Origin of the sequence: Amycolatopsis sp. NPDC004169 (assembly GCF_040610315.1) — a bacterium.
Lineage (GTDB): Bacteria > Actinomycetota > Actinomycetes > Mycobacteriales > Pseudonocardiaceae > Amycolatopsis.
The window spans coordinates 1-45,595 of the sequence record NZ_JBEXMD010000060.1 but is presented as its reverse complement, the minus strand read 5'-3'; the positions used below and the strand labels follow the sequence as shown (position 1 = coordinate 45,595).

The 45,595-nt window shown below is 70.9% G+C and carries 45 protein-coding genes and 1 tRNA gene; 7 read left to right on the top strand and 39 right to left on the bottom strand.

All coding sequences use genetic code 11. From position 1 onward, the window contains the following. Positions 1 to 373: 373 nt before the first annotated feature. From ABZX11_RS44305 to ABZX11_RS44295, 3 genes are all read right to left on the bottom strand, one after another. Positions 374 to 715 carry a hypothetical protein gene (locus ABZX11_RS44305; protein ID WP_176177446.1) on the bottom strand — a complete coding sequence of 114 codons (342 nt, stop codon included), beginning with the start codon at positions 713 to 715 and terminating at the stop codon, positions 374 to 376. Then, a complete protein-coding gene (locus tag ABZX11_RS44300; RefSeq protein ID WP_354924689.1) occupies positions 715 to 2,364 on the bottom strand; it encodes a hypothetical protein in 1,650 nt (549 codons plus the stop codon). The genes ABZX11_RS44305 and ABZX11_RS44300 overlap by 1 nt, the downstream gene beginning before the upstream one ends. 118 nt (positions 2,365 to 2,482) lie before the next feature. Continuing rightward, complete coding sequence (locus tag ABZX11_RS44295; RefSeq protein WP_354924687.1) at positions 2,483 to 3,241, bottom strand: helix-turn-helix transcriptional regulator; 759 nt, start codon at positions 3,239 to 3,241, stop codon at positions 2,483 to 2,485. 377 nt (positions 3,242 to 3,618) lie between these two features. Between ABZX11_RS44295 and ABZX11_RS44290 the strand changes: the two genes are divergently transcribed. Together ABZX11_RS44290 and ABZX11_RS44285 are read left to right on the top strand one after the other, a co-directional pair. Next, positions 3,619 to 4,068: a cupin domain-containing protein gene (locus ABZX11_RS44290; protein ID WP_354924685.1), complete on the top strand. Its 450-nt coding sequence runs from the start codon at positions 3,619 to 3,621 to the stop codon at positions 4,066 to 4,068. Beyond that, a complete protein-coding gene (locus ABZX11_RS44285; RefSeq protein WP_354924683.1) occupies positions 4,065 to 4,466 on the top strand; it encodes a DUF1304 domain-containing protein in 402 nt (133 codons plus the stop codon). The genes ABZX11_RS44290 and ABZX11_RS44285 overlap by 4 nt, the downstream gene beginning before the upstream one ends. Here the strand turns inward: ABZX11_RS44285 and ABZX11_RS44280 are convergent. Next, positions 4,463 to 4,885: a MarR family transcriptional regulator gene (locus ABZX11_RS44280; RefSeq protein WP_354924681.1), complete on the bottom strand. Its 423-nt coding sequence runs from the start codon at positions 4,883 to 4,885 to the stop codon at positions 4,463 to 4,465. The two genes, ABZX11_RS44285 and ABZX11_RS44280, sit on opposite strands and share 4 nt — an antisense overlap. 45 nt (positions 4,886 to 4,930) lie before the next feature. On the opposite strand from ABZX11_RS44280, the gene ABZX11_RS44275 reads away from it, so the two are divergent. Then, on the top strand, positions 4,931 to 6,190 hold the full coding sequence (locus ABZX11_RS44275; RefSeq protein ID WP_354924679.1) for an amidohydrolase family protein: 1,260 nt from the start codon (positions 4,931 to 4,933) through the stop codon (positions 6,188 to 6,190). Here ABZX11_RS44275 and ABZX11_RS44270 read toward each other — a convergent pair. From ABZX11_RS44270 to ruvC, 8 genes are all read right to left on the bottom strand, one after another. After that, positions 6,166 to 8,520, bottom strand: a complete 2,355-nt coding sequence (locus ABZX11_RS44270; RefSeq protein ID WP_176177440.1) for a bifunctional (p)ppGpp synthetase/guanosine-3',5'-bis(diphosphate) 3'-pyrophosphohydrolase — start codon at positions 8,518 to 8,520, stop codon at positions 6,166 to 6,168. The two genes, ABZX11_RS44275 and ABZX11_RS44270, sit on opposite strands and share 25 nt — an antisense overlap. A gap of 219 nt (positions 8,521 to 8,739) precedes the next feature. Then, positions 8,740 to 9,258 carry an adenine phosphoribosyltransferase gene (locus ABZX11_RS44265; protein ID WP_176177439.1) on the bottom strand — a complete coding sequence of 173 codons (519 nt, stop codon included), beginning with the start codon at positions 9,256 to 9,258 and terminating at the stop codon, positions 8,740 to 8,742. 1 nt (position 9,259) lies between these two features. Next, positions 9,260 to 10,477, bottom strand: a complete 1,218-nt coding sequence (secF, locus tag ABZX11_RS44260) for a protein translocase subunit SecF (RefSeq protein WP_354924676.1) — start codon at positions 10,475 to 10,477, stop codon at positions 9,260 to 9,262. Position 10,478: 1 nt separating this feature from the next. Continuing rightward, on the bottom strand, positions 10,479 to 12,275 hold the full coding sequence (secD, locus tag ABZX11_RS44255; protein WP_176177437.1) for a protein translocase subunit SecD: 1,797 nt from the start codon (positions 12,273 to 12,275) through the stop codon (positions 10,479 to 10,481). Between the two features lie 216 nt (positions 12,276 to 12,491). Next, the gene (yajC, locus tag ABZX11_RS44250; protein ID WP_354924674.1) at positions 12,492 to 12,902 is read right to left on the bottom strand and encodes a preprotein translocase subunit YajC; all 411 of its coding nucleotides are present in this window, start codon (positions 12,900 to 12,902) and stop codon (positions 12,492 to 12,494) included. A gap of 119 nt (positions 12,903 to 13,021) precedes the next feature. Continuing rightward, positions 13,022 to 14,089 carry a Holliday junction branch migration DNA helicase RuvB gene (gene ruvB, locus ABZX11_RS44245; RefSeq protein ID WP_354924672.1) on the bottom strand — a complete coding sequence of 356 codons (1,068 nt, stop codon included), beginning with the start codon at positions 14,087 to 14,089 and terminating at the stop codon, positions 13,022 to 13,024. Positions 14,090 to 14,097: 8 nt separating this feature from the next. Continuing rightward, entirely contained in the window at positions 14,098 to 14,694 is a 597-nt protein-coding gene (ruvA, locus tag ABZX11_RS44240; protein WP_354924670.1) for a Holliday junction branch migration protein RuvA, read from the bottom strand. After that, positions 14,691 to 15,275, bottom strand: a complete 585-nt coding sequence (gene ruvC / locus ABZX11_RS44235) for a crossover junction endodeoxyribonuclease RuvC (RefSeq protein WP_354924668.1) — start codon at positions 15,273 to 15,275, stop codon at positions 14,691 to 14,693. Before ruvC ends, ruvA begins: the two co-directional genes overlap by 4 nt. Before the next feature lie 74 nt (positions 15,276 to 15,349). Between ruvC and ABZX11_RS44230 the strand changes: the two genes are divergently transcribed. Next, positions 15,350 to 15,790 (top strand): cupin domain-containing protein, encoded by a 441-nt coding sequence (locus ABZX11_RS44230; protein WP_354924666.1) that lies wholly within the window; start codon positions 15,350 to 15,352, stop codon positions 15,788 to 15,790. A gap of 9 nt (positions 15,791 to 15,799) precedes the next feature. On the opposite strand, the gene ABZX11_RS44225 is transcribed toward ABZX11_RS44230, so the two are convergent. The 5 genes from ABZX11_RS44225 to ABZX11_RS44205 form a co-directional block, all read right to left on the bottom strand. After that, positions 15,800 to 16,351 carry a DUF4262 domain-containing protein gene (locus tag ABZX11_RS44225; RefSeq protein ID WP_176177432.1) on the bottom strand — a complete coding sequence of 184 codons (552 nt, stop codon included), beginning with the start codon at positions 16,349 to 16,351 and terminating at the stop codon, positions 15,800 to 15,802. Between the two features lie 86 nt (positions 16,352 to 16,437). Further along, the gene (locus ABZX11_RS44220) at positions 16,438 to 17,193 is read right to left on the bottom strand and encodes a YebC/PmpR family DNA-binding transcriptional regulator (RefSeq protein WP_091310751.1); all 756 of its coding nucleotides are present in this window, start codon (positions 17,191 to 17,193) and stop codon (positions 16,438 to 16,440) included. 41 nt (positions 17,194 to 17,234) lie between these two features. Further along, positions 17,235 to 17,852: a pyridoxal 5'-phosphate synthase glutaminase subunit PdxT gene (gene pdxT / locus ABZX11_RS44215; protein WP_303247026.1), complete on the bottom strand. Its 618-nt coding sequence runs from the start codon at positions 17,850 to 17,852 to the stop codon at positions 17,235 to 17,237. Between the two features lie 279 nt (positions 17,853 to 18,131). Continuing rightward, on the bottom strand, positions 18,132 to 18,452 hold the full coding sequence (locus ABZX11_RS44210; protein WP_354924663.1) for an AzlD domain-containing protein: 321 nt from the start codon (positions 18,450 to 18,452) through the stop codon (positions 18,132 to 18,134). Continuing rightward, positions 18,452 to 19,144: an AzlC family ABC transporter permease gene (locus ABZX11_RS44205; RefSeq protein ID WP_354924661.1), complete on the bottom strand. Its 693-nt coding sequence runs from the start codon at positions 19,142 to 19,144 to the stop codon at positions 18,452 to 18,454. The genes ABZX11_RS44210 and ABZX11_RS44205 overlap by 1 nt, the downstream gene beginning before the upstream one ends. A gap of 68 nt (positions 19,145 to 19,212) precedes the next feature. Here ABZX11_RS44205 and ABZX11_RS44200 point away from each other — a divergent pair, with 68 nt between their 5' ends. Beyond that, the gene (locus ABZX11_RS44200) at positions 19,213 to 19,776 is read left to right on the top strand and encodes an XRE family transcriptional regulator (protein ID WP_176177429.1); all 564 of its coding nucleotides are present in this window, start codon (positions 19,213 to 19,215) and stop codon (positions 19,774 to 19,776) included. Here the strand turns inward: ABZX11_RS44200 and ABZX11_RS44195 are convergent. Next, on the bottom strand, positions 19,746 to 20,687 hold the full coding sequence (locus tag ABZX11_RS44195; RefSeq protein WP_176177427.1) for an AraC family transcriptional regulator: 942 nt from the start codon (positions 20,685 to 20,687) through the stop codon (positions 19,746 to 19,748). The two genes, ABZX11_RS44200 and ABZX11_RS44195, sit on opposite strands and share 31 nt — an antisense overlap. Before the next feature lie 106 nt (positions 20,688 to 20,793). On the opposite strand from ABZX11_RS44195, the gene ABZX11_RS44190 reads away from it, so the two are divergent. Beyond that, positions 20,794 to 21,714, top strand: coding sequence for an NADP-dependent oxidoreductase (locus ABZX11_RS44190; RefSeq protein ID WP_354924658.1), 921 nt, complete (start codon positions 20,794 to 20,796; stop codon positions 21,712 to 21,714). Positions 21,715 to 21,763: 49 nt separating this feature from the next. On the opposite strand, the gene pdxS is transcribed toward ABZX11_RS44190, so the two are convergent. The 3 genes from pdxS to ABZX11_RS44175 all read right to left on the bottom strand — a co-directional run bounded on the left by pdxS (position 21,764) and on the right by ABZX11_RS44175 (position 25,190). Next, positions 21,764 to 22,684 (bottom strand): pyridoxal 5'-phosphate synthase lyase subunit PdxS, encoded by a 921-nt coding sequence (gene pdxS, locus ABZX11_RS44185; RefSeq protein ID WP_217709730.1) that lies wholly within the window; start codon positions 22,682 to 22,684, stop codon positions 21,764 to 21,766. An 89-nt stretch (positions 22,685 to 22,773) separates the two neighbouring features. Next, on the bottom strand, positions 22,774 to 23,757 hold the full coding sequence (locus ABZX11_RS44180) for a DUF5937 family protein (protein WP_354924656.1): 984 nt from the start codon (positions 23,755 to 23,757) through the stop codon (positions 22,774 to 22,776). Positions 23,758 to 23,789: 32 nt separating this feature from the next. Then, entirely contained in the window at positions 23,790 to 25,190 is a 1,401-nt protein-coding gene (locus tag ABZX11_RS44175; RefSeq protein ID WP_354924654.1) for an FAD-binding oxidoreductase, read from the bottom strand. A gap of 130 nt (positions 25,191 to 25,320) precedes the next feature. Here ABZX11_RS44175 and ABZX11_RS44170 point away from each other — a divergent pair, with 130 nt between their 5' ends. Further along, on the top strand, positions 25,321 to 27,429 hold the full coding sequence (locus ABZX11_RS44170) for an elongation factor G-like protein EF-G2 (protein WP_354924652.1): 2,109 nt from the start codon (positions 25,321 to 25,323) through the stop codon (positions 27,427 to 27,429). A gap of 108 nt (positions 27,430 to 27,537) precedes the next feature. On the opposite strand, the gene ABZX11_RS44165 is transcribed toward ABZX11_RS44170, so the two are convergent. The 18 genes from ABZX11_RS44165 to ABZX11_RS44080 all read right to left on the bottom strand — a co-directional run bounded on the left by ABZX11_RS44165 (position 27,538) and on the right by ABZX11_RS44080 (position 45,164). Further along, the gene (locus ABZX11_RS44165) at positions 27,538 to 28,047 is read right to left on the bottom strand and encodes an XdhC family protein (protein ID WP_354924650.1); all 510 of its coding nucleotides are present in this window, start codon (positions 28,045 to 28,047) and stop codon (positions 27,538 to 27,540) included. Positions 28,048 to 28,059: 12 nt separating this feature from the next. Further along, the gene (locus tag ABZX11_RS44160) at positions 28,060 to 28,329 is read right to left on the bottom strand and encodes a hypothetical protein (RefSeq protein WP_176177419.1); all 270 of its coding nucleotides are present in this window, start codon (positions 28,327 to 28,329) and stop codon (positions 28,060 to 28,062) included. 33 nt (positions 28,330 to 28,362) lie between these two features. After that, positions 28,363 to 28,614 (bottom strand): hypothetical protein, encoded by a 252-nt coding sequence (locus ABZX11_RS44155; RefSeq protein WP_176177418.1) that lies wholly within the window; start codon positions 28,612 to 28,614, stop codon positions 28,363 to 28,365. Beyond that, on the bottom strand, positions 28,611 to 28,880 hold the full coding sequence (locus ABZX11_RS44150; RefSeq protein WP_176177417.1) for a hypothetical protein: 270 nt from the start codon (positions 28,878 to 28,880) through the stop codon (positions 28,611 to 28,613). The genes ABZX11_RS44155 and ABZX11_RS44150 overlap by 4 nt, the downstream gene beginning before the upstream one ends. A 1-nt stretch (position 28,881) precedes the next feature. Then, complete coding sequence (locus ABZX11_RS44145; RefSeq protein WP_176177416.1) at positions 28,882 to 29,364, bottom strand: NUDIX hydrolase; 483 nt, start codon at positions 29,362 to 29,364, stop codon at positions 28,882 to 28,884. After that, on the bottom strand, positions 29,361 to 30,506 hold the full coding sequence (locus ABZX11_RS44140) for a glycosyltransferase family 4 protein (RefSeq protein ID WP_176177415.1): 1,146 nt from the start codon (positions 30,504 to 30,506) through the stop codon (positions 29,361 to 29,363). Before ABZX11_RS44140 ends, ABZX11_RS44145 begins: the two co-directional genes overlap by 4 nt. Positions 30,507 to 30,524: 18 nt before the next feature. Then, a complete protein-coding gene (locus tag ABZX11_RS44135) occupies positions 30,525 to 31,442 on the bottom strand; it encodes a phosphatidylinositol mannoside acyltransferase (protein ID WP_176177414.1) in 918 nt (305 codons plus the stop codon). Beyond that, positions 31,439 to 32,062 carry a phosphatidylinositol phosphate synthase gene (gene pgsA, locus ABZX11_RS44130; protein WP_176177413.1) on the bottom strand — a complete coding sequence of 208 codons (624 nt, stop codon included), beginning with the start codon at positions 32,060 to 32,062 and terminating at the stop codon, positions 31,439 to 31,441. The genes ABZX11_RS44135 and pgsA overlap by 4 nt, the downstream gene beginning before the upstream one ends. An 88-nt stretch (positions 32,063 to 32,150) precedes the next feature. Beyond that, on the bottom strand, positions 32,151 to 32,672 hold the full coding sequence (locus ABZX11_RS44125; protein ID WP_176177412.1) for a MarR family transcriptional regulator: 522 nt from the start codon (positions 32,670 to 32,672) through the stop codon (positions 32,151 to 32,153). Between the two features lie 61 nt (positions 32,673 to 32,733). Continuing rightward, complete coding sequence (locus tag ABZX11_RS44120) at positions 32,734 to 33,276, bottom strand: HIT domain-containing protein (RefSeq protein WP_176177411.1); 543 nt, start codon at positions 33,274 to 33,276, stop codon at positions 32,734 to 32,736. Then, the gene (gene thrS / locus ABZX11_RS44115) at positions 33,273 to 35,300 is read right to left on the bottom strand and encodes a threonine--tRNA ligase (protein ID WP_354924645.1); all 2,028 of its coding nucleotides are present in this window, start codon (positions 35,298 to 35,300) and stop codon (positions 33,273 to 33,275) included. The genes ABZX11_RS44120 and thrS overlap by 4 nt, the downstream gene beginning before the upstream one ends. A 133-nt stretch (positions 35,301 to 35,433) precedes the next feature. Continuing rightward, positions 35,434 to 36,048 carry a malonic semialdehyde reductase gene (locus ABZX11_RS44110; protein WP_354924643.1) on the bottom strand — a complete coding sequence of 205 codons (615 nt, stop codon included), beginning with the start codon at positions 36,046 to 36,048 and terminating at the stop codon, positions 35,434 to 35,436. Between the two features lie 195 nt (positions 36,049 to 36,243). Beyond that, entirely contained in the window at positions 36,244 to 37,764 is a 1,521-nt protein-coding gene (locus tag ABZX11_RS44105) for a sugar transferase (protein WP_176177408.1), read from the bottom strand. A gap of 813 nt (positions 37,765 to 38,577) precedes the next feature. Next, positions 38,578 to 38,656: transfer RNA gene (locus tag ABZX11_RS44100), tRNA-Leu, on the bottom strand. Between the two features lie 739 nt (positions 38,657 to 39,395). Then, the gene (locus ABZX11_RS44095) at positions 39,396 to 40,271 is read right to left on the bottom strand and encodes a DUF4231 domain-containing protein (protein WP_354924641.1); all 876 of its coding nucleotides are present in this window, start codon (positions 40,269 to 40,271) and stop codon (positions 39,396 to 39,398) included. A gap of 447 nt (positions 40,272 to 40,718) precedes the next feature. Continuing rightward, complete coding sequence (locus ABZX11_RS44090) at positions 40,719 to 41,168, bottom strand: toll/interleukin-1 receptor domain-containing protein (RefSeq protein WP_354924639.1); 450 nt, start codon at positions 41,166 to 41,168, stop codon at positions 40,719 to 40,721. A 63-nt stretch (positions 41,169 to 41,231) separates the two neighbouring features. Further along, on the bottom strand, positions 41,232 to 44,078 hold the full coding sequence (locus ABZX11_RS44085) for an SAV_2336 N-terminal domain-related protein (protein ID WP_354924637.1): 2,847 nt from the start codon (positions 44,076 to 44,078) through the stop codon (positions 41,232 to 41,234). 156 nt (positions 44,079 to 44,234) lie between these two features. After that, on the bottom strand, positions 44,235 to 45,164 hold the full coding sequence (locus ABZX11_RS44080; RefSeq protein ID WP_354924635.1) for a hypothetical protein: 930 nt from the start codon (positions 45,162 to 45,164) through the stop codon (positions 44,235 to 44,237). Positions 45,165 to 45,595 lie beyond the last annotated feature (431 nt).

Sequence of the window (45,595 nt, the reverse complement as noted above, 5' to 3'; positions counted from 1 at the left end):
GTTCGGATTTTCAGCCGCCGGACGGGTTTGTCAAGGCGGGAAAGCGTGCCTTGACAAACCCGCCCGCCGGCTGAAGGGATAGCAGGGATGAGGGGCGGGGGAGGTCTGGTGAGGTGGTTGGTCGCCTTGCGTTACCGGCCGGCGGTTCGCGCCGTCCATTCGGCCGCCGGTTCGCTTCGTGGGGTTCGGCTGCCGGTTCGCCTCGTCTGTTCGGCCGCCGGTTGCCTGTCCTCTGTGGACCCCCGCTCCGGTTGTCCACAACTCGCCGCGCCCGCTTCACCCTGTGGACAACCGTCCCAGCGGCCGCCGATTCCGTCGGCCCTCTCCGCTAGCGTGGAAAACGGGGGCTGCTCAGCACGAACCGCGCACCCCGTCAGCCGAAGATCTTCTGCACCTGGTCCGAAATCTTGGCCACCAGCTCCGAGAACTGCACCACCCCGCCCAGCAGCCCCTTGATCTTCTCCCACCTGCTTCGCACCACCGCCGGCTCCGCCGCGTCTCCCGCGCGCAGGTCCGCCGCCAGGTCGGTCAGCGTGTCCTCCAAGACCTCCTGCTTTGCCAGGCCGCTCCCCCGCACCTCGGCCGACAGCCGCTCGACCAGCTCGGTCAGCGATGTCACCGCCGCCTCTGCGCCGCCTGCCTCGATGCCCGTCTGGGTGATCTTGCCGGAGTTGTCGCCGCCGATGCTGATCTTGTTCGTGATGCGGTTGCTCATCAGGTCTCCGTCCTGGCTGCGCGGGCGGGGTTCGCCGCCGGGCGGGGGCGCTGGGTGCGCAGCCCCGTCTGGTTGATCGGTCCGCGGTTGTCGCCGCGGATCGTGATGTCGTTGTTGATCACCACCGCCGCCTGCTCTTCGAACTTCGCCGTCGAGAAACCGGCGTCGCCGAGGAGTTTGCCGATGGCGGGCAGGAGGCGGCTTTCGATGATCTTCTCGTAGCGCTCGATGTCGACGAGCTGGAAGTAGTCGGCCAGCAGGTTCACCGAAGCGAGTTCGCGCAGCGAGTTCGCCGCGCCGTAGCGGTCCGGGTCCACGACGCCGGGCTCGCGCTTCGGCTGCCGGATCCACGACGCCAGGTTCAGGATGCGGCCCGGCAGGCTCGCCGGCATCTCCAGCCAGGCCAGCAGGCCCTGCCCGAGCGGGCGCAGCGAGTCCGGCCGCATCTTGTCCACCACCCGGTACTCGGCCCGGATCGGCGGGAGCACGTACGGCGTCCACTCGGCGTACAGCGTCGAGTCGTCCACCGCGACGTGCAGGAACGTCGTCAGGACCAGGTCCCGGTCCCACGTCTCCACCTGGAACGACAGGTAGTAGCGCGCCCACTCCTTCGGTTCCGTGCGGAGCCGGGCGACGTCGGCCGCGGTGAGGCGGGTGTTCGGCGGGTGCTCGATGTCCGGCAGGTACGCCGCGGCTTCCGGCTCGCCGAGGTGGTCGACGAGCTCGGTGGCCGGGGTGAACACCGCCTCGGTCACGGTCAGCCCGCCGAGCCGGTGGTCCGGGGACAACGCGTTCGCGTGGCGGAGACCGGCTACGGCCTCTCGGATCCCGTCGTACAACGCCTCGGTCGTCAGCTCCGGCCGTCCTTCGGCGTCCTCCACCCGCTCCAGCGGGATCGCCATCGACCAGGCGTCCCGCCGGAACCCGGCGCCCACGAACGGGTTGAACCCGCGGTAGACCACCAGCGGCGCTCCCGGCGCCTCGACGGCCGTGGCGCTCGACTGGTACCGGGCGAGCTGGCCGCGGAAGTCCTCGGTGAGGAGGCCGGTCAGGCTGCCGCCGTCGGCGGCCGCGCCGAACCGCTTGAAGCGCGTCGTCAGCAGGTTCCACAGGGACCAGCGCTCGATCGTCACCGTCACGCAGACGACCACCGCCAGCACGATGCCGATGACCGTCCGGGCGGTGTCGCCGCCGGACGAATCGTCGGAGTAGTCGTCGTAGTAGCGCGAGGGGTACCGGCTCCCGTAGCCGAAGATCTCGTCCGAATAGGACAGCACCAGCCAGGCGACGACGATGCCGACGCCGAGCACCGCCAACGTCTTCGGGTTGACCGTCTTCTCCGGCGCGTACGCGCTCTTCCCCGCCCGCGCGGCGATGAGCAGCAGCGACAGCACGATCCAGCCGTAGAGCAGCGGGTTGTCCCACAGCAGCCCGATGACGACGGCCATCAGCACCACCAGCAGCCCGTCGTAGTTCTTGCGGCGCGCCCGGGCCCGCACGGCTTCGGTGAGCACGCGGCCGGCGTCCAGGCCCGGTGACGGCGGGACCGGCCGGGTGGGCTCGACGAGGAACTCGGTGATGGCCCGCCGGCTGTAGGCGGGGTCGAGGTAGGAAGCGGCGCAGAGGTACCGCGTGGTGTCGTCGGCCATGCCGCCCCCTCGTCAGGCCGGGGACCCGGACAGCCCGCACTCCCGGCGCAATTTGCAGAAGGTAGCATGCAGCGCCGCAACCGGGGACGGTAATTCCGGCATCCGGGCAGGAACCGCCTCAGGACATCAGCTTCACGGTCAGTTCCCCACGGCTGCGGACCCCGACCTTGCCGAACACCGACTTGAGGTGGTCCTGCACGGTGTGCGCGGAGATGGCCAGCCGCGCCGCGATGTCCACTGTGGAGCGTCCGGCCAGCACCTCGCGGCAGACGTCGCGTTCCCGGGCGGTGAGACCGTAGGCGGCCAGCAGCACACCCAGCAGCTCCGCTCCCGAGGCGCGCTCGACGGTCACGACGGTCTCCTCGTCGCCCGCCCCGGCCAGCAACCGGCTCGCGCGCAGGACGATCCACCCGCCGCGGGCGTCGCGGACCCGGGCGCGGAACGTCCCCGTCGCGGCCGCGCGGGCCCCGGTCACCACCGCGCGCACCAGGACGGCGAACCGGCCCGGGGCGATCTCGTCGAGCTCGGCGCGCCACGCCTCGGCCGCCGCCGTGGCGGCGCGCTGCCTGCCGTCCGGACCGACCACCACGATCGCCGGTTCGGCCCGCTCTCCTGCCCGGCCGGTGCGGGCGGCCACCCGCGTCGCCGCGGCCAGCGCCGGGCCCACGGACGTCAGGAACCCGACCTCGCGGTCACTGAACTCGCCGCGCCGGACCAGGCCGGCCGCGCCCCAGGAGACGCCGTCGACCCGGAACACCACCCGCAGCTCGTGGCCGAGCCCCAGCGGCCGCCAGACCTCGGTGAGCCGGCCGCTGCGCTCGACCACGCGGCGGGGCAGGTCGGACAGCCGCGCCACCGGCACCGGCCGCTGTGACATCCGGGGCTTCGCCCCGGGCCGGGGGCTCCGCCACCCGGAACCCCCACAAGCAGCTGAGCCGGCTCGGCGAAGGTGTGCGGCTGCGCACCGTCGTACTCGTAGGTCGCCAGCAGCGGCTCGTACTCGCCGGGGATGCGGGCCCGGCCGCTGGTCATCGAGCTGATCACCGCGGTGTCCGGGTCGAGCGACGCCCAGCACGTCAGCTCGGCGGGCACCACGCGGTCGACCAGCTCGATGGCGGCGGCGTGCAGCTCGGCGACGCCGAGGCCCGCGGTCGCGAGCGCGGCGACGTCCCGCCGCACTCCCTGCGCCCGGCCGTCCCACATGGACGCAGTATGCGCCGGTCGCCGCCGGGCGCGGTATCCCACATTTCCGGGATGGCTCGCCCGGCGGGCGGTTCCCACGTCGGCGCCATGACCCACTTCAGCGCACCGGGCGAAGGCCCGGAACTCGACAGCAAGGACGCGCGCATCACCGTCAAGGTCGGCGCGGAGCACACCGGCGGCGCGTACGAGGTGTTCGAGGTCGACGCGCCGCGCGGGCCCTCGGTCCCGCCGCACACCGAGCCCTGGGCGAAGAGCTTCTACGTGCTGCACGGGCGTCTCACGGTGTACGTGGACGGCGAGCTCCACGACCTGGGCCCCGGAGCGTCGATCAGCATCCCGGCGGGCGCCGTCAACACGTTCACGGTGCACACGCCGTCGGCGCAGTTCCTGGCGGTGTGCCTGACGGACGGGATGGGCCGGTTCTTCCGCGCCGTCGACGAGGCACCGGCGGAGCGGATCCCGGAGATCGCCGGGCGGCACGGGATCGGGTTCGCGCCGTGAACGCCGTCGCGCAGGTCTTCGCCGGGCTGGCGGTGCTGGTGCACCTGCTGGCGTTCGCCTGGGAAGTGGTGCTGTTCGAGCGGCCGGGCGTGCACGAGGGCATCTTCAAGATCCCGTCGGCGAACCTGCCCGCCACCCGGCTGTGGTCGTTCAACGTCGGCTTCTACAACCTCTTCCTGGCCGCCGGCCCGGTGCTCGGGCTGGTCCTGCTGCACACCGGACACGCCGACACCGGGCGGTCGCTGGTGCTCTACTGCTGCGGGTTCATGCTGCTGGCCGGGATCGCACTGGGGGTGTCGGACGCGCTCGCCCTCAGCCGCCCCCGCGGTGCGGGCCGCGGCGGGGCCCTCGCCCAGGCGCTGCCTCCGCTGGGCGCGCTGGTCGCGGCGCTGTTCTAACTCTGCCCGGTCAGCTGCTCGCTCCACGCCCGGATGGCCGCGGCCTGCTCGGGTGTGAGCCGGTCGAGGACGAGGCGGCGGATGTTGGCGCCGTGGGCGCGCACCGCGCTTTCCGCCGTCCGGCGGCCTTCGGCGGTCAGCTCGATCCCGGTGCGCCTGCCGGTCGCGCCGTCCTCGGTGCGGGCCACCAAACCGCGGTTCTCCATCCGGGTCAGCAGGTGCGCGACGCGGCTCTTCTCCCAGGCGAGCGCGTCGGCCAGCTCGCCGACGCGCATCGGGCCGGTCAACGTCATCAACACACTGAACTCGGCCTTCGAGATACCGCAGTCGCGCTGCAGCCCCCGGTCGAGTTCGCGGGCGAGCAGCCGCTGGGCACGCATCCAGGTGTCCCAGAACTCCCACTCCGCCGGCTCCAACATGGGAGTAGCATACAGAGTTGACGCGTCAACTCTTGGAGGAGAGCGATGAAGACACTGCTGCGCGGCGGCATGGTGGTCAGCATGGACCCGGCGCTCGGGGACCTGCCCCGTGGCGACGTCCTCGTCGAGGACGGCCGGATCGCCGCCGTCGCTCCGGAAATCGAGGCCGACGGCGCCGAGGTCGTCGACGCGACGGGCAAGATCGTGCTGCCCGGCTTCGTCGACACACACCGGCACACCTGGCAGACCGCGTTCCGCGGCCTCGGCGCGGACTGGACGTTCGACCAGTACCGCGTCGCCGCGCACGGCACGCTCAAACCGCACTACCGGCCCGAGGACGTCTACCTGGGCAACCTCCTCGGCCGGCTCGAAGCCCTGAACTCCGGCGTCACGACCATGCTCGACTGGTTCCACTGCGCCCTCCGCCCGGAGAACGCCGACGCCGCCATCGCCGGCCTGCACGACGCACCCGGCCACTCGATCTTCTGCTACGGCGCCGACGGACCCGACATCGCGCCGGAGATCCGCCGGGTGCGCAAGCTGCTGCCGGGCGAGGACATGGTGCTCGGCCTGCGCGGGCCGGTGATCTCCACAATGGACGAAACCGCCGCCGATGTCCTGCTGGCGCGGGAACTCGGGCTGCCGGTGAGCGTGCACGTCCACGGCACCGGTGGCTGGCGCCACGGCGACCGGCCGATCGCCGGGATGGCCGAGCGCGGGCTGCTCGACGAGCGCACCACGGTCGTGCACGGCAACGGCCTGTCCGACGACCAGCTCGGGATGCTGGCCGAGGCGGGGGCTTCGGTGTCGGTCAGCCCCGACGTCGAGCTGAAGATGGGCTTCGGGCCGCCGGTGACCGGCCGGGCGCTCGCCGCCGGTATCCGGCCGACGCTGTCGGTCGACGACTGCCTGTCGGCCGGTGGTGACCTGTTCGGCGCGATGCGCACGGCGCTGGCCGTCGACCGCGGCCTCACGACGCGGACCGTCCTCGAGTGCGCCACGGTGAACGGCGCCCTGGCCTGCGAGCGCAACGCCGGCAGCCTCACCCCCGGCAAGGACGCCGACCTCGTCCTGCTCGACGCCGAGGACCTCTCGGTCTTCCCCGTCAACGACCCGGTCGGCACGATCGTCAGCGCCGGCCACCCCGGCCTGGTGGACAGCGTCTACGTCGCCGGGAAGCCGGTCAAACGGCACGGGCGCCTGCTCGGTGTCGACCTGCCGCCGTTGCGCGCGCGACTCCTGGAGTCGCGCGCGCGGATCGCCGGCGCCTCCCGGATCGGTCAGGAAGCCGAGGTCACGCGGTAGACGTCGTAGACGCCTTCCACGCCGCGGACCACCTTGAGGACGTGGCCGAGGTGCTTCGGGTCGCCCATCTCGAACGAGAAGCGGCTGACCGCGACCCGGTCCCGGGACGTGGTCACCGACGCCGACAGGATGTTGACCTTCTCGTCGGCCAGCACCTTGGTCACGTCCGAGAGCAGGCGGTGCCGGTCGAGCGCCTCGACCTGGATGGCCACCAGGAACACCGACGACGCCGAGGGCGCCCACTCGACCTCGACCAGCCGCTCGGGCTGGGACTGCAGGTCACCGGCGTTCGTGCAGTCGGTTCGGTGCACCGACACACCGCCGCCGCGGGTGACGAACCCGAGGATCTCGTCGCCCGGCACCGGGGTGCAGCAGCGGGCCAGCTTCGCCCAGACGTCACTGGCGCCCTTGACCACCACGCCGACGTCGTTGGAGCCGCGGCGCCGCGTCACCGTGGACGGCGTCGCGCGCTCGGCGAGCTCCTCCTCGGCCGCGTCGACGCCGCCGATCAGCGCCACCAGCCGCTGGACGACGTGCTTCGCGCTCGTGTGGCCCTCGCCGACCGCCGCGTACAGCGACGAGATGTCGGCGTGGCGCAGTTCGGTGGCCACCGCGCCCATGGACTCCGCGGAGACCAGCCGCTGGATCGGCAGGCCGACCTTGCGGATCTCCTTGGTGATGGCTTCCTTGCCGCCCTCGATCGCCTCGTCGCGGCGTTCCTTGGCGAACCACTGCCGGATCTTGGCGCGGGCCTTCGGCGAGCCGGCGAACTGCAGCCAGTCGCGCGACGGACCGGCGTTCTCCGCCTTCGACGTGAAGATCTCGACGACTTCGCCGTTTTCCAGCTTGCGTTCGAGCGCGACCAGCCTGCCGTTGACGCGGGCGCCGATGCAGCGGTGGCCGACCTCGGTGTGCACGGCGTAGGCGAAGTCGACCGGCGTCGAGTCGACCGGCAGCGTGATCACGTCACCCTTCGGGGTGAAGACGAAGATCTCGCGCGCGGCCAGCTCGTAGCGCAGCGACTCCAGGAAGTCGCCCGGGTCCGCCGCTTCCCGCTGCCAGTCGAGGAGCTGGCGCATCCACGCCATCTCGTCGACGTCCATGGCGTTGCCGGTGTGCGTGCCCTTGGTTTCCTTGTAGCGCCAGTGCGCGGCGATGCCGTACTCGGCCGTGCGGTGCATCTCGTAGGTGCGGATCTGCACCTCGAGGGGCTTGCCGTCCGGGCCGATCACCGTGGTGTGCAGCGACTGGTAGACGCCGAAGCGCGGCTGGGCGATGTAGTCCTTGAACCGGCCGGGCACCGGCTGCCAGAGCGCGTGCACGACACCCATCGCCGCGTAGCAGTCGCGGACGTCCTCGACCAGGATCCGGACGCCGACCAGGTCGTGGATGTCGTCCAGGTCGCGGCCGCGGACGATCATCTTCTGGTGGATCGAGTAGTAGTGCTTGGGCCGCCCCTCGACCTTCGCGGTGATCCGCGACGAGACCAGGTTGCTGGTCAGGTCCGTGATCACCGAGCGCAGGTAGATGTCGCGCGAGGGCGCGCGGTCGGCGACCAGGCGCACGATCTCGTCGTACTTCTTGGGCTGCAGGATGGCGAACGCGAGGTCCTCCAGCTCCCACTTCACCGTGGCCATGCCGAGCCGGTGGGCCAGCGGCGCGAGCACTTCGAGGGTTTCGCGGGCCTTGCGGGCCTGCTTCTCCGGCGGCAGGAAGCGCATGGTGCGCATGTTGTGCAGCCGGTCGGCGAGCTTGATGACCAGCACCCGGGGGTCCTTGGCCATCGCGATGACCATCTTGCGGATGGTCTCGGCCTCGGCGGACGAGCCGAGCTGCACCTTGTCGAGCTTCGTGACGCCGTCGACCAGCTCGGCGACCTTCTCGCCGAAGTCGGCCTTCAGGCTCTCGACGGCGTACCCGGTGTCCTCGACCGTGTCGTGCAGCAGGGCCGCGACCAGCGTCGTGGTGTCCATGCCCAGCTCGGCGAGGATGGTGGCGACGGCCAGCGGGTGGGTGATGTACGGGTCACCGGACTTGCGCCGCTGGTTGCGGTGCAGTTCCTCGGCGACGTCGTAGGCGCGCTGGAGCAGGCCCAGGTCGGCGTTGGGGTGCAGCTCGCGGTGGATGACGGCCAGTGGCTCGAGGACCTGCTTGACCGGGGCGGCGCGCTGCGCGGTGATCCGCCGGGCGAGCCGCGCCCGGACCCGCCGGGTCGCGGACGGGTTCGGCGCCGCACCGTTCGGCTTCGGCGGCGCGGGCTGTGCCGCCGCCTGCCCGTTCTGCTGGGCGCCCTGCTTCGCGGGCACCGCGGCGTCGAGCTCCTGGCTCACCCGCACCTCCTGCTGCTCGTGCGGCCTTCGGACCACCAGGGTAGCCGTTGCGCCTCGCAGCCCTGTCGGGTGCGCCCGTTCAGGGGGATGTGGGCCCCGCCACCAGGCGGTTCACGTCACTCGCGTGATCCGGGCCGTCACCGACGTGATCGGAGCCGGAACTCGCGAGTTCCGGCTCCGATCACGCGAGTTCCGGCGGGGATCACGCGGGTGACGAGTTCAGCAGGTCTGGAGGGCGTGGACCTTGCGGTCGCCGAGGACCTGGCGGCCGCCGAGGGCGGCCAGTTCGAGGACCACGGACACGCTGTCGACCACCGCGCCCGCGTCCTCCAGGAGCTTGCCGGTGGCCGCGACCGTGCCGCCGGTGGCCAGGACGTCGTCGAGGATCGCGATGCGCTGGCCCGGCCGGACCACGCCGGCCGGCAGCTCGACCGTGGCCGTGCCGTACTCCAGGGCGTAGTCGACGCGGCCCGCCACCGCCGGCAGCTTGCCCGGCTTGCGGATCAGCACCACGCCGAGGCCACGGGCGTACCCGACGGCCGCGGCGAGGAGGAAGCCGCGGGCCTCCACGCCGGCGAGCGCCTCGACCGAAGGATCGAGGGTGCCCGCCAGCGCGTCGGTCACCGCCTTGAACGCACCCGCGTCCGCGAAGAGCGGGCTGAGGTCGCGGAACAGGACACCGGGCTCCGGGAAGTCCGGCACCTCGGCGATCAGGCCGAGGGCGTCGTCGAGCTGCACGTCAGCGCTTCCGCTTCCCGGCCGGGCGCTGCTTCTGGATCCGGGCGGGGACGCTGGCCGCGGCTGCGTACGCCTTCTCCTTGCGCAGTTCCTTCGCGAGCGCGTCGTCGTCCGAGGCGTCGAAGTCCTCGCCCGACGCCGCCTTGCGCTCCTGGCTGACCCGGCGCTGGCGGACCCGCTCGGCCTGCTGCGCATACTTCGGGTCGCGCATCTTGAAGTCGACCAGCAGCGGCGTGGCCAGCGCGACCGACGACAGGACGCCGACGAGGGTACCGGTGAGCTGCACCAGCGCCAGGTCCTGCAGCGTGCCCGAGCCGAGCAGCACGTACCCGACGATCAGCAGGCCGAGGATCGGCAGCAACGCGATGAACGCCGTGTTGAACGACCGCATCAGGGTCTGGTTCAGCGCGAGGTTCGCGGCCTCGGCGTACGTGCGGCGGGTGAGGCCGAGCAGGCCGCGGGTGTTCTCGCGGACCTTGTCGAACACCACCACCGTGTCGTAGAGCGAGAACCCGAGGATGGTCAGCAGGCCGATCACGGTCGCCGGGGTGACCTCGAAGCCGATCAGTGAGTAGACACCCGCGGTGACCAGGATGTCGTGCAGCAGCGAGATCAGCGCGGCCAGTGCCATCCGCCCGTCGAAGTAGATCGCCAGGAAGATGACCACCGCGACGAGGAACACGCCGAGCGCGATCAGCGCCTTCTGCGAGATCTCGCCACCCCAGGACGCGCTCACCGCGCTGTCGCTGATGGCCTGGACGCTGGGCTGGCCGTTGGTGCCCTTCGGGCCCAGGTCCTGGAACAGGCCCTGCTTCAGCTTCGCGACGTCGGCCGCGTTCAGCGTGTCGGTGCGGATCTGGATGGTCGCGGCGTTGCCGGTGCCGACCTTCTGCGCCTCCGAGGCCGGGTGGCCGAGAGCCTTCTGGAACGACTCCTTCGCCTGCTCCTCGGTGATCACGCCGTGGATGCCGTTGGCCGGCATCTGGATCTGCGTGCCGCCCTCGAACTCGATGCCGAGGTTGAAGCCGCGGAAGATCATCGAGGCGAGGCACACCAGCACCAGCGCCGAGAAGAAGATGTACCAGCGCTTGCGCTTGCCGACGACGTCGAACGCGCCAGTGCCCACGTACAGCCGGTGGAAGACGCTTTCCTTCTTGCCGGGCTTCGTCGTCGCCTTGGCGTTGCCTTCGGCGTCCGTGCCCAGTTCTTCGACCCCCACGTCAGGCCTCCTTCACGTTCGCGCGGCCGACCGTGGTCGACTTCTTACGCTGCGAACCCACTTGCTGCACGGCGCCGAGGCCCAGGTGCCTCGGATTGGACAGGAACGTGTTCTTCGATGTGGACACCATGGCCACCAGCGGGTGCGTCACCAGGTACACGACGACCAGGTCGAGCACCGTGGACATGCCGAGGGTGAACGCGAAGCCCTGGACGTCGCCGACCGCGATGACGTACAGGATGGCCGCGGCCAGGAAGCTCACCGCGTCCGACGCCAGGATGGTGCGCCGGGCGCGGACCCAGCCGCGCGGCACCGCGGACCGGAACGTCCGGCCCTCCCGGATCTCGTCCTTGAGCCGTTCGAAGTAGATGACGAACGAGTCCGCCGTGATGCCGATCGCGATGATCAGGCCGGCGATGCCCGCGAGGTCCAGCGTGTAGCCGATCCACCGGCCGAGCAGCACCAGCACCGCGAACACCAGCGCGCCGGACAGGGCCAGCGACAGGATGGTGAGCACGCCGAGCAGCCGGTAGTAGAACAGGCAGTAGATGAACACGACCAGCAGCCCGATGCCGCCGGCGATCAGGCCGGCCTCCAGCGAGGCCAGGCCGAGGGTCGCCGACACCGTGGTCGCGTCCGACGAGGCGAACGACAGCGGCAGCGAACCGTACTTCAGGATGTCCGAGAGGTCCTTCGCCTCGGTCTGCGTGAACTTGCCGGTGATCTGGGTGTTGCCGTCGAGGATGGCCACCTGGATGTTCGGCGCGGAGACGACCTGCGTGTCGAGCACGAACGCGGCCTGCTGGCCGGTGTTCTTCGAGGTGAAGTCGGCCCAGATCTTGGTGCCCTCGCTCTTGAAGCTGAGGTTCACCACCCACTGGCCGCGCTGCTGGTCGTAGCCCGAGGTCGAGTCGGCGATCTCGGTGCCCGGCAGGAACTCCGGCTCCAGCAGGTACTTGTAGGTGTTGTGGTCACCGCAGGCCACCAACGGCAGCTTCGGGTCGTCGTTGCCTTCGAGGGCGTCCTTGGCGTTCGGCGCGCAGGTCAGCGCGGCCATCGCCTTCGAGACGAGCTCCTGGTTCGGCTGGCCGTCCGCGCCGATCAGCTGGGGGTTCTGCCGGAGGGCCTTGGCGGCCTGGATCTCCTTCGCCGTTTCCGCGTCGACCGAGCCGTCGGCGGGCGCGGGCGCCGGAGCCGACGACGTGGGCGGCGGGGTGCTGCTGCTCGGCGCGGCCGGCGTGGTGTTCTGCTGCGGCGCGGCCGCGGCGCCGCCACCGCCCCCGGCCGTCGGCGGCGCACTGGCCGAGGTCGTCGGCGGCTTGGTGGCCGTCGCGCCCGAAGGCGGCGTGCTCGGCGCGCCCGAGGTCGGGGTGCCGGTGGCCGGCGGCGGGGTGTTCGTCTGCGGCGGCACCACCGGCTGGGTGGCGCTCGAGACGACCTTCCGGAAGCCCAGCTTCGCGGTCTTGCCCAGGTTCTTCGCCTGGTCGCCCTGCTCGCCGGGGACGGTGATGACGACGTTGTTGCCGTCGAGGAGGACCTCGGTGCCGCTGACGCCGATCCCGTTGACGCGCCGCTCGATGATCTGACGCGCCTGGTTCAGGGACTCCCGGGTCGGCTGGCCGCCGTCGGGGGTGCGGGCGGTGAGCGTGACCCGGGTGCCGCCCTGCAGGTCGATGCCCAGTTTCGGGGTCGGCTTGTGGTTGCCGGTGAGGAACACCAGCGCGTACAGGACGATCACGATCAGGGCGAACAGGGCGAGATAGCGTCCCGGGCGGAGATGCCCGGCTGAAGCTGCCACGGTGCTTCGGTCTCCTCGGACGGGGTGGACCCCAACGTTGCGGTGCCCGCCCGGAGGGTTACCGGGAGGGACTGTGTGCGATTCACTCCCGGGCACGGGTATGACGGCGGACACGCACGCAGCACCGAGACACTACTCGGTGCTGCGTGAGCCCGGCGTGCGAGGCCACACCGACTTTCGTCGGGATTCCCGCCCGGCCCAGGAGTGCCGCGAAAGTTACTTCTTGCCGTGCTCCAGCGGCGGCGCCACCTGCGCGGTGGTCTGCGGCTCATCGGTCTTGACGGCGGTGGCGGACTCGATGACGGCCGGCTCTTCGGCGGGGGTCTCGACGACCTCGTCGGCGGCGTCTTCCTCGGTCTCGACGACCGGCTCGACCTTCTCGCGGACCGCGAGCCGCAGCCAGGTGGTGACGACGCCGGGGGCGATCTCGATGTCGATCGTGGTGTCACCGGAGGCGTCGGCGACGGTGCCGTAAAGACCGGAAGTGGTCATCACGCGGTCACCGGGGGCGATGCTGTTCTGCAGCTCCTGTTGCGCCGCCTGCTGCTTCTTCTGCTTGCGCGTGCTCATCACCAGCGGCACGGCGAGGACGAGCACGAGCAGCAGGGGCAGCAATAGCTGTTGCATGATTCTCCGTTCGACGGACACCGGGCCCAGCCGAAATGTCCGGTTTTTGGGTATGTGCTCCGGTCAAGTGTGCCAGGTACCAGCGCGGACGCCAGCACCCACCCGCCGGTACGGGCCGCTCACGGCTGTTCGAACAGCGACGGCCCGCCCTGGTCGGGACGCCCCGGGAGGTCCGCGGGCGGCACCATGCCGAGGTGTTCCCACGCGGTCGCGGTCGCGACGCGGCCGCGCGGGGTGCGGGCGAGCATACCGGCGCGCACCAGGTAGGGCTCGCACACCTCTTCCACGGTGGTCGCCTCCTCCCCCACGGCCACCGCCAGCGTCGAGATGCCCACCGGCCCGCCGCCGAACGACCTGGTCAGCGCCGTGAGCACGGCCCGGTCGAGCCGGTCGAGGCCGAGCTCGTCGACGTCGTAGACGGCCAGCGCGGCCCGGGCGACCTCGCGGGTCACCTTGCCGTCGGCGCGGACCTCGGCGTAGTCGCGGACGCGCCGCAGCAGCCGGTTCGCGATCCGGGGCGTGCCCCGGGAGCGGCGGGCGATCTCGGCGCACCCGTCGCGGTCGATCGGGATGTCGAGGATGGTCGCGGCCCGGCGGACGACCAGCTCCAGCTCGACGTCGGTGTAGAACTCCATCTGGCCGGTGAAGCCGAACCGGTCGCGCAGCGGGCCGGTCAGCGAGCCGGACCGGGTGGTCGCCCCGACCAGCGTGAACGGCGCGATCTCCAGCGGGATGCTGGTGGCGCCGGGCCCCTTGCCGACGACGACGTCGACCCGGAAGTCCTCCATCGCCAGGTAGAGCATCTCCTCGGCGGGCCGGGCGATGCGGTGGATCTCGTCGATGAACAGGACGTCGCCGGGCGCGAGGTTGGACAGCATCGCGGCGAGGTCGCCTGCCCGTTCCAGCGCGGGCCCGGAGGTGATCCGGATGGCCGCGCCCAGCTCGGCGGCGACGATCATCGCCATCGACGTCTTGCCCAGCCCTGGCGGCCCGGACAGCAGGACGTGGTCGGGCGGCACGCCACGGCGGCGCGCGCTCTCCAGCACCAGTTCCAGCTGCTCGCGCACGCGCGGCTGGCCGACGAACTCGTCGAGCTTGCGGGGCCGCAGAGTGCCCTCGACGTTCTCCTCACCGGTCTGGGCCCACGCCGAGAGGGCTTCTTCTTCCTCCACGGCTTCATACTCCACGGCCGGGCCTACCGCTTCCGGCCGAGGGTGGCCAGTGCGGCGCGCAGCACGCTGGCGGTCGTGTGGCCGTCACCGTCGGCGAGGACCTTGTCCACGGCCTGCTCGGCCTGCTTGGCCGGGAACCCGAGGCCGGCGAGCGCCTCGACGACCTCGGCCCGCAGCGCGCCGGGAGCGGTGACGGCGGGGGCGTCACCGGTGGCGCCGAGGGCGGTGACCTTGTCGCGCAGTTCGAGGGTGAGCCGCTCGGCGCCCTTGCGGCCGATGCCGGGCACCGACGTCAGCACGGTGATGTTGCCTTCGACCAGCGCGGCACGCAGCTTGTCCGGGTCCAGCACGGCGAGGGTGGCCAGCGCCAGCCGCGGCCCGATGCCGGACACCGTCTGCAGCAGCCCGAACAGCTCGCGGGCGTCGGCGTCGGCGAAGCCGAACAGCGTCAGCGAGTCCTCGCGCACGACCAGCGCGGTGTGCAGGCGGGCCTCTTCGCCGCGGCGGAGGGTGGCCAGCGTCGCCGGGGTGGCCTGCACGGCGAAGCCGACCCCGCCGACCTCGACCACGACGTGGTCGAGACCGACCGACAGGACTTCTCCGCGTACCGACGAGATCATCGTGCTGCTCCAGGGTTCTTCGCTTGCTTCGCCGCGGCGGCGAGCCGGGCTTTGTGCGTGCGGGCCATCTCGGCCGCGCGGGCTTCGGCCTCGGCGAGCCGGGCCCGCATCGGCTCCCGCCAGAGGTGGCAGATGGCCAGGGCGAGGGCGTCCGCGGCGTCGGCGGGGTGGGGGGCGACCTCGAGGTTGAGCAGGCGCATCACCATGGCCGTGACCTGGGCCTTGTCGGCCCGGCCGGACCCGCTGACGGCCGCCTTGACCTCGCTCGGGGTGTGGAACACGACCGGCAGGCCGCGGCGCGCGGCGGCGAGGGCGACCACGCCACCGGCCTGGGCGGTGCCCATCGCGGTGCGGACGTTGTGCTGGGCGAAGACCCGCTCGACCGCCACCGCGGCCGGCTTGTACTTGTCCATCCAGCGTTCGACCTCGTCGGAGATGCCGAGCAGGCGGTGGGCCAGGTCGGCGTCCGGCGGCGTCCGCACGACGTCGACGGCGACGCAGCGGACCGCCCGGCCCCTGCCGCCGTCGACCACGCCCAGGCCGCACCTGGTCAGACCGGGGTCGACCCCGAGCACCCGCACCCGCATTCCTCCCGCCGCGAACACCAGTTCGAGCTTGCAGGCTACTGGGGCACGTCTGCGGCAGGATGGACGACATGCCGCAGCCGTCGGATTTCGTCACCCACCTGGGTCTCCAGCCGCTCCCGGTCGAAGGCGGGCAGTGGGCGCAGAGCTGGCGCTCGGCCGACGGGTCGGCGATCTACTACCTGCTCGTCGCGCCCGAACGCTCCGCGCCGCACCGGCTCGACCGGGTCGAGGTCTACGCCCACCACGCGGGCGCGCCCGCGGCGATGCTGCTGCTGCACCCGGACGGCTCGGTCGAGCGGCCGGTGCTGGGGACCGACGTCGCCGCCGGGGAACGCCCGCAGGTGGTGGTGCCCGCCGGGACGTGGCAGGCGACCGTCACGCTCGGCGCGTGGAGCCTGCTGGGCACGGTCGTCGTGCCGCCCTACACCGACGACTGCGTCGAGTTCGCGCCCGCCGCGGAACTGGCGCAGCGGTACCCGGAAGCGGCCGCCGACCTGCGGAAGTTCTAGGGGTCAGTGCTAGGGGCCGTCGACGCCGGGGGTCCAGCTTTCCGGGTCGCCGCTCCCGGTCAGCACCGGCTGCCACCGCGCGAAGCCCTCGGGGGCGTCCGGGTGCCAGGGGAACTTGCCCTCCGGCGTCGCGACGATCAGCTGCAGCGCCGGGAAGTCGCCGTCCGGGTAGATGAGGAACGCGCTGCCGAAGTACTCGGGGTAGTGGCCCTTGTCGACGCGCTCGAGGACCACCGGGACGCCGTCGAAGAAGTCGTCGTAGCGCCGGCCGACCTCGAAGATCTCGCCGTTGGCGGCGCGGTCGACGTAGGCGTCGAGCAGCACCTGCCCCATCTGGCCGGGCAGCCCGACCACGACGGCCTCCGGCACGTTGTGCAGCGCCCACGCGCAGGCGGTGAAGGAGTAGCCGGCGCCTTCGTCGTCCGAGGCGACGTTGATGACGGCGTTGCCGCGTTCCTTGGCCTGCCCCTCGATCCATTCGATCAGGCGCACTTCGTCCGCGGACAGCTCGGCGGTGATGTCGGCGGCAGCGGCGGGGGTCGTCGAAGTCACGGCGCACATTCTGCCTGACGAACCGGCGGGAACACAGGGCCCGGGCCGGAAAGTTTCCGGCCCGGGCCCCAAAGCGTTGCGACGCAAGGGAAAACTCAGCCGACTTCGGCGAGCACCTCGTCCGAGACATCGAAGTTGGCGTACACGTTCTGGACGTCGTCGCAGTCTTCGAGGGCGTCGATCAGCTTGAAGACCTTCTTCGCGCCGTCCGCGTCGAGCGGGACGCTCACCGAAGGCAGGAACGTCAGGTCGGCCGACTCGTATTCGAAGCCGGCGTCCTGCAGCGCCTTGCGGACCGGGACCAGGTCGGTCGCCTCGGAGACGATCTCGAAGCTCTCGCCGAGGTCGTTGACCTCTTCGGCACCGGCGTCGAGGACCGCCATGAGGACGTCGTCCTCGGCCGCGTCACCCTTGGGCATCAGCACGACGCCCTTGCGGTTGAACAGGTAGGCCACCGAACCCGGGTCGGCGAGCGAGCCGCCGTTGCGGGTCAGCGCGGTCCGGACCTCCGACGCGGCGCGGTTGCGGTTGTCGGTGAGGCACTCGATCAGGACGGCGACGCCGTTCGGGCCGTAGCCTTCGTAGGTGATGGTCTGCCAGTCGGCGCCACCGGCCTCTTCACCGGCGCCGCGCTTGCGGGCGCGCTCGATGTTGTCCTGCGGGACCGAGTTCTTCTTGGCCTTCTGGATGGCGTCGTAGAGCGTGGGGTTGCCGTCCGGGTCGCCACCACCGGTGCCCGTGCGGGCGGCCACCTCGATGTTCTTGATCAACCGCGCGAAGAGCTTGCCGCGCTTCGCGTCGAGGTTGGCCTTCTTGTGCTTCGTGGTGGCCCACTTGGAGTGGCCGCTCATCTCTCCTCCATCTGTTCCGTACCCCGGCCGGGCACCGCGTCTCAGGCAGCCTTTCGCACGAGGTCGACGAACAGCCGGTGCACCCGCACGTCGGGCGTGAGTTCCGGGTGGAACGCGGTCGCCAGCACCGCCCCTTGCCGGACCGCGACGATCCTAGCGGTGTCGTCGTCCACGCCCGGCACACCGCTGACGGTGGCCAGCACCTCGACGTCGTCACCGGCCTTCTCGACCCAGGGAGCGCGGATGAAGACGGCACGGACTTCGCCGTCCACGCCGGCGAAGTCCAGGTCGGCCTCGAAGGAGTCGACCTGCCTGCCGAAGGCGTTGCGCCGCACGACGACGTCGAGCCCGCCGAGCTGCTGCTGGTCGGGCCGCCCGTCGAGGGTCTGCCGGGCCAGCAGGATCATCCCGGCGCACGAGCCGAAGGCGGGCATGCCCTCGGCGATCCGCGCCCGCAGGGGCTCCAGCAGTTCGAAGCTCTCCAGCAGCCGCGACATCGTGGTCGACTCGCCGCCGGGCAGCACCAGGCCGTCCACTTCGGACAGCTCGGCGGCCCGCCGGACGGGCACGGCCCGCGCACCCGCTTCGGCCAGCATGGCGACGTGCTCCCGCACGGCACCCTGCATGGCGAGCACACCGATGACCGGTTCCGACGACACTCCTGCCACCCGACCTCCCGAAAGACCTTCCCACCAGCCTAGACGCACCGGCCGGACGCCTTACCGGCAGGTCAGCCCCGGTCCCGCGGCCCACCCTCCCCGTGCCCGGCGGGGCATCACGCGTGATGGGCGGGGCATCAAGCGTGACTGGGCGGGCATCACGTGTGTCCGGCGGGGCATCGGGGTGATGCCTCTCCGATCACGCGTGATGCCCCTCCGATCACGCGTGGAGCCCGGCTGGTCACGGGTGATGCCTCGTTCGGCACGTCGACGTCCGGGTCAGGGGACGCCGGCCAGCCTCAGCAGGGCGGCCGTGGCCGCGGCGGCGACCACCACCAGCGCGAACGGGGCCTTCCGCCAGGCCAGCACCCCGGCCACCAGCACCCCGGCCGGCCGGGCGATGCCCGCGAAGCCGTGGCCCTCGGTCAGCGCGCTGACCGCGACCAGCGCCGCCAGCAGGACCACCGCCGCCAGGGCCATCAGCCGCTCGACCCGGGGTGTCAGCTTCACCCGGCTGCGCAACGCCGGCCCCGCGAAGCGGAAGGCGAACGTGCCTGCGGCCAGCACCGCGGTGGCGACCAGCAGTTCCGTCCCGTCCATCAGCGCGCCTCCTCCAGCTCCGGTTCCTTGGCGGCGACGCCGGCGAGCACCCCGGCCAGTGCGAGCAGCACCGGCAGCCCGGCCGGCAGGAACGGCGTCGCGGCCAGGGCGACCAGCACCCCGATCAGCACCGGCAGCCGGGCCGCCTTGTCCCGCAGGGAGGGCAGGACCAGGGCCAGCAGCACCGCCGGGAACGCCGCGTCGAGGCCGAAGGCGTCCGTGTCGCTGATCGCCGTTCCCGCGTACGCGCCGGCGACCACGCCGATGTTCCAGCTGGCGAACAGGCCGATCCCGCACGCCCAGTAGGCCGCACGACGGCGGTGCGCCTCGCGCTCGGCCAGCGCGAACGCGACCGATTCGTCGATCATCAGGTGACTGCCGGCCAGCCGGGCGGCCCACCGCTTGCCCAGCACGTCGCCGAGCGCGAAGCCGAACGGCAGGTGCCGCGCGTTGGCCAGCAGCCCGGCCAGCACCGCGGCGAACGGGTTGCCGCCCGCGGCCACGATCCCGACGAACATGAACTGCGACGCCCCGGCGAAGACCAGCAGCGACATCAGCATCGGCAGCCACAGCGGGAAGCCGGAACTCACCGCGATGGCGCCGTAGGACACGCCCACGAGACAATCGGCGAGACAGACCAGACCGATGTCACGGGCGAGGGCCCGATCGAGTGTTCGCCATATCGAACGCATGTGTTCTATGGTGAACGGTAGGCCACGTGTTCGTCAAGGCGAACAGACAGACCGATGGAGCGAACGGCATGTCGCAGGAAACCACCGGGGCGCCGCTGGACATCATCGCGGCGTCGCTGCGCCGCGAGCGGACCCGAGCGGGGCTGTCCCTGACCGAGGTCGCGCGCCGCGCCGGCCTGGCCAAGTCCACGCTCTCGCAGCTGGAGTCCGGCACCGGCAACCCCAGCGTCGAGACGCTGTGGGCGCTCGGCGTCGCCCTGGACGTGCCGTTCTCCCGGCTGGTCGAACCCGAACGGCCCAAGGTCCGCGTGGTGCGGGCGGGCAAGGGGCCGACGGTGTTCGCCGAACACGCCGACTACGCCTGCACGCTCCTGTCGGCCTGCCCCACCGGCGCGCGCCGCGACATCTACGTCGTCCGCGGAGAGCCGGGCACGCCCCGGCGCTCCGACCCGCACATGACCGGGGTGGTCGAGCACATCGTGCTGTGCGCGGGCCGGGCCCGCATCGGCGTCATGGACGACCCGGAGGAACTGCTGCCCGGGGACTACATCTGCTACCCCGGCGACGTCCCGCACATCTTCGAAGCCCTGGAGCCGGGCACCTACGGCGTCGAGATCTCCGAATACGTCTGAGCCTTCGACGCGCGCCAGCGCCCGGGCGGCGTCCCGTGGTGGCGCTTGAACGCGGCGGCGAACGAGAACTCCGACGAGTACCCCAGTGAGTGCGCGATCGCGGCCAGCCCGGCGTCGCCGTCGCGCAGCTGCTCACGCGCCAGCGCCATGCGCCAGTCGGCGACGTAGGTCAGCGGGGCCACGCCGAGCAGCCCGGTGAACCGCCGGGCGAACGTCGCCCGGGAAAGCGCTGCCTCGTCGGCGAGGTCGGCGACCGTCCACGCGCGCGCCGGGGCCTCGTGCACCGCACGCAGGGCGGCCCCCACCGCCGGGTCGTCCATCGCGCGGAACCACGCCGGCGCGGTCTGCACGTCGGCGGCGAGCTGTTCGCGCAGCACCTGGACCAGGACGACGTCGAGCAGGCTGTCCAGCAGCGCCTGCTGCCCCGGCGCGTCACGCAGGATCTCGGAGGCGAACACGTCGAGGACCGCGCGCAGGCTCGACCCGGCTCGCGGGCGCACCACGGTCAGGTCCGGCAGCCCGGCGAGCAGCCCCGCGCACAGCTCGCCCTCGAAGGTGTACGCGCCGCAGAAGAACGTGGTCGGGTCGCCCGCTGCCGCGCCGAACCGCATCCGGCGCGTGCCCGCGCCCGGTTCGGCCGGGTGGTAGAGGAACGGCTCGACACCGGCGCCCGGCGTGTGGGCCATGAACTGCCGGACCGGACCGCGGACCAGGACGACGTCGCCGGGCAGCACGTGGCGGGCGCGGGCGGGGTCTTCGGTCCACGCGAAGGCCTCGCCGCCGAGGATGCCGTGGATCGCGAGCTTGGCGCCGGTCGGGAACTCGATGCCCCAGTCACCGCGCGCCGTGGAGTGCGAAAAGGCGGCACCGCGGGCTCGTGAGCGCTGCAGCAGATCTGTGAGGACGTCCACGCGATGAGACGATCGCATATTTCTTCGCGCGAATCCAGCATGGATCATGCCGCGCGCTTGCGGTTCCCTGGTCTTCAGGAACAAGGAATCCGGAAGGAGGGGCGAGATGCCCCAGGCAGTGCGGTTCGACCACTACGGCGACATCGACGTCCTGGAGGTGCGGGACGTGCCGCGGCCGGCACCGGCCGCGGACGAGGTGCTGGTGCGCGTGCGCGCCGCCGGGATCAACCCGGGCGAGAACTCGATCCGGATCGGCGCGCTCCACGAGCGCTGGCCCGCGACGTTCCCGTCCGGCGAGGGCAGCGACCTGGCCGGCGTGGTCGAAGAAGTCGGCTCCGAGGTCCGCACCTGGTCCGCCGGCGACGAGGTGATCGGCTGGGTGGACACCCGCGGCAGCCACGCGGAACTGGTCGTCGTCCCGGCCGCCCAGCTCGTGCCGCGGCCCCCGTCGGTGCCGTGGGAGGTCGGCGGCTCGCTGTTCGTCGCGGGGGCCACCGCGCACGCGAACGTGCAGGCCGTCGGGGCCGGACCGGGCGACACGGTCGTCGTCGCGGGCGCCGCGGGCGGGGTCGGTTCGCTGACCGTGCAGCTGCTGCGCCACGCCGGGGCGACGGTCATCGGACTGGCTGGCGAGGGCAACCACGCCTGGCTGCGCGAGCACGGCGTGCTCCCGGTGACCTACGGCGACGGCGTGCCGGACCGGATCCGCGCGGCGGCGCCGGACGGGGTCGACGCGTTCGTCGACAACTTCGGCGACGGCTACGTCGACCTGGCGCTGGAACTCGGCGTGGCGAAGGACCGGATCAACACGATCATCGACTTCGCCGGCGCGGCCCGCACCGGCGTCAAGGCCGAAGGGATGGCCGGGTCCTCGACCGTCGAGGTGCTGGGCGAGCTCGTCAAGCTGGTGGCGGCGGGCGAACTTGAGGTCCCGATCGCCACGACCTACCCGCTCGCCGAGGTCCGCGAGGCCTACCGCGACCTGATGCGCCGCCACTCACGCGGCAAGATCGTGCTCATCCCCTGAGGCCGGGCGGGCCCGTGGACGGCTCGTCCACGGCCCCCCGGCGGAAGGATCACCAGCCGCGCTCGGCGAGGCGGTGCGGTTCCGGCAGTTCCTCGACGTTGATGCCGACCATCGCCTCGCCCAGGCCGCGCGAGACCTTGGCCAGCACGTCCGGGTCGTCGTAGAAGGTCGTCGCCTTGACGATCGCCTCGGCGCGCTGGGCCGGGTTGCCGGACTTGAAGATGCCCGAGCCGACGAACACGCCCTCCGCGCCGAGCTGCATCATCATCGCCGCGTCGGCCGGGGTGGCGATGCCGCCCGCGGTGAACAGCACGACCGGGAGCTTGCCGGCCTCGGCGACCTCCTTCACCAGCTCGTACGGCGCCTGCAGCTCCTTGGCCGCGACGAACAGCTCGTCTTCGGGCAGGTTCTGCAGGCGGCGGATCTCCTGGCGGATCTTGCGCATGTGCGTGGTGGCGTTGGAGACGTCGCCGGTGCCGGCCTCGCCCTTGGAGCGGATCATCGCCGCGCCCTCGGTGATCCGGCGCAGGGCCTCGCCGAGGTTGGTCGCGCCGCAGACGAAGGGGACGGTGAACGCCCACTTGTCGATGTGGTTGGCGTAGTCGGCCGGGGTGAGGACCTCGGACTCGTCGACGTAGTCCACGCCGAGGGACTGCAGGACCTGCGCCTCGACGAAGTGGCCGATGCGGGCCTTGGCCATCACCGGGATCGAGACGGCTTCGATGATGCCGTCGATCAGGTCGGGGTCGCTCATCCGGGCGACGCCGCCCTGAGCGCGGATGTCGGCGGGCACGCGTTCGAGGGCCATCACCGCGACCGCGCCGGCGTCTTCGGCGATCTTGGCCTGCTCGGCGGTGACCACGTCCATGATCACGCCGCCCTTGAGCATCTCGGCCATGCCCCGCTTCACCTTGGCGGTGCCGGTGACGGACTGGACGGTGCCACTGGGGGTGGTCTGCTGCTCGGACACGACGGGGCCTTTCCACAAGGAGAACGGGGGTGACGAGTCCGAGGGTAGGTCGGCGGTGGACCCTTCAGGCAGGCCAGTGCGCGGCTATCTCAGCAGTCCACTTCGCCGGTGCCCGCGACCAGGGCTTCCGCCGGCGCAGTGCGCGCGTAGAGCACGTGACGTCCGGCACGATGCCGGCTGACCAGGCCCGCGGCGTTGAGGATGCCGAGGTGCTGGGACACCGCCCCGGCGCTCAGGCCGGTCCGCCGGGCCAGTTCCGCGGTGGACGCCGGGGCGGCCAGTTCGGCCAGCAGCAGCGCCCGCCCGCGGCCCACCACGGCGGCCAGTGCGCCCGGCGCGGTGGCCGTGCCGGTCTCCCACAGCGTGGCGATCCCGCGCGGCGGGTAGCGCAGCACCGGCTGCCAGCGCGTGTCGGTCTTGGAGAACACCCGCGGCCAGACGAACGCCGAGGGCACCAGCACGAGGCCGCGCCCGTCGAGCGGGACGGCGGCGTGCAGGTGCCGGTGCGCCACCGTGAGCGTGCCGCCCTGCCAGCGGACCAGCGGGGTCAGGTCGTTGAACAGCTCGGCGGCCCCACCCTGGGCCAGCAGCCGCGACCGGTACAGCACGTCGGCTTCGAGCAGCGCGCGGATGCGCGGCCAGTCGGGGGCCAGCACGAGGTGCCAGTACTGCTCCATCAGCGTCGCGAGCCGCTCGAGGCCCGCCTCGGGCTCGCGGTGGAAGCGGGTCAGCGCGGGCGTGCGCGGCCCGGCCATCGCGTCCAGCTCGCGCCGGACCAGGCGGGCGGGCACGTCCCGCAGGTCGGCGAGCTCGTCGGCCAGCTCGGGCAGCGGCGTCGACGGCGTGCCGGCCAGGAACCCGGGCAGGTGGCGCAGCGGGACGAGCTCGCGCAGCAGCCCGATGTCGAGACCGGCCCCGGCCAGCGCGGCGGTGGCGCGCTTGATCCACGGCAGGTGCAGCGCGTGCTGCCCCGGGGAGTTCAGGACGCGGACGCTCGCGACGATCTCCCAGGCCGGGGAGAACGCGAACCGGGTGTGCGCCAGGTCCTCTGTGGAGAATGCCAGGTCGAGCACGCGCTGCCTCTCTGCCCGGAGTCGGGGGCAGTCTAAGTCTCTCCGATGTGGACAGTCGAGCGGGGCGCCGCGAGGCCTTGCGGGAACGTGAAAATCCCTTCAGGGTCGTACTTCCGGGCGATGGCGCGCAGCCGCGGGAGGTTCACCCCGTAGTACGCCTGCGCCCAGTCCGGCATCTCCGGGTCGAGGTAGTTGACGTACCCGGTGGTGCCGAACTCCGGCCCCAGCCCGTCCCGCACGGCGGCCAGCGCACGCCGGGCCCCCGCTTCGCCGCCGTCGGCGGGTGCCGCGTCGTGCAGGAACTGGAAGCTGGCCAGTGCGCTCCGGTGCGGGAAGGCGGTTTCCCGGGCGCCGACGCGCGCGATGGCACCACCGGCGGAGTCGATGAGCGTGGTGACGCCCGGCTCGCGGGTCACCACTTCGGTCACCGCCGCCGGGTCGGCGGCCGCCCGCATCAGCATGCGCGAAGTGCCGGTGTAGGCCTCGCGCAGGGCCGGCCGGGAGTCCCGGACGTCGAAGGAGCGCACCGCGCTCAGGTGGTCGAGCACCCGGGTCCGCCGGGCGGACGGCCGGGCGCCGGTCCGGCGGACGAGCTCGTCCAGCAGGCCGTTCAGCCGAATCTCGGGACCGAGGAACGTCCCGGCGAGCGCGGTGCGGCCGGGCGCGAACTCGATGCCGGACCACAGCTCGTCCGGCATCCCGGGCAGCCAGTCCTGCCAGGCACCGAACAACGCGGCCCGCGCGGCGGCCGGGAACTCCAGCGTGTAGGTGGCGAGGTCGGCGGCGGGGACGGTGCGGAAGGTGAACCCGGTGACGATCCCGAAGTTCCCGCCGCCCCCGCCGCGCAGCGCCCAGAACAGGTCCGGTTCCGCCGTCGCCGAAACCGTGCGCACCCGGCTGTCGGCGGTGACGACCCGTGCCGCCTCGAGGTGGTCGCACGTCAGCCCGTACATCCGGTCGACAACGCCGATCCCGCCGCCGAGGGTGAGCCCGGCGATGCCGACGGCCCCGCACAGACCGGCGGGCAGCACCCGGCCGGCGGCGGCGAGCGTCGCCGCGACCGGGCCGAGGCGGGTCCCGGCGCCGAGCACCACCCGCCCGTCCGGCCGCACCTCGATGCCGGAAAACCGGCCCAGGTCCACGACGATTCCGCCGTCCACTGTGGAGTAGCCGGGGTAGCTGTGCCCGCCGGCGCGGGCGGCGACCGGGAGGCCGTGCCGGGCCGCGAAACCGACGGCGGCCTGGACGTCCTCGACGCGCGCCGCGCCGACGACGGCGGCGGGCCTGCGGTCGTCGAACATCGTGAAGAACGCCCGCCGGGCGGTCGCGTAGCCCGGTTCACCCGGGCGGAACAGCGGGCCGGCCAGCCGCCCGCGCAGGCGCTCCCAGTCGGCCGCCGAGGGGAACGCCGCGCCGGAAGCCGCTCTGTCCATGCCGCTTCCCCTCTGCCGGCGCCTCCGGGGCATTCGGCTGGTCCCGGAGACCCTGCCTTGCCGTGACCAGGGTAGCGGGTGTGTGATCGAGGACACATCCCGTACACCAGCCGTTCGCCGAGGAGTCGTCATGGCAGACAAACAAGCCAAGAACGCCGACACCGGGGCCGCCGTCGCTGTGGACGACCCCGCCAAGGTCCGCAACGTCGTGCTCGTCGGCCCGGCCGGGTCCGGGAAGACCACCCTCGCCGAAGCCCTGCTCGCCGCCTCCGGCACGGTGCCGCGGGCGGGCTCGGTGGTCGACGGCACGACGGTGTGCGACCACGACCCGGCGGCGGTCCGCCAGCAGCGCTCGGTCGGCCTGTCGGTCGCGCCGGTGCTGCACCAGGGCCACAAGATCAACCTGATCGACACGCCCGGGTACGCGGACTTCGTCGGGGAGCTGCGGGCCGGGCTGCGCGCGGCCGACGCGGCCCTGTTCGTCGTCTCCGCCGCCGAGGGCGTCGACGCGGCGACGGTGGCGGTGTGGGAGGAGTGCGCCGCGGTGGGGATGCCGCGCGCGGTCGTCGTCTCCCGGCTCGACCACCACCGGGCCGACGCGATGGCCGAGATCGCCGCCTGCCAGGCCGCCTTCGGCGCCGGCGTGCTGCCGCTGTACCTGCCGGCGGCCGACGGCCTGGTCGGGCTGATCACCCAGCGGTACTTCGACTACTCCCGCGGGCACCCACCGACGATCGGCGAGCCCGCGGCGGCCGACCTGGAACGGCTGGCCGAGGCCCGCAACGAGCTGATCGAAGGGATCATCGCCGAGAGCGAAGACGAGACACTGATGGACCGGTACCTCGCCGGCGAGGAGATCGCGGAGGCCACCCTCATCGCCGACCTGGAGACCGCGGTCGCGCGCGGGTCCTTCCACCCGGTCATCCCGGTCTGCTCGACCAGCGGGCTCGGCCTGGCCGAGGTGCTCGACGGCGTCGTCCGCGCGTTCCCCTCGCCGCTGGAGCACCGGCCACCCGACGTCACCACGCCGGACGGCGGCGAGCACGCCGCCATCACCGCCGACCCCGCGGGCCCCCTCGCCGCGGAGGTCGTCCGGACGGCCGTGGACTCCTACGTCGGCCGGGTGTCACTCGTCCGGGTGTTCTCCGGGACGCTGCGCCCCGAGCGGCCGGTGCACGTGTCCGGGCACGGGCTCGCCGAGCGCGGCCACGAGGACCACGACGCCGACGAGCGCGTCGCGCACCTGTACTCGCCGCTCGGTTCCTCCTTGCGGGAGGTGCCCTTCTGCGTCGCGGGCGACCTGTGCGCGCTGACGAAGGTCGGCTCGGCGGAGACCGGCGACACCGTCTCCTCCCCCGACGACCCGCTGCTGATGGAGCCGTGGGCGATGCCGGAGCCGCTGCTGCCGGTGGCCGTCGTCGCGAAGACCCGCAGTGACGAGGACACGTTGGCGCGCAACCTGTCCCGGCTCGTCGCCGGCGACCCGACGCTGCGGCTGGACCGCAACGCCGAGACCGGCCAGCTGGTGCTGTGGTGCATGGGCGAAGCCCACGCCGACGTCGTGCTCTCGCGGCTGCGCGCGGGCGGCGCGGACGTGGACACCGAACCGGTGCGGATCAGCCTGCGCTCGACGTTCAGCAAGCCGGCCAAGGGCCACGGGCGGCACGTCAAGCAGTCCGGCGGGCACGGCCAGTTCGCCGTCTGCGACATCGAGGTCGAGCCGCTGCCGCGGGGCGGCGGGTTCGAGTTCGTGGACAAGGTCGTCGGCGGCGCGGTGCCGCACCAGTTCATCCCCAGCGTGGAGAAGGGGGTGCGGGCCCAGCTGGCGCGCGGGCTCGCCGACGGGCACCCGGTGGTCGACGTCAGGGTGACCCTGGTCGACGGCAAGGCGCACAGCGTGGACTCCTCGGACGCGGCGTTCCAGACGGCGGGCGCACTGGCCCTGCGGGAGGCCGCGGCGAACGGGCACATCACGATGCTGGAACCCCTGGAGGAGGTGGCGATCCGGCTGCCGGACGAGCACCTCGGCACGGTACTGGGCGACCTGTCGTCCCGCCGCGGCCGCGTCCTGGGCACCGAGGCGGGCGAGGGCGGCCGGACGGTGATCCGCGCCGAGGTCCCGGCCACGGAGCTGGTCCGCTACCTGATCGACCTGCGCTCGATGACCTCGGGCACGGCGACGTTCACCCGCCGCCACGCGAGGTTCGAGCCGATGCCGGAAGGAATGGCGGTCCACTAGCCGGATCTCGCGTGATCGAGTCCGGAACTCGCGTGATTGAGGCCGTACCGGCTCGGATCACGCGAGTTCCGGCTTCGATCACGCGAGTTCGGTTCCCGAGCACGCGAGTCACGGGGGGAAGTCGAAGCCGCCGGGGCGGTTGTTGCGGTCGGCCACCAGGCCCGCGAGGGTGGCCAGGGCGATCTCCGGCGGCGTGCGGGAGCCGATGTTCAAGCCCACCGGGCGGTGGACGCGGGCGATGTCGGCCTCGGACACACCCAGCCCCTGCAGGGCGGCGACGTGCGGGCCCGGGTGACGCGGGTTGCCGAGCACCCCGACCCACCGCGGGTTCCCCTCGAGCGCGGCCTTGAGCACCGCGCCCAGCTCCGGCCGGTGGTGGTCGGTGACGACCACGTCGGCCGACGCGTCGAGCCGCGGCAGGGCGGTGTCCGCTTCGAAGCCCTCGGGGACGTCGGTGACGCGCGCGGGATCGGGCTCGAACAGCGCCACGTGGTAACCGAGCTCGTGAGCGAACTTCAGCAGGAACCGGGAAACCGGCGAGGCGAACACCGCCACCAGGGTCCGCACCCCCGGGTCGGCCGGAGCCGTGCCGTGGGCGACGTCGCAAGTCTCACTCATGCCGTCAGTGTGTCAGCCGCCGACCTGCTCGCCCACCGTCACGCGGAACTGCCACACGTCCGTCCGGCCCTTCACCAGCACCAGGTACCCATCGCCCACCCGCAGCACGACCCGCTTCTGCGGTGACGACGGCCGCGGCGGCCGGTGCTGCTTGGCCAGCAGGTACGCCTCGTCGAACGCGGTGTCGCGATCCGGGTACCCCGCCGCGTCGGCGACGCCCCAGCCGCGGCCGTCGCCCGCGCCGCCCTGCTCTTCGATGACCACCCACCACGTCGCACCCATGCCGCTTCCGACGCGGCCCGGACGCGGTCGGTTTCACACCTCTTCGAGCACGCTCAGCCGGAAGTGGAACGTCTTCGTCCGGCCTTCGACGATCACCACGTACCCGCCCGGGCCCCGCAGGACCTTCCGGGACTTCGGCGCCCACGGGAAGGCCGGTTCGTACTCGCGCGCCAGCCGGAGCGCCTCGGCCTCGGCGGTCTCCTGGTCGGCGTAGGAAAACGTCTCCGACAGCGACCAGTTCCGCTCCGAGGTGCGCTGCTCCTCGACCACCACCCACCAGGTCATTCCGGCTCCGTCACGGTCTCGCCGAGCGTCACGCGGAAGTGGAACGTCTGCGTCCGGCCGGTCGCGATCACCAGGTACCCGTCGCCGACCCGCAGCACCTTCCGCTCCTTCACCCCCGACGGGTGCACCGGCTCGTGCGAGAAGGCCAGCCGCCGGGCCAGCTCGTCGGCGTGCTCGCGATCGCCGCCCGCCGGCTTCGTCTTCGTGACGTTCCAGGCGCGCGCGTCCCCGCCGCCGCGCTGCTCCTCGACGACCACCCACCACATGTCAGACCTCCGGCTCCGCGAACTCGAAGTACTCCGGCAACGGCGCGGTCCCCGCCAGGCGGAAGTACCGCACCTTCCGCCGCCGCCGCAGGCGCAGCGTGTCGCGGACGGCGTCGTTGTGGACGCGGCGGGCGATCACCACGCGGTGTTCCGCGTCGGTCAGCTCCTCGGCCAGCTCGGCCGGCAGCACCGTCCGGTCGACGCGCCCCAAGACCAGCGTCAGCTCGTTCTCCGCGGCTTCGCGTTCGGCCCGCGGCGCCGCTTCGGCCCGTTCGGCCGACGTCCGCAGCCCGGTGTCGCCCAGCACCGCCGCGACCGCGCGGGCCACCACCGCCCGCCGGGCCAGCGCCGCGTCGAGCGCGGCCCAGCCGGCGTCCGTGCGGACGTGCAGCCGGTCGAGCCGGTTCGCCGTCGCGACCAGGAACAGCCCGCCCAGCACCACGACCAGGGCGAGCAGCGGGAGCAGCCAGCCGAGCACGCTCACCGGGCGAGCTCCCCCTCCGGCGCCGCGACCCGCCGGGGGTCGGCGGCGACGGCCGTCTCGTAGACGCGCAGCACCTGCGTGGCCACCACCGACCAGTCGTACATCGTGACGCGCTCCCCCGCCGCCGCGGCGAGCGACGCCCGGCGCGCCGGGTCGCCGAGCAGCTCGCGCAGCCCGTCCGCGAGCGCGGCCGGGTCACCGGTCTCGACGAGCAGCCCGGCGCGGCCGTCGTCGAGCACCCGCCGGAACGAGTCGAGCCCGCTGGCCAGCACCGGCGTCCCGGCCGCCATCGCCTCGGTGAGGATCATCCCGAAGCTCTCGCCGCCGGTGTTCGGCGCGCAGTAGACGTCGACGCTGCGCAGCGCCTGGGCCTTGACGTGGTCGTCGACCTGCCCCAGCAGCTCCAGGTGCGGGGCCAGCTCGGGCCCGGCGTCCCGGCGCAGCTGCTCGGCGTCCCCGCGGCCGACCACGACCAGCCGCAGGTCCTCGAACTCCGGCAGGATCAGCCGCAGCGCCGCCAGCAGGACGCCCATGCCCTTGCGCGGCTCGCCGAACCGGCCGACGAACCCGACCGTGCCCCCGGCCCGCGGGTAGCCCGGCAGCGGTACGGCCGAGGAGAAGAACTCGACGTCGACGCCGTTGGGGATCTCCACGGCGTCGCCGCCGGCGTGCTCGACCTGGACGCGGCGGGCCAGCGCGGACACCGCGATCCGGGCCGTGATCTTCTCCAGCAGCGGCCGCAGCACCGGCTGGAACGCCGACAGCGTGCGCGACCGCGTGGTCGCGGTGTGGAACGTCGCCACGATCGGGCCGTCCGCGATGAGCAGCGCCAGCAGGGACAGGCTCGGTGCGGCGGGCTCGTGCAGGTGCAGGACGTCGAAGTCCCCTTCGCGGATCCAGCGGCGTACGCGCGCGTAGGACACCGGGCCGAACTGCAGCCGCGCGACCGAGCCGTTGTACGGGATGCCGAGCGCCTTCCCGGCCGGGTGCACGAACTCCGGCAGCTCCGCGTCCTCGTCCGCGGGCGCCAGCACGGACACCTCGTGCCCGCGCGCGAGCAGCGCCTTCGTCAGGTCGATGACGTGCCCCTGGACCCCGCCCGGCACGTCGAAGGAGTAGGGGCACACGATCCCGATTCGCATCGGCCGCGTGGCCACCGCTCAGCTCGCTTCTTCGAGGCTTGCCTGCTCGGCGGCCTCGAGGTCGGCGGGCCAGAACTTCTGCACCATGTGCCAGTCGGCCGGGTGCGCGGCGATGTCGCCGGCGAAGATGTCCGCCAGTGCCTGGGTCGCGGCCGGGACCTCGGCCCGCGCGGTGACCCGGATCCGCGGGTGCAGCCGGATCTGCCAGCCGTCCTCGGTGAACCAACAGCCGGCCGGGATCAGCGCGGCCCCGGTCGTCGCCGCCAGCCGGGCCGGGCCGCCGGGGAAGCGGGCCTTCTCGCCGAAGAACTTCACCGGGATGCCGCTGGTGGTCAGGTCGCGGTCGCCGACCAGGCAGACGGCCTTGTTCTCGCGCAGGCGCTTCAGCAGCACGCGCATCGCCGAGCTGTCACCGGTCAGGGGGACGATCTCGAAGCCGAGCGACTCCCGGTACTCGACGAACCGGCGGTAGAGCGACTCGGGCTTGAGCCGTTCCGCCACCGTGGTGAAGCCGCCGAGGTAGTCGGCCAGCCAGACGCCGGCGACGTCCCAGTTCCCGCTGTGCGGCAGCGCCATCACCGCGCCGTTGCCCTCGGCCAGCGCCGCGTCGAGGTTCTCCACGCCGGTGATCGACGCCGCGACCTTGGCGCTGACCTCCTTGTGGTCCATCGACGGCAGCCGGAACGTCTCGTGCCAGTACCGGGCGTACGAACGCATCGCGCGCCGCGTCAGCTCGTCCATCTCGACCGGATCGGCCTGCGGCACGACGCGGGCGAGGTTCGCGCGCAGCTGCCGCACGCCCCCGCCGTCCCGGCGGACGGCCAGGTCCGCCCCGAGCGAGAAGACGGCGCCCCCGAACCCGGCGGGCAGCCACCCGGCGAGCTTCCACCCGGCCGCGTAGCCGAAGGCGCTCAACCGCTCGCTCAGCCTGCTCATGCCGGCTGCTCCCCGGCGGCCGCGCGGGCCGCTTTCGCCACCGCGGCGAAGCGCTGGAGCAGCGTGACGACCGATCCGGCGGCGAGCAGCCAGAGCGTCACGTCCACGGTGTACGGAATGCCGAAGCCGTGCAGGCCGGTGCCGACCAGCGCGATGATCAGCCGTTCGGCGCGCTCGACGAGCCCGCCGTCGACCGGCAGGCCGGAAGCGTCGGCCCGGGCCTTGACGTAGGAGATGACCTGGGCGAGGACCAGGCACAGCAGGGCCGCGGCGGCGGCCGGGCGGTTGTCGTCGACGACGAAGCACCACCACGCGATGGCGGCGAAGAGGGCCCCGTCGACCAGGCGGTCGCAGGTCGCGTCGAGCACCGCACCGAACGGGGTGCCGTAGCCGCGGGCCCGGGCCATGGCGCCGTCGAGGACGTCGAGCATGGCGAAGCCCCACACCGTGAAGGTGCCCCACAGCAGGTGATCGGCCGGGAAGAAGACCAGCGCGCAGACGACCGCGCCGGCGGTGCCGAACACGGTCATCACGTTCGGGGTCAGCCCGGCGCGGACCAGCGCCTGGCCGATCGGATCGGTGACGCGGGAAACGGAGGCACGCGCGAAGATATTGAGCATCGGTTCGTCGAGGCACCTGGCTACGAGGGGCGGGTGGGCGAATGCAGCCTATCCACCCGCCTCGGTGAACCCGACGCGCCGCCCCGGGTCAGCCCGATTTCGTGAGCTGGCCCTCGTGCTCCCGCGCCTCTTCGGCGGCCACCGCGGCGGCGCACTTCGGCGACAGCTGACGGCGGATGGCGGCGCTGATCTCCCCGAGCGCCGTCACCTGCTCCGGCGTCAGCGGGTCGAACAGGCTCTCCCGGACGGCCTCGACGTGCCCCGGCGCGGCCGCTTCGAGCGCGGCGAACCCGGCGTCGGTCAGCACCGCCCAGGCGCCGCGCTTGTCGGTCGGGCAGGCCTCGCGGCGGACCCAGCCGTTCGCCTCCAGCCGCGCGACGGCGTGGGACAGGCGGCTGCGGGACGCCTGCCGGGCGTCGGCGAGCTCGCTCATCCGGAGCCGGCGGCCGGGCGCTTCGGAGAGGGCGACGAGGACTTCGTAGTAGGTGTGCGGCATGCCCGAGTCGTGCTGCAGCTGGGCTTCGAGGTGCGCGCTGAGCATGCGGGTGGCCGCGTTGAACTCACGCCAGACGCGCTGTTCGTCGTCGCTGAGCCATCGGGTTCCGGACATAACCCCATCATACTCTCGGTTGAACACTCAATCAGGAGTTTCGCGGGTCACGGCCTCCGCGTCACCAGGCGTCGGCCAGCAGGTCCCGCGTCTCGGCCAGCAACTGCGGGAGCACCTTCGTCTGGCCGATGACGGGCATGAAGTTCGCGTCGCCACCCCACCGCGGCACCAGGTGCTGGTGCAGGTGCGCGGCGATGCCCGCGCCCGCGATGTGGCCCTGGTTCAGGCCGATGTTGAACCCGTGGGCGCCGGACACCGCGCGGATCACCTTCATCGCGTGCTGCGTGAACTCGGCGAGCTCGCGGGTCTCCTCGACCGTCAGCTCGGTGTAGTCCGCGACGTGCCGGTACGGCACCACCATCAGGTGGCCGGGGTTGTACGGGTACAGGTTCAGCACCGCGAACACAACCTCGCCGCGGGCGACGATCAGGCCGGTCTTGTCGTCCAGCGAAGGGATCCGGCAGAACGGGCAGCCGGTGTCGCCGTCGTCGTCCGGCTTGTCCTGGCCCTTGATGTAGGCCATCCGGTGCGGGGTCCAGAGGCGCTGGAACGCGTCCTGGACCCCGACGCCCTGCTGCTCGACGAGCTCGGGACCCTCACTCACCGAACGACCGTCTCCAGCGCCTCGGCCGACGGCGAGGCGTTTTCGCGGCGGGCGACCCACTCCGCGATCGCCTCGACCGCCTTGGCCACCGGCACGCCGTTGATCTGGCCGCCGTCGCGGAAGCGGAACGACACCGCGCCCGCCTCGACGTCCTTCGCGCCGGCCAGCAGCATGAAGGGCACCTTCTGCGTGGTGTGCGTGCGGATCTTCTTCTGCATCCGGTCGTCGCTCGCGTCGACCTCGGCGCGGATCCCCTTGACGCGCAAGGCCTTCTCGACGTCCTGCAGGTACTCGACCTGGTCGGCGGTGATCGGGATGCCGACCACCTGCACCGGCGAGAGCCACGCCGGGAACGCGCCCGCGTAGTGCTCGGTCAGCACGCCGAAGAAGCGCTCGATCGAACCGAACAGCGCGCGGTGGATCATGATCGGCCGCTGGCGCGAGCCGTCCGGCGCGGTGTACTCGAGCTCGAACCGCTTGTTCTGGTTGAAGTCCAGCTGGATGGTCGACATCTGCCAGGTGCGGCCGATGGCGTCCTTGGCCTGCACCGAGATCTTCGGGCCGTAGAAGGCGGCGCCGCCCGGGTCCGGGACCAGCTCGAGGCCGGAGTCGATCGCCGCCTGCCGCAGCGTCTCGGTGGCCTCCTCCCACTCCCAGTCCTCGCCGATGAACTTGTCGGAGTCACCGCGGGTGGACAGCTCGAGGTAGAAGTCGGAGAGGCCGTAGTCGGCGAGCAGGTCGAGGACGAACTTCAGCAGCGACTTGAGCTCCCCCGGCATCTGCTCCTTGGTGCAGTAGATGTGGGAGTCGTCCATCGTCAGCCCGCGCACGCGGGTGAGGCCGTGCACCACGCCCGACTTCTCGTAGCGGTAGACGGTGCCGAACTCGAACAGCCGCAGCGGCAGCTCGCGGTAGGACCGCCCGCGCGAGCGGTAGATCAGGTTGTGCATCGGGCAGTTCATCGCCTTGAGGTAGTAGTTCTCCTCGTCGAACTGCACCGGCGGGAACATCGTGTCCGCGTAGTACGGCAGGTGGCCGGAGGTGTGGAACAGCTCGCCCTTGCTGATGTGCGGGGTGTTCACGAACTCGTAGCCCGCCTCCTCGTGGCGGCGGCGCGAGTAGTTCTCCAGCTCGCGGCGGATGATGCCGCCCTTCGGGTGGAACACCGGAAGGCCGGAACCGATCTCCTCGGGGAAGGAGAACAGGTCCAGCTCGGCGCCGAGCTTGCGGTGGTCGCGGCGCTCGGCCTCGGCGATGCGCTCGAGGTAAGCGTCCTGCGCCTCCGCGGATTCCCACGCCGTGCCGTAGATCCGCTGCAGCTGCGGGTTCTTTTCACTACCCCGCCAGTACGCGGCGGCGACGCGGGTGAGCTTGAACGCGGGGATGAACTTCGTCGTCGGCACGTGCGGGCCGCGGCAGAGGTCACTCCAGACACGTTCTTTGGTGCGCGGGTCGAGATTGTCGTAGATGGTGAGTTCGCCCTCGCCCACCTCCATCACCTCGGCGGTGTCCACTTCGGACTTGAGGTCGACGAGCTCGAGCTTGAACGGCTCGTCCGCGAGCTCCTTCTTGGCCTCGTCGACGGAGTCGAACACGCGCCGGGAGAACTGCTGGGCACCCTTCACGATCTGCTTCATGCGCTTCTCGAGCGCCTGCAGGTCCTCCGGGGTGAACGGCTTGTCGACGGCGAAGTCGTAGTAGAAGCCGTCCTTGACCGGCGGGCCGATGCCCAGCTTGGCGTCCGGGAACTGCTGCTGCACGGCTTGGGCGAGCACGTGCGCCGCCGAATGGCGGATGACGCTGCGGCCGTCCTCGGTGTTCGCGGCGACCGGCTCGACCTCGGCGTCGGCTTCCGGCGCCCAGGCGAGGTCGCGCAGCTTGCCGTCGGCGTCGCGGACCACGACGACCGTGCCCTCGCCCTTGGTCGGCAGACCGGCTTCGCGGACCGCCGCGCCCGCCGTAGTGCCCGCCGGTACCACCACGCGGGAGGCGGCCACGGGGGAAACGGGGGGCGACTGCGACACGATCGGCTCCTCAAGCTGGAGTGACAGAGATGACGCCGTCGATGCTAGTCGGCGGCCCTCGCGCGCCTCACGCGCGTGGCGCGAACGCCGGACGGGCCGCCTCCGGCTCCGGAGACGGCCCGTCCGAGCGGCGTCAGAGGGTTTCGACGACCTGGTCGAAGTCCAGCCGCGGCAGGCGGTCGAACCAGGGGTTCTCGCCCGGCTTGCCGACGTTCACGACGACCAGCGAGCGCCACTTCTTGTCGGCGAAGAACTCGTCGTCGACGCCCTGGGCGTCGAAGCCGGTCATCGGGCCGGCGGCCAGGCCGGCGGCGCGGACGCCGATGATGAAGTAGCCGACCTGCAGCAGCGAGTTCAGCTTGGAGAACTCGACGCGGCCCTGCTCGTCGGCGAAGTTGTCCTTCACGTGCGGGGCGTGCGGGAAGACCTGCGGGATGTTCTCGTGGAAGTCGACGTCCGCGGCCAGCACGACGGTCAGCGGGGCGGCTTCGGTCTTGTCCCGGTTGCCCGGGGCCATGTGCGGGAGCAGGCGGGCCTTCGCCTCGGCGGTCCGGAGCACCAGCGCGCGCAGCGGCTGGGTGTTCATCGACGTCGGGGCCCACTTGACGAGGTCGTAGATCGCGCGGACCTGCTCCTCGGTCACCGGCTCGGAGCTGAAACTGTTGGCCGTGCGGGCCTCGCGGAACAGCAGGTCCTGGACGTCCGCGGGCAGGGCGATGGCCTCGGTTTGCTCGGCAAAGGTGGTCATGGGGCTGGGCTTCCTTCCGTTGGGTCGGTACCCCGTGCAACCAGGTTGAGCGTTGAACTATTTCGCGTTCAACCAGTCGCGTGGATCACAGCCCGCACCGGCCTCTCACCCGATCGATACCCCCGGGAACGGGCACGGCCGCCGGCTCCCTCGGCGGGAACCGGCGGCCGTGGCGCGCGGCGCGGCGGAGACGGGTCAGTAGGCGCCCTGCCCGCCCATCACCGCGCGGAAGGTCTTCCAGAGGATCACCAGGTCCAGCGCGAGGGACCAGTCCTCGACGTACCGCAGGTCCAGGCGGATGCTCTCGGCCCACGTGAGGTCGCTGCGCCCGCTGACCTGCCAGAGGCCGGTGAGGCCCGGCTTCACGAGCAGCCGGCGGCGCGCGTCGGGGGCGTACTGCTCGGTTTCCTCCGGCAGCGGCGGCCGCGGACCGACGAGCGACATCTTCCCGGAGAGGACGTTGAACAACTGCGGTACCTCGTCGAGCGAATACCGGCGCAGAAAACCACCCACGCGGGTGATACGCGGGTCGCGCTTCATCTTGAAAAGCGGACCGGCTCCCTCATTTTCGGCGGCCAGCTTCTTCTTGATTTCGTCGGCATTGGTGACCATGGTGCGGAACTTCAGCATGGTGAACGACGCTCCGTCACGGCCGACGCGGCGCTGCCGGTAGATGACGGGGCCGCGGTCGTTGAGCTTGATCGCCACCGCGATCACCAGCAGCAGCGGGGACAGCAGGGTGAGCAGCAGCGCCGAGCCGCAGCGGTCCACGATCTCCTTCACCACCCGGCGGCCGCCGGTGAACATCGGCGCGGTGACCCGCAGCAGGGGCATGCCGAGCACGCCGGTGACGTTGAGCCGGGGCCCGGCGACCTCCATCAGCACGGGCGCCACCACCATCTCCGCGCCGGTGCCCTCCATGTCCCAGGCCAGCCGCTGCAGCCGCTTCGGCGTCCAGTACTGGTCGGCGGTGATGGCCACGACCCGGTAGCCGCCGCGGCGCACGTGCCGGGACAGCTCGTCCAGCCTGCCGACCACCGGGACGCCGTCGATCTCGCCGCTGTCGCGGTCTTCGCCGTGGCCGCTGAACGTGCAGGCGGCCTCGACGCGCCAGCCGACGTGCACTTCGGAGCGGGTGCGGGCGATCAGGTCGGCGACGGTTTCCGGGCTGCCCGCGGCCATCACCGGCAGCAGGCAGAGTCCCTTGGCGCGCTTGCGGTGCAGCACCTGGCGCAGCAGGTAGCGCTGCGGGAAGGCGACCAGCGCGATGGCCGGGACGACGACGAACACCCAGACCTGGACCTCGAGCGCGCCGAACAGCAGGCCGCCGAGGGCGACCAGCACGGCGGCGGTAATGAAGCCGCGGCCGAGCGTGCGGTACTCCTCCGCGCCTTCGCCGAGCACCCGCGGGCTCCACGCCCGGCTGGCGGGCAGCGAGACGAACACCGCGAGGATGGTGCCGAAGGCGTGCATGTCGTGCGGGGCAACGCGATCGATGACGAACGCGCTGATCGCGATCACCAGCAGCGTGATGAACACGTCGCTGCCGATGACCCAGGCTCTGTACCGCGCTTCCCAGGCCGCGGGCCACGCCTTGGCGGCCGGGCCGCCGTCCTCGGGGTGGTCGTCCCGCTTGGCGGGACGCGGGATGGCCTGGAGGTCGATGTGCGGCGGTGGCTGGCTCACCGTGTACGAAGGCCGCACCGACTCTTCCATCTGACCTCCCGGACTGGATCCAATTGAGCCGCAGGCACGCAGCGTCACCGGAGATGACTTCGGAGAGTCACGGCATATCGGTGGTCGCGCAGAGCCCGCGGAGGCTTCACACGGCAAGTTATCGGCGGCTCTCTCGGCAGTGTTACAAGGATTTCCAGCCACATGCTGCGTGCGATCCCCGACAGAAAATGGCCGGAAGATAACAAGATGAAGACAATGGGTTATACGGCGTATCCCTGGTGAAAATTACGTTCTGTAACGAATGGAACGTTGCCCGCACTCGGGTGGACCAAGCACCGCCGAACGGCCCAGCGCATCCCTCAGGGCTCTACTGTGGACACTGCGGCGGCGAGCGATCCACAGTGGACCGGAGCCGGGCGCCGAACGCCGGCCCGGGAGCCCGCCGGACACCGACAGTGACATTCGCCGGTTGACCGTCACGCGCGATGGTTCTGTCGCACGTCGCCGCCGGACGGCCGCGCGCCCAGGACGTGCCCAGGATCACATCGACCTCCCGAGGGGTGACGTTCGACAGAAAGCCACCGCGGCGGCCGGGTTCGAAGGCAGGTTCGGCGGGCCCCCGCGGCGGGGGCGCGAACCGCTCTCGCAAGCAGATACGGATGATCCGAACGGATCGTTCACTCCGCTTGGGCCACCTGGTCCCTTGGCCGCCGGCACGCGGCTACGAAAGGCGACCCGACCTGGGGGTCCGGGGGCTTGCCCCCGGCGGGGGCGTGGGGGCTCGGCCCCCACAGGACACGACGAAGAGAGCCCTGCTTGCACGTTCCGCAAGCAGGGCTCCCCGCGATCGAGTGCGCGATACTGGGATTGAACCAGTGACCTCTTCCGTGTCAGGGAAGTGCAATGCCTGGCTTGGCCAGGTGAAATGCGCACTGCCGCAGGTCGTCGGCTCTGGTTCCTTTCCGAGCGGGCGACTTCAGTGTCGTTCGTTCAGGTCGGCGTCGCCGGACGATCGCCAGGCGAATTTGGCAACGGCGGTGGAACGCATGCTCGTAACCCGTTGGGCACGTATCCGACGGGCAGGTCGTGACTCGGCTATGTTAACCGGAGAGTGTCTGGTTAGTCTCCGATTTGGAAGGTGAGTCCAGGCTGTACGAGTGTCCGGACTATGAGCGGATGCTACTTCGTGGACAAGTTCACCAACACGAACCTTCTGGCCGACTCGATGCTCGCTCCGCTGTTGACCGCGACGACACGCCGGGTCCTGTCACACGGGTACACCGTGTGGGAAGCCACGGGCGAGCTGCACGAGGAGTTCGAGGTCCACGTCGACGTGGGCCTCGAGCTCCTCGCCGAGGTCGCTAAGCATGCGACCTCCTGGCTGCCCTTGTCGCGGGGTGGCAGGCCGAGAGGCTCCGACACCGGGCCCGCAGCCGGGGTCCGACGCGCCCATCGAACAGCTCGGCGCGGCTCACGACAGCGTCCGGCGCATGCCGTACTTCAGGACCAGCGAAGACATGTCGTCTGAGTGGCAGCTGCTTACTCGGCCGCCGACTCTCGCGACATCGGATCTCCATGGGCCAGGCAAGATGGGTTGCCACTGTACTCTGGTTGAGACATTGTGCGCGGCGAGCGAAAGTCTGGGAGCTGACCGGCTTCGCGGGGAGCTGTTACATATCGTCATCGATGCCGAGCTTTGCCATCCACCCTTCGTTCTCAATGGAGATGACGCGCTCGCACGCCTGGACGAAGGCGTCGTCATCGAGTTTGTCAGCGCCAGAGCGGCGAGCCAGGAGCCGCTCTAGTTCGTCAGCGGTCCGCGTGAACTCGATCTGCTGATGCTCATATCGGGCAGCGCTGACATGCGCGGCGATCGCCGTGGCAACGGTGGTGACGACGCCGATCCACGCCGACACGGTGGCGGCGGGAAACACCGCGACAACGGCGCCGAGCGCAGCTGCGAGCGCCCCGAGCCCGACTTCGATCCGACGTCCCCAGCGAACGCATCCGGCCAACTTCCGTGCCTTCGGACGGTAGTAGGTCTCGAGCTGGGCCCGCACGCGCTCCTTGGCGTACGAATTGACGTCGCTCACCCGCGGCAGCTCCCGTACGATAGGCTCGATATCGGCGATGTGCTTTAGCAGGTCTCCGGCCGAGCCGCTCAGTTCTTCCAACCGCTGCTGTCCGGTCGTCTCACGGTCTTCATCGCGGAACGGCCCTGCGCCGGCGAGGTAGCAGTAGACATCGGCCTTGAGCGCTTCCGACACTGACCGCGCCCGAGTCCAGTTCCGGGCCACCTGCGGCCCGGTTGCGGCGATGACGTAAGAGGCGAGCGCGAGAGCAACACAGGAACAGGCGGCGAGAATCCGCCCAGCAAGGGCGGCGGCCCCGATCAACTCGGCTGAAGTGGTCCCGAGCACTGCCCCGGTGATGGTGAGCACGAGGGCGGTCGTCCGAGACCGGCCGAGCCGCGCCTTGAGTCGGTCGGCGGCCTGTGACCAGACGCTCTGCCGGCGCCAGAGCAGGTTGACAGTCGGATCGGTCATGGGATCATCGTGGCTGCCCGCGAGGCCAAGGCCAAGCGTCTCTTTGGCAGCAGAAATCGAATCCGGATCCCGCTGGCCGACCGAGTCGAATCCGGTGCTGAGCCACCTCGGGACCATCGAGGACTAGGGCGAACAACGACCGGAGTGCCGTAAAGCTACTGGTCAACGCTGTGATCAACTTCTGGGACCCCGCGGGTCCTTCCAGCGACCGCTGTAGCGTCGAGTGCCACTGCGTGGACACGGAGGATGAGATTGGTTGTGGTCGTCGGTGTGTGGCGCGCATGAAGCGCTTGACGGCGTCGCTGGCAGCGCCGCCGTCAAGCGCGATAGCGCTGGCTGCAGGGAGTCGCCATAGGGGGCTTGATTGTGGACGCCAGGTCTGGTGGCATGTTATACACGAGTGCGGTCGTGTTGGGCGGTTGTTGCACTACCTGTCGAATGACCGTGTCATTTGACTCGCAGTGCTTCGACCTCTCGACGCACTGCTTCGGCAGCCTCGACCCATGCGTGTCGCAGGGCAGGGCCCTGGCGTGAAGTTATGGGCTTGCCGCTAGGGGTCCATTGAAATTTCCTTAGCGGAGAGCTGTCTCTTACGACGAATGGCGCGACTTTCAATGGCAAAATTTTACAATTGCCAGCTGAATGTCGATTCAATGCCACTGGCAACTCGCGGTCCATGCAAAATTTCGAGCCAATGAAGTTTGGCGTTATCAGGAAGACTACTATTTCTGCAGAGTTGAGCCTGCTGAGTAAAGTCGTTTCCCAGTTGTGTCCGGGGTGAATATCTTGGTCATTGAAGAACTCGACGTCGTCACGTTCTATGTCTGCGACATAGGTAAGAAATGTTTTAAGATGTCGAACATCTTCGCGAGCGTACGCTATGAAGATGTTGATCACTCGCGGCTGCACGGGCGTGGTCTCTTTTCTAGGCTGAGTGTCGCCGGTAATGAGGTTCGGCGCTCAGTGTTCTGTGGTTGGAGCAGGGCTGATCGGTGCTACGTATCTTGCGGATTTGTCGCAGATGAGAAGATGGTAGTGCGTCATGAGTTCAAACGCGCCGTAGTGGGAAGGTAACTTTACTAAACCAAAACTCGCGGACTGTGTGTTAGTGGCGTGAATGAAGTGGTTGAGGGCGGAGTTTGGCCCGCGCGCTCGATCAGCTCGGCGTCGTAGATGCGCGGCAGCAACTCGCGGTAACGCTGCCACTGCCGGAGCGACTCCGGATCCCTCGGGTCGAAGTTGGCAAGCAGCTGGTGTGCGCCGTGCCACATTTCCTTGCGGTGCTGCTACGGCATGCGGTTGCGCAGGATCAGCCGGACGAGCCGGAGCAGGAGAATCTGGTAGGTTCGGTGGTCGATCTTCGCGGGCCTGAAGCGGTTGATGCCCCGGATCGCCCGGCTCGGTTTGATCAGGTCGCGCAGGGTCGCGTCGAGTTCGAGCGACACCATTAGCCCGCTGGTGCCAGCGAACAAGCTCCGTGACGCCGCCTCGGGGGCGAAGAACGCGCAAACCCGCAGCAGTTGGTGGGACCACCGGGTTGCTGTGGCTCAATTGGTCGAACGACACGTTCCACGCCACGGCGGCCGAAACTTCGTGGTCCTGTGGCGGCGAAGTTTTGCCAGTCCCGGCGTCCGGCTGGGCGGCAGATGCAGGTTGTTTCGAGGAACTCGCCGGTTTGAGTTCCTGCGACTTTGTTTCACTCACCGCCGGGATCGTAGTGGGTGGGTCCACGCCGTGTTGACCAATGGTCGCGATTCTACTCTCCAAGCGATCCGCCCGTGACAAATACGGCCTGGATAGCGCACGCATGAGGTCACGCTTTAGGGCGATCTCCGCCTTGGTCGCCGCAGGGGCCGCCGGATCGGGCGTAGCGTCCGGAGCCGCCAGGGCGGCTTGCAGGCGCGCCAGCACCGGATTCTGATCTCCGAAGCGCCGCGACGCGCTGATCACGGCGTGCGCGGTGTCCGAACGCCGTGCGCCACGCAAGAGCAGCTGCTTCACGTGATCCGAGAACTCCCAGTTCGCCCGGTCCCACGGCGTTCCGTCACGGACCCGCTCCAGCAGCCCGCTGGTGAAGACCTCGGCCAGGTGGTCGGGGCCGGAACCGGGTAACGGCTCCGCCTGCAGGGTTCGGGCGACGCCGACGTCCACGGGCACCGCTGCCAGCAACGTGGCCAGGCGGAACGCCGACGGGGAAGCGGAACTGTGGAACCGCTTCACCTTTTCCCGCGCCGACCGTTCTGGTTCCGGTCCCGCGGCGTGGTCACCCGGTCGTGGTTGGTCGCGGGCGAGGACCACCGCCGCCTTGCGGGCGATGTCACCCACTCCGGTGATCATCGACGCCCACCAGCCGAGCCACCGGTCCTGCAGTTCGAGCACGGGCACCGCGATCGCGCCGTCGGTGAGCTCGGTGGCTTCGGCCGGATTCAGCAGGAGGTCGGCCGAGCGCACGTCGTAGGTGCCGTTGGGCCGCAGCGGGCCGGGTGGGGTGAGCACCGCCCGGTGGATGGCCATCCCGCCGCGCGGCCACAGGCGCTGCGGCAGCAGGTGCACGATCGCGACCGGCATGGCGCGCGCCCACCGGGCGAGCAGCGGCGACACGAGGTCCCGGTGCCAGGCGTCGCTGACCCCGTCGGTCATGAGCAGCAGGATGCTCCGGTCCGCCGCGCCGATGACCTCGCCTGCCCCGCGCGCCGGCGCGTCGGCCGTGCCGCCACGCAGGGTGGGGCCGAGGACCTCGCCTCCTTCGGCCGTCCCCGTCTTGCCGGTTTCCAGCAGCCGGACCCGTACGGACCGGAACGCGCCCAGACGTTCCAGCAATCGGGCGAACGCATTCACCGTGGCGGTCCACAGCGCCATCGACGGAGACGAGTCCACGACGAGCGTCAGGTCCAGCCAGCGACCGCGCCGCCGTCTCGTGACCGGCAGCCACATCCCGGTCTGGGACGCTTCTTCCGCGGTGCGGTCTTCGTCGAGCTCGACGTCGTCCCGCCTGTAGTTCGGGAGCAGGCCGTTCGTCCCGGGTAGGGCGTCTGAGGTGAAGCGGCGGCAAGGGGTACGTCGATGGCCGTCACGTGCCGCAGGCTGTCGCCCGATCCGGTCCAAGTTAGGACGTGGTGGCCCCGCAGTCAGGTTTGGTCGCTTCGGCATCTCATGGCACCTGCCGGGTGAGGTGCCGCCAGAGCGAACCGACGAGCTGCGGCCACGCTCCATCCTCCGGACGGTAGGCACCTGAGATGGCCGGGAGGACCGCGTCGAGCAGTTTGTTCGCGGGCAAGTCACCGACGGCCGCACTGCGAGCGATGACGTCTTCATCATTCTCGCGCGGCCGCCCTCGGGGTCCAGGGTGTGCGCCGCAACCATGGCAGCGAGCTGACTGGCGTCTGGCTCGTGCGTCTCCAACTGCAGGCAACTGCGGAGAAACGCGGGCGGGAACTCCCGCTCACCGTTGTTCGCAGTCATCACCATCGGGAAGGCTGCCGCCCAGACGCGGTCGTCCCGGACTTCGGCGTTGTAGCTAGGATTCGCCGTGAACACCTCTGCCGACGTTGAGCGACGGGCATCCCTGACCAGTTCGGGAACCACGAACTCGCAGATCGGGGCCTGCCCCCGTGCTTCGGCGCTGGCGCAGCGGAGGACGCGCCCCAGCCCCAATTCCCGCGAAATCCGGTAGGCCAGCGACGACTTGCCGCTTCCCGAGCGGCCCGTCACCAGCAGCGGCCGTCCGGTCCCGCGGTAGATCCACCAATCGGGCGGACTGTCCGGGTGCGACGGCCCTCCAGCGCGATGTTCAGGAAGCTCGGTCACGTTGGTCGGCACCTCCTCCTGGGCGCCCCACGATCCCGGTTTCGCCAATGGGAAGCAACCGACTCGGGTCGTCCCATAGCACCACCAGGTCCATGAGTGCTCCGCCATCGCCCGACGACGGCGGATTCCGAAGCGCGTCCAGCCGAGACTCTCTCATCAGTGCGGGCAATCCCCCAATCCACCACTGCTTTCGGCCAGTAAGGCTACCGCTTCGCGAACGACTTCCGAAGAAGCCGATGGGTGCCAGACGATGACCGGGACGCCGGTCCGCAACGCTGGCAAAAGCTCGTCATGGCCGGAGATCGCGCTGACCGGCGGCGATTCGGTCAGCACCGCCATCGCCCATTGCTCGTTGCTCAATATCGCCTCGAGCCGGAGTGGATCGTGCCGGTCCCCGGCCCGACAGAAATACACCCGTTCGAACGAAGGATCACCGACCCACGACTCCCACCGTTGGCGCCAGACGGGGTGCCAACGCGGGGCACACATCCGTTCCAGTGACCGCACGATCGTCGAGTAACTGAGGTACAACGGCTTCGGCGCACCGGAAGCACGCTCGGTCGCCCAGGAATGCACCGGCAGGTTCAGCAGCGCACGCGGCAGGACGAACTCGACCACGACGTCGGACACCACCTGCGACCAGGCTTGCCCGGTTTCGGCGATCAGCTCTTCGACGCGGCGTCCCGACTCGCTTTCGCGCACCAGCGCGCGGCCTCGCCTTCGACAGCGACCAGGCGTCCGGATCTTCCTGCCGCCAGCAGGAAAGCTTGTACAGGTTCTTCTCGACGGGGCCGGGCGCACGACGATTAGCAGGTGGAGGCTGTCCGGTGCCGGGCGGGCAGCGGCCAGTTCCGCGCGCAGCTGTTCCAGAGCGTCGCCGAGGCGGAGCCGCCGCACCTGACTGTCGGACCACACGCGCAGCTCCGCCGCGAGGTTATCGTCGCATTCGCCGGCGATCAGTTCGACGAAGATCAGAGGTGCGGCAGTTCCCCGGGCCCGGCGTTGAAATTGGAGAGCCCGGAAACGCCGCGGACGCGTCGGCGTAGCGGGGAGTCTGGAAGAGATAGCACGCGGCGCGGCGAGCACTCATGCCTAGTCCCAGTGGTGTGAAACTCGCTAACGGTCCCACGGTTCGCTTACCATCAGGGTGCGAACCGCTTCGTCGTCGGCGAGGTCGGCCACCGCGAGCTCGTCCACCACTGCTTTGCGGACCGCGATGTCTAGGTGGGGCGCCCGTACTTCACTCTCACCTCATCCGGAGAAGCGCGCCGAAGATCGCGAGTCTACGTGTTCGGCGTAATCACAAAAGGGCAAAAATGTGACACGTGCGACACCAACCGAAAGGCCAGGCCAACCGCTTCCCACGCTGGCGGCTTGGGTCGCTGATCAGCAGTTGTGGTAGTGCCACTATCGGCGACGATCCGCCTGTTGACATGTTTTCGTCCATAATTCGGCGTGCCCACGACACGCCTGCACCTGGTGAGCGCGGATGAGGACCACCGCGTCTCCACCATCGA

Coding starts and splice junctions, on each gene's coding strand:
- ABZX11_RS44305 (WP_176177446.1), bottom strand. CDS start 715: ATGAGCAACCGCATCACGAACAAGATCAGCATCGGCGGCGACAACTCC.
- ABZX11_RS44300 (WP_354924689.1), bottom strand. CDS start 2,364: ATGGCCGACGACACCACGCGGTACCTCTGCGCCGCTTCCTACCTCGAC.
- ABZX11_RS44295 (WP_354924687.1), bottom strand. CDS start 3,241: ATGTCACAGCGGCCGGTGCCGGTGGCGCGGCTGTCCGACCTGCCCCGC.
- ABZX11_RS44290 (WP_354924685.1), top strand. CDS start 3,619: ATGGCTCGCCCGGCGGGCGGTTCCCACGTCGGCGCCATGACCCACTTC.
- ABZX11_RS44280 (WP_354924681.1), bottom strand. CDS start 4,885: ATGTTGGAGCCGGCGGAGTGGGAGTTCTGGGACACCTGGATGCGTGCC.
- ABZX11_RS44275 (WP_354924679.1), top strand. CDS start 4,931: ATGAAGACACTGCTGCGCGGCGGCATGGTGGTCAGCATGGACCCGGCG.
- yajC (WP_354924674.1), bottom strand. CDS start 12,902: ATGCAACAGCTATTGCTGCCCCTGCTGCTCGTGCTCGTCCTCGCCGTG.
- ruvA (WP_354924670.1), bottom strand. CDS start 14,694: ATGATCTCGTCGGTACGCGGAGAAGTCCTGTCGGTCGGTCTCGACCAC.
- ABZX11_RS44230 (WP_354924666.1), top strand. CDS start 15,350: ATGCCGCAGCCGTCGGATTTCGTCACCCACCTGGGTCTCCAGCCGCTC.
- ABZX11_RS44225 (WP_176177432.1), bottom strand. CDS start 16,351: ATGTGCGCCGTGACTTCGACGACCCCCGCCGCTGCCGCCGACATCACC.
- ABZX11_RS44220 (WP_091310751.1), bottom strand. CDS start 17,193: ATGAGCGGCCACTCCAAGTGGGCCACCACGAAGCACAAGAAGGCCAAC.
- ABZX11_RS44210 (WP_354924663.1), bottom strand. CDS start 18,452: ATGGACGGGACGGAACTGCTGGTCGCCACCGCGGTGCTGGCCGCAGGC.
- ABZX11_RS44205 (WP_354924661.1), bottom strand. CDS start 19,144: ATGCGTTCGATATGGCGAACACTCGATCGGGCCCTCGCCCGTGACATC.
- ABZX11_RS44200 (WP_176177429.1), top strand. CDS start 19,213: ATGTCGCAGGAAACCACCGGGGCGCCGCTGGACATCATCGCGGCGTCG.
- ABZX11_RS44190 (WP_354924658.1), top strand. CDS start 20,794: ATGCCCCAGGCAGTGCGGTTCGACCACTACGGCGACATCGACGTCCTG.
- ABZX11_RS44175 (WP_354924654.1), bottom strand. CDS start 25,190: ATGGACAGAGCGGCTTCCGGCGCGGCGTTCCCCTCGGCGGCCGACTGG.
- ABZX11_RS44170 (WP_354924652.1), top strand. CDS start 25,321: ATGGCAGACAAACAAGCCAAGAACGCCGACACCGGGGCCGCCGTCGCT.
- ABZX11_RS44165 (WP_354924650.1), bottom strand. CDS start 28,047: ATGAGTGAGACTTGCGACGTCGCCCACGGCACGGCTCCGGCCGACCCG.
- ABZX11_RS44160 (WP_176177419.1), bottom strand. CDS start 28,329: ATGGGTGCGACGTGGTGGGTGGTCATCGAAGAGCAGGGCGGCGCGGGC.
- ABZX11_RS44155 (WP_176177418.1), bottom strand. CDS start 28,614: ATGACCTGGTGGGTGGTGGTCGAGGAGCAGCGCACCTCGGAGCGGAAC.
- ABZX11_RS44150 (WP_176177417.1), bottom strand. CDS start 28,880: ATGTGGTGGGTGGTCGTCGAGGAGCAGCGCGGCGGCGGGGACGCGCGC.
- ABZX11_RS44140 (WP_176177415.1), bottom strand. CDS start 30,506: ATGCGAATCGGGATCGTGTGCCCCTACTCCTTCGACGTGCCGGGCGGG.
- ABZX11_RS44135 (WP_176177414.1), bottom strand. CDS start 31,442: ATGAGCAGGCTGAGCGAGCGGTTGAGCGCCTTCGGCTACGCGGCCGGG.
- pgsA (WP_176177413.1), bottom strand. CDS start 32,062: ATGCTCAATATCTTCGCGCGTGCCTCCGTTTCCCGCGTCACCGATCCG.
- ABZX11_RS44125 (WP_176177412.1), bottom strand. CDS start 32,672: ATGTCCGGAACCCGATGGCTCAGCGACGACGAACAGCGCGTCTGGCGT.
- ABZX11_RS44110 (WP_354924643.1), bottom strand. CDS start 36,048: ATGACCACCTTTGCCGAGCAAACCGAGGCCATCGCCCTGCCCGCGGAC.
- ABZX11_RS44105 (WP_176177408.1), bottom strand. CDS start 37,764: ATGGAAGAGTCGGTGCGGCCTTCGTACACGGTGAGCCAGCCACCGCCG.
- ABZX11_RS44095 (WP_354924641.1), bottom strand. CDS start 40,271: ATGACCGATCCGACTGTCAACCTGCTCTGGCGCCGGCAGAGCGTCTGG.